The 56,221-nt window shown below is 59.4% G+C and carries 55 protein-coding genes and 2 tRNA genes (1 of these 57 cut by a window edge); 28 read left to right on the forward strand and 29 right to left on the reverse strand.

All coding sequences use genetic code 11. The annotated features are described in order from the left end of the window. Positions 1-68 precede the first annotated feature (68 nt). The 5 genes from PO778_RS00770 to PO778_RS00790 all read left to right on the forward strand — a co-directional run bounded on the left by PO778_RS00770 (position 69) and on the right by PO778_RS00790 (position 6,694). A tRNA-Ser gene (locus PO778_RS00770) sits at positions 69-158 on the forward strand. Between the two features lie 154 nt (positions 159-312). Beyond that, entirely contained in the window at positions 313-1,809 is a 1,497-nt protein-coding gene (locus tag PO778_RS00775; protein ID WP_271438261.1) for an NAD(P)/FAD-dependent oxidoreductase, read from the forward strand. Beyond that, entirely contained in the window at positions 1,806-3,950 is a 2,145-nt protein-coding gene (locus PO778_RS00780; protein WP_271438262.1) for an FAD-dependent oxidoreductase, read from the forward strand. The genes PO778_RS00775 and PO778_RS00780 overlap by 4 nt, the downstream gene beginning before the upstream one ends. Positions 3,951-3,980: 30 nt before the next feature. Continuing rightward, the gene (locus PO778_RS00785; RefSeq protein ID WP_271438263.1) at positions 3,981-4,922 is read left to right on the forward strand and encodes a polyprenyl synthetase family protein; all 942 of its coding nucleotides are present in this window, start codon (positions 3,981-3,983) and stop codon (positions 4,920-4,922) included. Positions 4,923-5,071: 149 nt separating this feature from the next. Continuing rightward, a complete protein-coding gene (locus PO778_RS00790; protein WP_271438264.1) occupies positions 5,072-6,694 on the forward strand; it encodes an FAD-dependent oxidoreductase in 1,623 nt (540 codons plus the stop codon). A 28-nt stretch (positions 6,695-6,722) separates the two neighbouring features. Here the strand turns inward: PO778_RS00790 and PO778_RS00795 are convergent, their stop codons facing one another. Then, positions 6,723-7,988, reverse strand: a complete 1,266-nt coding sequence (locus PO778_RS00795) for an acetyl-CoA C-acetyltransferase (protein ID WP_160729227.1) — start codon at positions 7,986-7,988, stop codon at positions 6,723-6,725. A 147-nt stretch (positions 7,989-8,135) separates the two neighbouring features. Between PO778_RS00795 and PO778_RS00800 the strand changes: the two genes are divergently transcribed. Genes PO778_RS00800 through PO778_RS00810 form a run of 3 tightly spaced genes read left to right on the forward strand, consistent with a single transcriptional unit; the run spans position 8,136 to position 11,206 of the window. Continuing rightward, complete coding sequence (locus PO778_RS00800; RefSeq protein ID WP_160729228.1) at positions 8,136-8,897, forward strand: crotonase/enoyl-CoA hydratase family protein; 762 nt, start codon at positions 8,136-8,138, stop codon at positions 8,895-8,897. Between the two features lie 4 nt (positions 8,898-8,901). Continuing rightward, positions 8,902-10,050, forward strand: a complete 1,149-nt coding sequence (locus PO778_RS00805) for a CaiB/BaiF CoA transferase family protein (RefSeq protein WP_271438265.1) — start codon at positions 8,902-8,904, stop codon at positions 10,048-10,050. 13 nt (positions 10,051-10,063) lie between these two features. Next, positions 10,064-11,206, forward strand: coding sequence for an acyl-CoA dehydrogenase family protein (locus tag PO778_RS00810; protein ID WP_271438266.1), 1,143 nt, complete (start codon positions 10,064-10,066; stop codon positions 11,204-11,206). Between the two features lie 480 nt (positions 11,207-11,686). Here PO778_RS00810 and PO778_RS00815 read toward each other — a convergent pair whose 3' ends face one another. Beyond that, a complete protein-coding gene (locus PO778_RS00815; RefSeq protein WP_271438267.1) occupies positions 11,687-12,562 on the reverse strand; it encodes an alpha/beta hydrolase in 876 nt (291 codons plus the stop codon). 103 nt (positions 12,563-12,665) lie between these two features. Between PO778_RS00815 and PO778_RS00820 the strand changes: the two genes are divergently transcribed. Both PO778_RS00820 and PO778_RS00825 read left to right on the forward strand, forming a co-directional pair. Beyond that, positions 12,666-13,829, forward strand: coding sequence for an acyl-CoA dehydrogenase family protein (locus PO778_RS00820; RefSeq protein ID WP_160729232.1), 1,164 nt, complete (start codon positions 12,666-12,668; stop codon positions 13,827-13,829). 23 nt (positions 13,830-13,852) lie between these two features. Beyond that, positions 13,853-14,641: a FadR/GntR family transcriptional regulator gene (locus PO778_RS00825; RefSeq protein WP_271438268.1), complete on the forward strand. Its 789-nt coding sequence runs from the start codon at positions 13,853-13,855 to the stop codon at positions 14,639-14,641. Between the two features lie 55 nt (positions 14,642-14,696). On the opposite strand, the gene ribB is transcribed toward PO778_RS00825, so the two are convergent. Then, positions 14,697-15,992 carry a 3,4-dihydroxy-2-butanone-4-phosphate synthase gene (gene ribB / locus PO778_RS00830; RefSeq protein WP_271438269.1) on the reverse strand — a complete coding sequence of 432 codons (1,296 nt, stop codon included), beginning with the start codon at positions 15,990-15,992 and terminating at the stop codon, positions 14,697-14,699. A gap of 168 nt (positions 15,993-16,160) precedes the next feature. Between ribB and PO778_RS00835 the strand changes: the two genes are divergently transcribed. Further along, positions 16,161-16,688 (forward strand): flavin reductase family protein, encoded by a 528-nt coding sequence (locus PO778_RS00835; protein ID WP_160729235.1) that lies wholly within the window; start codon positions 16,161-16,163, stop codon positions 16,686-16,688. A 150-nt stretch (positions 16,689-16,838) separates the two neighbouring features. After that, positions 16,839-17,510, forward strand: a complete 672-nt coding sequence (locus tag PO778_RS00840; RefSeq protein ID WP_271438270.1) for a response regulator transcription factor — start codon at positions 16,839-16,841, stop codon at positions 17,508-17,510. Between the two features lie 116 nt (positions 17,511-17,626). Here PO778_RS00840 and PO778_RS00845 read toward each other — a convergent pair whose 3' ends face one another. Both PO778_RS00845 and PO778_RS00850 read right to left on the reverse strand, forming a co-directional pair. Continuing rightward, positions 17,627-20,311: a TonB-dependent receptor domain-containing protein gene (locus PO778_RS00845; RefSeq protein ID WP_271438271.1), complete on the reverse strand. Its 2,685-nt coding sequence runs from the start codon at positions 20,309-20,311 to the stop codon at positions 17,627-17,629. A gap of 110 nt (positions 20,312-20,421) precedes the next feature. Continuing rightward, on the reverse strand, positions 20,422-22,005 hold the full coding sequence (locus PO778_RS00850) for a beta-helix domain-containing protein (RefSeq protein WP_271438272.1): 1,584 nt from the start codon (positions 22,003-22,005) through the stop codon (positions 20,422-20,424). 301 nt (positions 22,006-22,306) lie between these two features. Here PO778_RS00850 and PO778_RS00855 point away from each other — a divergent pair, with 301 nt between their 5' ends. The 12 genes from PO778_RS00855 (at position 22,307) to PO778_RS00910 (ending at position 37,671) form a co-directional block, all read left to right on the forward strand. Next, on the forward strand, positions 22,307-22,678 hold the full coding sequence (locus PO778_RS00855) for a hypothetical protein (protein WP_271438273.1): 372 nt from the start codon (positions 22,307-22,309) through the stop codon (positions 22,676-22,678). 168 nt (positions 22,679-22,846) lie between these two features. After that, positions 22,847-23,479, forward strand: coding sequence for a lytic transglycosylase domain-containing protein (locus PO778_RS00860; protein WP_271438274.1), 633 nt, complete (start codon positions 22,847-22,849; stop codon positions 23,477-23,479). Continuing rightward, positions 23,480-23,779, forward strand: coding sequence for a TrbC/VirB2 family type IV secretion system protein (locus PO778_RS00865; RefSeq protein WP_271438275.1), 300 nt, complete (start codon positions 23,480-23,482; stop codon positions 23,777-23,779). It abuts the gene before it with no gap. A 6-nt stretch (positions 23,780-23,785) separates the two neighbouring features. Next, a complete protein-coding gene (locus PO778_RS00870; protein ID WP_271438276.1) occupies positions 23,786-24,070 on the forward strand; it encodes a VirB3 family type IV secretion system protein in 285 nt (94 codons plus the stop codon). Positions 24,071-24,103: 33 nt separating this feature from the next. After that, positions 24,104-26,545, forward strand: a complete 2,442-nt coding sequence (locus tag PO778_RS00875) for a VirB4 family type IV secretion/conjugal transfer ATPase (protein WP_271438277.1) — start codon at positions 24,104-24,106, stop codon at positions 26,543-26,545. After that, positions 26,542-27,738 (forward strand): TrbL/VirB6 family protein, encoded by a 1,197-nt coding sequence (locus PO778_RS00880; protein WP_271438278.1) that lies wholly within the window; start codon positions 26,542-26,544, stop codon positions 27,736-27,738. Before PO778_RS00875 ends, PO778_RS00880 begins: the two co-directional genes overlap by 4 nt. Then, complete coding sequence (locus PO778_RS00885; RefSeq protein WP_271438279.1) at positions 27,735-28,508, forward strand: TrbG/VirB9 family P-type conjugative transfer protein; 774 nt, start codon at positions 27,735-27,737, stop codon at positions 28,506-28,508. The genes PO778_RS00880 and PO778_RS00885 overlap by 4 nt, the downstream gene beginning before the upstream one ends. An 11-nt stretch (positions 28,509-28,519) precedes the next feature. Beyond that, entirely contained in the window at positions 28,520-29,626 is a 1,107-nt protein-coding gene (locus tag PO778_RS00890; RefSeq protein ID WP_271438280.1) for a TrbI/VirB10 family protein, read from the forward strand. 19 nt (positions 29,627-29,645) lie between these two features. Then, entirely contained in the window at positions 29,646-30,656 is a 1,011-nt protein-coding gene (gene virB11, locus PO778_RS00895) for a P-type DNA transfer ATPase VirB11 (protein WP_271438281.1), read from the forward strand. Positions 30,657-30,789: 133 nt separating this feature from the next. Beyond that, positions 30,790-32,952, forward strand: a complete 2,163-nt coding sequence (locus PO778_RS00900; RefSeq protein WP_271439315.1) for an RNA degradosome polyphosphate kinase — start codon at positions 30,790-30,792, stop codon at positions 32,950-32,952. Next, on the forward strand, positions 32,949-34,481 hold the full coding sequence (locus tag PO778_RS00905) for a Ppx/GppA family phosphatase (RefSeq protein ID WP_271438282.1): 1,533 nt from the start codon (positions 32,949-32,951) through the stop codon (positions 34,479-34,481). Before PO778_RS00900 ends, PO778_RS00905 begins: the two co-directional genes overlap by 4 nt. A 295-nt stretch (positions 34,482-34,776) precedes the next feature. Beyond that, complete coding sequence (locus PO778_RS00910) at positions 34,777-37,671, forward strand: TonB-dependent receptor (protein ID WP_271438283.1); 2,895 nt, start codon at positions 34,777-34,779, stop codon at positions 37,669-37,671. A 57-nt stretch (positions 37,672-37,728) separates the two neighbouring features. On the opposite strand, the gene PO778_RS00915 is transcribed toward PO778_RS00910, so the two are convergent. After that, the gene (locus PO778_RS00915; protein ID WP_271438284.1) at positions 37,729-38,466 is read right to left on the reverse strand and encodes a queuosine precursor transporter; all 738 of its coding nucleotides are present in this window, start codon (positions 38,464-38,466) and stop codon (positions 37,729-37,731) included. Positions 38,467-38,528: 62 nt separating this feature from the next. Between PO778_RS00915 and PO778_RS00920 the strand changes: the two genes are divergently transcribed. Both PO778_RS00920 and PO778_RS00925 read left to right on the forward strand, forming a co-directional pair. Continuing rightward, positions 38,529-38,605: transfer RNA gene (locus PO778_RS00920), tRNA-Arg, on the forward strand. A 177-nt stretch (positions 38,606-38,782) separates the two neighbouring features. Next, entirely contained in the window at positions 38,783-39,265 is a 483-nt protein-coding gene (locus tag PO778_RS00925) for a GNAT family N-acetyltransferase (protein ID WP_271438285.1), read from the forward strand. A 232-nt stretch (positions 39,266-39,497) separates the two neighbouring features. Here the strand turns inward: PO778_RS00925 and PO778_RS00930 are convergent, their stop codons facing one another. The 17 genes from PO778_RS00930 to PO778_RS01010 all read right to left on the reverse strand — a co-directional run bounded on the left by PO778_RS00930 (position 39,498) and on the right by PO778_RS01010 (position 53,115). After that, the gene (locus tag PO778_RS00930) at positions 39,498-39,755 is read right to left on the reverse strand and encodes a TrbC/VirB2 family protein (protein ID WP_271438286.1); all 258 of its coding nucleotides are present in this window, start codon (positions 39,753-39,755) and stop codon (positions 39,498-39,500) included. Position 39,756: 1 nt separating this feature from the next. Further along, on the reverse strand, positions 39,757-40,740 hold the full coding sequence (gene virB11, locus PO778_RS00935; protein ID WP_271438287.1) for a P-type DNA transfer ATPase VirB11: 984 nt from the start codon (positions 40,738-40,740) through the stop codon (positions 39,757-39,759). A gap of 1 nt (position 40,741) precedes the next feature. Further along, complete coding sequence (locus PO778_RS00940; RefSeq protein ID WP_271438288.1) at positions 40,742-41,788, reverse strand: TrbI/VirB10 family protein; 1,047 nt, start codon at positions 41,786-41,788, stop codon at positions 40,742-40,744. Beyond that, positions 41,781-42,455: a TrbG/VirB9 family P-type conjugative transfer protein gene (locus PO778_RS00945; RefSeq protein WP_271438289.1), complete on the reverse strand. Its 675-nt coding sequence runs from the start codon at positions 42,453-42,455 to the stop codon at positions 41,781-41,783. The genes PO778_RS00940 and PO778_RS00945 overlap by 8 nt, the downstream gene beginning before the upstream one ends. 41 nt (positions 42,456-42,496) lie before the next feature. Beyond that, on the reverse strand, positions 42,497-43,237 hold the full coding sequence (locus PO778_RS00950; protein WP_271438290.1) for a VirB8 family type IV secretion system protein: 741 nt from the start codon (positions 43,235-43,237) through the stop codon (positions 42,497-42,499). Further along, complete coding sequence (locus PO778_RS00955) at positions 43,234-44,439, reverse strand: type IV secretion system protein (protein ID WP_271438291.1); 1,206 nt, start codon at positions 44,437-44,439, stop codon at positions 43,234-43,236. Before PO778_RS00955 ends, PO778_RS00950 begins: the two co-directional genes overlap by 4 nt. After that, positions 44,439-46,814 (reverse strand): VirB4 family type IV secretion/conjugal transfer ATPase, encoded by a 2,376-nt coding sequence (locus PO778_RS00960; protein WP_271438292.1) that lies wholly within the window; start codon positions 46,812-46,814, stop codon positions 44,439-44,441. Before PO778_RS00960 ends, PO778_RS00955 begins: the two co-directional genes overlap by 1 nt. Beyond that, entirely contained in the window at positions 46,793-47,080 is a 288-nt protein-coding gene (locus PO778_RS00965) for a VirB3 family type IV secretion system protein (RefSeq protein WP_160729254.1), read from the reverse strand. The genes PO778_RS00960 and PO778_RS00965 overlap by 22 nt, the downstream gene beginning before the upstream one ends. 149 nt (positions 47,081-47,229) lie before the next feature. Next, complete coding sequence (locus PO778_RS00970; protein ID WP_160729255.1) at positions 47,230-48,015, reverse strand: NUDIX hydrolase; 786 nt, start codon at positions 48,013-48,015, stop codon at positions 47,230-47,232. A gap of 321 nt (positions 48,016-48,336) precedes the next feature. Next, positions 48,337-48,666 carry a Grx4 family monothiol glutaredoxin gene (grxD, locus tag PO778_RS00975; RefSeq protein WP_160729256.1) on the reverse strand — a complete coding sequence of 110 codons (330 nt, stop codon included), beginning with the start codon at positions 48,664-48,666 and terminating at the stop codon, positions 48,337-48,339. Between the two features lie 29 nt (positions 48,667-48,695). Then, positions 48,696-48,932 carry a BolA/IbaG family iron-sulfur metabolism protein gene (locus PO778_RS00980; protein WP_160729257.1) on the reverse strand — a complete coding sequence of 79 codons (237 nt, stop codon included), beginning with the start codon at positions 48,930-48,932 and terminating at the stop codon, positions 48,696-48,698. Positions 48,933-48,936: 4 nt separating this feature from the next. Further along, a complete protein-coding gene (locus tag PO778_RS00985; RefSeq protein WP_160729258.1) occupies positions 48,937-49,260 on the reverse strand; it encodes a DUF1476 domain-containing protein in 324 nt (107 codons plus the stop codon). Between the two features lie 72 nt (positions 49,261-49,332). After that, a complete protein-coding gene (locus PO778_RS00990; RefSeq protein ID WP_271438293.1) occupies positions 49,333-50,334 on the reverse strand; it encodes an NADPH:quinone oxidoreductase family protein in 1,002 nt (333 codons plus the stop codon). Further along, positions 50,331-50,933: a 3-isopropylmalate dehydratase small subunit gene (gene leuD / locus PO778_RS00995; RefSeq protein WP_271438294.1), complete on the reverse strand. Its 603-nt coding sequence runs from the start codon at positions 50,931-50,933 to the stop codon at positions 50,331-50,333. Before leuD ends, PO778_RS00990 begins: the two co-directional genes overlap by 4 nt. Continuing rightward, positions 50,933-51,100, reverse strand: a complete 168-nt coding sequence (locus tag PO778_RS01000) for an isopropylmalate isomerase (RefSeq protein WP_160729261.1) — start codon at positions 51,098-51,100, stop codon at positions 50,933-50,935. Before PO778_RS01000 ends, leuD begins: the two co-directional genes overlap by 1 nt. Positions 51,101-51,146: 46 nt before the next feature. Beyond that, positions 51,147-52,580, reverse strand: coding sequence for a 3-isopropylmalate dehydratase large subunit (gene leuC / locus PO778_RS01005; protein WP_271438295.1), 1,434 nt, complete (start codon positions 52,578-52,580; stop codon positions 51,147-51,149). A gap of 73 nt (positions 52,581-52,653) precedes the next feature. Beyond that, positions 52,654-53,115, reverse strand: a complete 462-nt coding sequence (locus PO778_RS01010) for a hypothetical protein (RefSeq protein ID WP_160729263.1) — start codon at positions 53,113-53,115, stop codon at positions 52,654-52,656. Positions 53,116-53,332: 217 nt separating this feature from the next. Here PO778_RS01010 and PO778_RS01015 point away from each other — a divergent pair, with 217 nt between their 5' ends. Both PO778_RS01015 and PO778_RS01020 read left to right on the forward strand, forming a co-directional pair. Further along, a complete protein-coding gene (locus PO778_RS01015; protein WP_160729264.1) occupies positions 53,333-53,737 on the forward strand; it encodes an acyl-CoA thioesterase in 405 nt (134 codons plus the stop codon). Positions 53,738-53,755: 18 nt separating this feature from the next. Beyond that, complete coding sequence (locus PO778_RS01020) at positions 53,756-54,274, forward strand: sterol desaturase family protein (protein ID WP_160729265.1); 519 nt, start codon at positions 53,756-53,758, stop codon at positions 54,272-54,274. 41 nt (positions 54,275-54,315) lie between these two features. On the opposite strand, the gene PO778_RS01025 is transcribed toward PO778_RS01020, so the two are convergent. The 6 genes in view from PO778_RS01025 to PO778_RS01050 are tightly spaced (at most 39 nt apart) and all read right to left on the reverse strand, a layout consistent with a single transcriptional unit that may run on beyond the window. After that, positions 54,316-54,663: a YbaN family protein gene (locus PO778_RS01025; RefSeq protein ID WP_271438296.1), complete on the reverse strand. Its 348-nt coding sequence runs from the start codon at positions 54,661-54,663 to the stop codon at positions 54,316-54,318. A gap of 1 nt (position 54,664) precedes the next feature. Continuing rightward, positions 54,665-55,087, reverse strand: coding sequence for a SufE family protein (locus tag PO778_RS01030; protein WP_271439316.1), 423 nt, complete (start codon positions 55,085-55,087; stop codon positions 54,665-54,667). Between the two features lie 23 nt (positions 55,088-55,110). Further along, on the reverse strand, positions 55,111-55,350 hold the full coding sequence (locus PO778_RS01035; protein ID WP_271438297.1) for a hypothetical protein: 240 nt from the start codon (positions 55,348-55,350) through the stop codon (positions 55,111-55,113). Positions 55,351-55,389: 39 nt separating this feature from the next. Next, positions 55,390-55,653, reverse strand: a complete 264-nt coding sequence (locus tag PO778_RS01040) for a hypothetical protein (protein WP_271438298.1) — start codon at positions 55,651-55,653, stop codon at positions 55,390-55,392. Next, positions 55,653-55,952 carry a hypothetical protein gene (locus PO778_RS01045; protein WP_271438299.1) on the reverse strand — a complete coding sequence of 100 codons (300 nt, stop codon included), beginning with the start codon at positions 55,950-55,952 and terminating at the stop codon, positions 55,653-55,655. Before PO778_RS01045 ends, PO778_RS01040 begins: the two co-directional genes overlap by 1 nt. Continuing rightward, on the reverse strand, positions 55,952-56,221 hold the 3' portion of the coding sequence (locus PO778_RS01050; protein WP_271438300.1) for a hypothetical protein. Its footprint extends 111 nt past the window's final position; 270 of the gene's 381 nt are visible here — the last part of the coding sequence; its start codon lies off the right edge, out of view — the gene reads right to left on this strand; it ends in the stop codon at positions 55,952-55,954. Before PO778_RS01050 ends, PO778_RS01045 begins: the two co-directional genes overlap by 1 nt.

Consider the following 56,221-nt stretch of genomic DNA (forward strand, 5'->3'; position numbering starts at 1 on the left):
CAAAGGAAACTGCCTTGCGAAAGGCCCGACACGCGGCTAGTGCGCGCCTTCTGCCAGAAATGGCACGCGGACACGTGGCCGAGTGGTCGAAGGCGCACGCCTGGAAAGTGTGTAAAGGGGCAACTCTTTCGTGGGTTCGAATCCCACCGTGTCCGCCATAAAGAGGGTCCCGCAAGGGGCCCTTTTTTGTTGCGTTCGGGTTTCCTGATGCCTTGAATTCACAAACAATTGCGCTGCAAACTTGCAATCGGGCTCTGGTGAAGTCAGCGTAACAACGCGGGCAATGAGGGCTGGCCGCGCAGGGGACATCCGATGAGGGCATCTGGGCGATATGACGTCATTGTTGTTGGTGGCGGCCCCGCCGGGGCAACCATGGCGTGGGCGCTGGCGCAGCAGGGAATCGATGTCGCGGTTCTGGAAAGAGCCAGCTTCCCGCGCGAGAAGGTGTGCGGCGACTTTGTCGAGCCTGCCGGATTGCGGATCATCGAGCGGATGGGCTGCGCCGATGCGCTTGGCCTGAAATCACGGGCGAAGATCGACAAGGTCAGGGCCTATTACGGCCCGCACATCGCGTACCAGAATGATGTGGCTTATTACGAGGGCGAGGCCGGAATGCCGCCCCACGGCCATATCGTGCCGCGTCACGAACTCGATACTGCCTTGCTGGAAAATGCGGCGAAGGCCGGAGCAGACGTGATCCATCAGGCGCTGGTGCGCGAAGTGCACCGTGAAGACGGGCTGATGCGGGTTGATGCCAAGGTCGGCAAGGGCAACAAAAGCTTTACCGCTCCGGTCGTTGTGGGCGCAGACGGGGTGCAGTCGGTGGTTGCCGCACACGCTGGCCTGAGGCGCGATGACAAACGTCACATCGGCATTTCGCAGCGGGTCTATCTCGATGGGGTCGAGATGGATGAAAGCGAAGCATGCATCTGGTTCGATGAAGACCATTACCCGGGATACGGGTGGGTCTTCCCGACCGGTAACGGGCGCGCAAATGCCGGTATGGGCATGTTGAGCGAAACGACCGAGCGGTTCGGCATCTCGTTGCAGCAATCTTTCAGGGAAAGTATGGACCGTCTGAAATACCGGCATCCCGGCTGCGCCAACGCTGTCATGGCGACCAAGCCGCTGGGCGGGGCGGTTCATATGTATGGCGGTATTACCCGCAATCACTTCGCCGGCGGGATTCTGGTGGGGGATGCCGGCGGCTTCGTCGATCCGATGACCGCAGAAGGCATCACGCAGGGCATGGAATCGTCCATCATTGGTGCTCGCACGATTGCTACGGCGTTGGAGCGGGGGTCGTTCGAGGAAGCGGACTTTGCACGTTTTGATGATGATTTCCGGGACTATTTTGACCACGGGATGCTGTATCTGAGTTTTTACGCCACCATGATGCGCAACCGGCATTTCGGTGATTTTTTCCTCAGCATGACGCAGCAGGGTTTCGAACGGGCACAGACCGACCGAGAATTTGCGCGCGTGTGCGGGACTGGGTTCGGCGGCTTGAATGTTCAGCCGGCCGCGATCGCGTCGCAGCTCTGGACGGGCATTGCGCGTCACATTGCAGAAGGCGGCGCGGCGGTGCTGGCTGATCTGGTGGCCGGGCGCGGAATTCCGCGCGACGGTTTCGTAGGCGACTGGAATTTGTGGCAATCCGGCTGGCGGGCCTCGGTTGATGATGACCGCGCCTGGCACATATCATGGCTGGCTGACATCGTCCGTGCGGCGATGAAACTTGGTCCATCGTTTACACGCAAGGAAAATCCTCGGCTCAAAGGCCCCTTCGCAGCGGAGCTTGAATCATGACGGATGAAACAGTCGTAAAAACCTCCAAGACAATGCCCGCCAAGAGCGGCAAGGCAGCGAAGAAAGCCGCACCTAAGCGTGCGGCCAGAACGCCGAATGCAAAACCCGCAAAAGCGAAGGCCAAAGCTGCCAAAGGCAAATCTGTTGCGGTGGTGGGCGGCGGGATCGCTGGCCTTACTTCTGCAATAAAGCTGCTGAAGGCCGGGTTCGAAGTGACGATTTTCGAGCAGAACGAAAGGCTCGGCGGGAATACCTCGTCCGAACTGGTCGCCGGTGTCGAGCACGATGTGTATCCACATATGTTCTGCGACTGGTACGACAATTTCTGGGACCTGTACGAGAACGATCTTGACCTGAGCAGGGATGATCATTTCGAACCGCGCGCAGGGGTGAAAACACTGCGCGAAGGGTCCAAGACCTATGATGAATTGCTCAATCCCACGACGCTGCAGGCGATCATCGCCAATCTGAAATCAGGCTCGCTTTCACCAGCGGAAATGTTCCTGATGGGATATTCCATGGTCGACCTTGCAGGCTATCCATTCGACCGCGAGGGGATGGCCCAGCTTGAAAAGCAGAGCGTGAACGGCTTTCTCTATTCCACCAGCTACGCGACTGAAGAGGTTGCCGAACTGGAAAACTACATGCTGGAGGTGATCTGGTCGATCAACAGCGAGCGCACCTCTGCCGCGAGCTATCAGGACTTTATCCGGCACACGCTGTCTTTCCCCAACGGCGCACCATTCGCGTTCATGCTGAAGAACGATTTGAACACCGGGCTGGTGCAACCGATCGCTGACCTGATCGCGCAGATGAAGGGTACGGTTAAGACCTCTACCGAGGTAATCGCAGTGCGGCTGGTGGATGACCGGCCCGTGCTTCACTGGCGCAGTGCAGGTTCCAGCGGACGCGGCAGCTCGGGCGGCTTTGACGAGGTTGTAATCGCAGTTCCGTGTGCCCCGCTGACCGATCTGGTGATGGGCGGTACTCGCAATCTTGCGGGCGACCGGCTGATCGACCGGGAGCAATCCCTGGCGCAGGTGCGGCGGCTCAGCTCGGTCGCGATCCCTGTGATCGACCTCTACCTCAATCGAAAGCTGCCCGATATTCCGCCGGAGAACATCGGGCTGACGGGCGCAAAATACGGGCTGTCGGTCGTCGATATCGCCCAGCTGTGGCCCGAAGGTGAATTTGGCGGCAACACCGCGCTGGTCATCGCCGCTTCGGACGGGGAGGCATTGCCGGGGCACAATTTCGAGGCGCAGGCATGGTTCATGCTGCAGGAACTGCGCAAATTCTATCCCGGCATCGATATCGGCACGAAATGGGGCGATCCCGATTGTGATATCGACTGGGCCAAGACGCACGCCCGGTCCAATACCGATTACGCCCTGTTCCTGAATGAAGTGGGTGGTTGGGACTGGAGGCCTTGCACTGCCTATCCCGGTACTTTGCCAGGCATCTTCTTCGCGGGCGATCTGGCGCAAAGCAATGTTGACATGGCCACTATCGAAGGCGCGGTCGAGAGCGGCGTGCTGGCCGCCGCAGCGGTGCAGGCTTTCGATGCTGAACGTACTGGCCAAATGCGCGGCAAGCCAATCGAACTGATTAAGCATCTGACCTATGGCAACACCGCTCTGCGGGCGGCGAAATTGGCACTGATGCCGTTTGCCTATCTGGCCAAGGGCTGGACCTTGCTTGAAGGAAGCGCGCCAAAACCTGATCTGAAATACCTCGGCAATTCGCTGCAATCCGACCATCTTCCGCTGTTGCCGTTGCAGTATATCGTCGACTGGTGGACGACCGCTTACTGGTTCTGGAACAGTGCGCTAACGGGTGACGAGGGACCCGAGAAAATCGGCCCGCGGAACAATGGCGATGACGATTTCATCGGTCTTGGCGCTGCGCTGCTGATGGTTGCCGGGGAATTCGCAAGCTATGCGACCGAGAAATGCGCCGAGGGCAGGGCCGAGGGCGCGGAAGGTAAATCCCGATCGGCGGTTAAGGATGGCTCTGACGAAGGGCTGGATGGGCTCGCCCGACGGGCAGGGCGGATGACCGCCGATTTCCTTTCCTGCACCGGTTCCCCGGCGCAGCCCGATCCAACGCCGAGACAGCGCCGCTGGCGCGTAAAGCGTTGAGAGACAAGCTATGACAACAGGATTTAAATCGTGAACTCAGGACTGGACTCCGTAACTGCAGGCATCGTTTCTGATCTCGGTTTCGAGGATGAAATGGACCGCGTGCGCAACCTGCTGAACGGCTGGATCGAACAGGTCGGGCAAGATCTGAAGCCGCTTCTGGAATGGCAATTCGTGGAAGGGTCGAAATACTTCCGCCCCCTGACGATTTTCGGTTGTTACCGGGCAGCGATAGGCGGCGACATACCCGACAGTATGATCCGCTCTGCTGCGGTGCTGGAAATGATGCACAACATGACGCTGATCGTGGACGATATCCTCGATCATTCGGACGAACGGCGCGGTATTCCCTCGCTCCATGCGAAGTTCGGCATGTTGCCGGCCCTGATGGCGTCGGGTTTCATTGTGGCCGAAGGGTTCGAAATGTCGGCTGAAGACCCGCACGATATCCGCCTGTTTGCCGATCTGGTGAAGCGGCTGGGCGTTGCTGAATGCGCGCAGTGGCGATTGCGCAGGCAGCCGCTGGGCGTTGCCGATTGGGAGGATATTGCGGGCGAGGATACAGGTTCGATGTTCGAAACCTGCGCCTGCCTTGCGACCCGCGATGAAAGCCTGCGGCGTTTCGGCAGGCTCATCGGGATGCTCTATCACGGCTGTGACGATGTCGGCGATGTCAAAGGGTTGGAAGGGCTTGGCGGCGGAGGCGAGGAGGATCTGCGTGACGGTATCCTGACGTTGCCAGCGTCGCTTGCCATTCAGGACCGCGAGATTTGCGATATGTTCTGCAAGTCCGATCCGTCACCGGCGGAACTCGACCGGATCAAACACGCCATGATCGCTCAGTTGCCAGCCGCCGACGCACACCTCGACAAGTTGGCAAAAGATGCGAAGTGGCAGGCGCAGACGAAGACCTCCGATCCGAAGGTGCTTGAGGAACTGGTGGATTATACGCGCGAGCTATCTCGCAGATAGAGCGGGCGGGTTTCTGCGTTTCCCTTCCGGCAGGTTCTTGTGGGCAGGGCCGCTTAGTTTGGCTATCGCCGCCTGGCCTGAATTTGGGCTTAGCGTTGCGTCGGGATGCCGCGCTGATGATCTTGTAAAGCTCGTGTGCGGAGGCAAAAATGGAATCGATCGGTGCCAATCTGGAAGAGATGAAGCGCACTCCGCTGGCTGAAGAGCACGTGGCGGCGATCCGCAAGATTTCCACCGAGCGCTCGTACAAGGCCGGTGAGTTCGTGGCCGAAATCGGCGATCCGATGGACCGGTTCGTCTACGTCACCGAAGGCGAGATCGAGGTCGTCAATCCTTATACCGGAGAGCGCTGGCTGGAATCCAGCCTTGGGCCCACGCAGTTCATGGGCGACATCGCGTTCCTCAATTCGGGAACTTTCACTCTGCCGATGCGCGCTGCGAAGGATACCCGCACGCTGGAGGCACCGCGTGATAAGATGCTCAAGCTGATGAGCGAGAATCCGGAGCTGTCGGATCACGTTATCACCGTTTATTCCGCGCGCCGCCGCAAACAGTTCGAGGATCACCGTAGCTCGATAAAACTCATTGGTGCGGAGCGGGATGGCAAGGTTCAGGAAATCGCCAGCTTCCTCGCGCGCAATCACGTGCCGTTCCAGTCGTTCGAGCTGGAGGATAGCGATGAAGAGGCTGTTCGGCTGTGCAACTTGTCGCAGCACAAGCCATCGGTGGTCTATTCGAAGGACCACATCGTGGAGGATCCGTCGCCGCGCAAGATTGCCCGCTTGCTGGGCCTGGACTTGGAAGTCGAGAAAGGCATCGATGTCGAGGTGCTGATCGTTGGCGGCGGGCCCGCAGGTGTCGCCGCAGCGGTATATGCCGGGGCAGAGGGGCTGTGCGCTCTGGTTATTGAAGACACTGCGATCGGCGGTCAGGCCGGTACCTCCAGCAGGATTGAGAACTACATGGGTTTCCCGACCGGAATATCGGGGTCTGACCTGGTCTATCGCGGGCAAATCCAGGCGCTGAAATTCGGTACCAGATTTGCCATGCCGCGCCGGGTGATCGCGCTGGAAAAACGCGAGAACGGATCATTCTGCGCAAAGCTGGATGACAATGGCGAAGTCTGCGCAAAATCGGTTCTGGTCGCGACCGGCGTGCAATATCGCAAATTGCCGCTTCAGGGCCGTGACGCGTTTGAAGGGTCTGGCGTTTTCTATGCCGCGACCGACATGGAATCGCGGTTCTGCCACAAGAAACCGGTTGCCATCATCGGCGGCGGCAATTCGGCCGGGCAGGCAGCCATGTATCTCGCGCGTTCTGCCCATCATGTGCACTTGCTGGTTCGCGGCGAAAATCTGGCGTCGTCGATGTCATCGTATCTTAGCGAAAGGCTCGATGCTGAAGAGAACGTGACGGTCCACTATCAGACAGAGGCGACCTGCCTGCACGGTGATGACTGGCTGGAGGCGGTCACGCTGAAAACGCCGGACGGCGAAGAGAAGATGGACTGCGGCGGCCTGTTCATCATGGTCGGAGCAGAGCCGAATTCCGCGTGGCTGTCGGGGCTGGTCGAACTGGATGAAAAAGGTTTTGTCATCACCGGTCAGGATGCCGGGCAGCATTCACCATACGAAACCGCGACGGACGGAATTTTCGCGGTCGGCGATGTCAGGGCCGGGTCCGTCAAGCGGGTGGCCTCTGGCGTGGGCGAAGGTTCGGTGGTTGTCTCTGCGATATGGAACCACGTGAATGCAGGCGGGGACCGACCTTAGGCCGCTCCCCGCCTGATCACATTTTCAATCAGACGAAGTCTTCTACCCGTTCGATGATGATTGCGGGGGCCATGCCGCCTGCGGCGCACATGGTGACGAGGCCGTAACGCCCGCCGGTGCGCTCAAGTTCGTCAAGCACTGTGCCGATCAGGATTGAGCCAGTTGCGCCGATCGGATGGCCGAGCGCAATCGAACCTCCGTTGACGTTCACATTATCCCAGCTGAGGCCGAGGTCGGTTACGAATTTATGGGCGACGACGGCAAATGCCTCGTTGATTTCCCACAGGTCGATGTCGTCCTTGGTCAGGCCGGCTTTCGCCAGCACTTTCTTCGCCGCCGGGACCGGCGCGTTGAGCATCAGTGTCGGGTCATCGCCCATGTTGGCGGTTGCGACGATCCGCGCGCGGGGCTTCAGGCCGTGCTTCTTCGCATAATCTTCCGATGTCACCAGAACACCTGCCGCACCGTCGACAACACCGGAACTGTTGCCTGCATGGTGGAAGTGCTTGATCTCGAGGTCGGGGTATTTCTGGTTCACCAGACCGGCAAACGTGGTGCCGTTGGCATCCAGCGGCACATTGGCGATCTTGCTGAACGCTGGCTCCAGCTGAGCCAGGCCTTCGCGGGTTGTTTCCGGGCGCGGATATTCATCCTTGTCCAGAATGACATTGCCTTCATCGTCCAGCACGGGGACGACACTCTTGTCGAATTTGCCAGCCTTGATCGCGGCATCTGCGCGTTGCTGGCTACGATAGCCGACCTCGTCCAGTTCTTCGCGTGTGTAGCCCTCGATGCTGGCGATCGCATCGCCGCAAATGCCCTGGTGCGACTGCGGGTGAACCTTTTGCAGGCGCTCGTTATAACTGCCCATCATCGGCGGCTTCAGGCCGGCTGCCATCTTTTCCTTCGACATCTGGGCGGTCAGGCTCATCATTTCGGTGCCGCCGGCGACAACGCAGTCTTCCATCCCGCTCATCACCTGCGCTGCGGCGAAGTTTACCGAGGTAATTCCGCCGCCGCAGAACCGGTCCAGCGTGGTGCCGCTGGAGGTAATGTCATAGCCCGCATCCAGTGCCGCCATCCGGCCCAGATCGCCCGCCTGCTTGCCGTCCTGGGTTGAAACCGACCAGATAACATCATCGACGGTGCTGGTATCGAGATTGTTGCGATCCTTCAGCGCCTTCATCACGGTGGCGGCCAGATGCTGCGGATGCTCGTTCGCAAGCGAGCCCTTGCCGACTTTCCCGATTCCGCGGGGGGTGCGTGCTGTGTCGATGATATAGGCTTCGGCCATAATGATGTTCCTTCCGGCGTGAAAATTCGGTGTCAGCGAGCGTGGACAAGCTGGTTCACCTAGTTATATATGTCAGACAACAGGCGGCGGCAATAGCCGAACGCCGCGGCAGCAACGCACAACAAGCATACGCAAGCGGAGAGAGAAATGACCGAAGAAGTCCTGACGCAGGTAGAAGACGGTATCCTGATCATCACGATCAACCGGCCCGAGGCGAAAAATGCCATGACCAAAGCCGCGTCGGAGGCGATTGCCGCGGCGCTCGATCGGCTTGACGCGGAAGACGATCTGCGGGTCGGCATTCTGACCGGCGCGGGCGGGACGTTCTGTTCGGGAATGGACCTCAAAGGGTTCCTGAAAGGCGAGAGTCCCTCTGTTCCGGGGCGCGGGTTTGGCGGGCTGACGGAAAAAGGCCCGGCCAAGCCGCTGATCGCAGCGGTCGAAGGATACGCGCTGGCCGGCGGCATGGAATTGATGATCGCCTGCGACCTGATCGTGGCGAATGACAAGGCGAAATTCGGCATACCGGAGGCAAAGCGCGGTCTTGCGGCGGCCGCGGGCGGGCTGATGAAGCTGCCCGATTTGATCCCGCCGAAAGTCGCAATGGAGCTGGCGCTGACCGGCGATTTCATCGACACCGCGCGCGCTTATGAGCTGGGCCTTGTGAACCGTGTTACCAGCGGGGATGCGCTGTCTGCAGCCAAGGAACTGGCGGCATCAATTACCGCGAACGGTCCGCTCGCTGTCAGGGTTAGCAAGCAGATCATCGAGGAATCGCGCGGCTGGCCGCTGGACAAGCGTTACGAAGAACAGGCGAAGCTGCTGCCGCAGGTCTTCATGTCCGAAGACGCGCGCGAAGGTTCGCTGGCGTTTGCTGAAAAGCGCGCACCCAACTGGAAAGGCAAGTAAGCCCGTGGCCGGTCCATTAGCAGGAATTCGCATCGTTGAATTCGCCGGGATCGGTCCCGGCCCGTTTTGCGGCATGATGCTGGCTGACCACGGGGCGGAGGTGATCCGCATCGACCGCGCATCCGGCAGCCGCGGCGGCTCCACCCCGCTCAGCACGAAAGACGTCCTCGCTCGCGGACGCAAGAGCATCGCGATCAACCTGAAAACGGCAGAGGGCGTGGCGCTTGCGCGGAAATTGTGTGCCAGTGCCGACGGCTTGATCGAAGGGTTCCGTCCGGGCGTGATGGAACGTCTCGGCCTTGGGCCCGACGAATTGCTGAGGGACAATCCCAAGCTGGTTTATGGCCGCATGACCGGCTGGGGCCAGACTGGCCCGTATTCGCACGCCGCCGGGCACGACATCAATTACATCGCGCTCGCCGGGGCGCTGGCGCATTATGGCCGCAAGGGCGAAAAACCGACCCCGCCGATCAATATGGTCGGCGATTTTGGCGGCGGCGGCATGATGCTGGCGTTCGGGATGAGTTCCGCACTGTTGAGCGTAGCACGGGGCGGAGAAGGCCAGGTCATCGACTGCGCCATGACTGATGGCACAGCAGCGCTGATGGGTATGATCCACGGTATGCGCAATATGGGTGTCTGGTCGGAAGATCTGGGTGCGAATATGCTCGATACGGGCGCGCATTTTTACGACACTTATGAAACCGCTGATGGAAAGTTCATTTCCATCGGCAGCATCGAACCGCAATTCTATGCAGAGCTGCGCCGCCTTGCCGGGCTTGAGGACGATGCCGATTTCGATGCGCAGCACGACCGCGCCGCCTGGGGGCCGTTGAAGGACAAGCTGACCGCGCTGTTCAAAAGCAAGTCCCGCGACGAATGGAACGCGCTGATGGAGCATACGGACGTTTGCTATGCGCCAGTGCTAACCATGAGCGAGGCAAAAGAGCACCCGCACAATGTTGCGCGCGGAACCTTCATAGAGATTGCCGGAGACAAACAGCCAGCGCCCGCACCGCGTTACAGTGGGACGCAAACAGCCACCCCCGCACCGGCTCCGCTGCCGGGCGACGATACCGATGCGATCCTGGAATCCCTGGGAATGAACGACACCGACCGGGCCGCACTACGCGATGCCGGTACGGTTGCCTGAAGGAACACTGCACATGCTCGACCTGACCAACCGCACCGCTTACAATGATGATCACAACATGTTCCGCGACACCGTGCGCAAGGTGTTTGCCGAACATATGGAACCCTATCTGGATCAGCATGAGGAAGACGGCATCGTCCCGCGTTCTGCATGGAAGGCGCTGGGCGAGGCGGGGATGCTGTGCCCGACCGTGTCGGAGGAAAACGGCGGTCTGGGCCTCGATTTCGGATATAACGCAGTGATTGCGGAGGAACTGTCCTATCTCGGATCGTCCGCCGGCTTCACGCTGCAGAACGACATCACGGTCAATTATTTCGAGCGGCTCGGCAGTGATGAGCAAAAGGCAAAATATCTGCCCGGCATGATCAGCGGCGACATCATCACCGCTATCGCCATGACTGAACCGGGCGCGGGCAGCGACCTGCAGGGTATTCGCACGACCGCTAAGGAAGACGGCAACCATCTGATCGTCAACGGATCGAAAACCTACATCACCAACGGCCAGCATGCCGATGTGGTGATCGTGGTGGCCAAGACCGACCCGACCATGGGCGCAAAAGGCACCAGCCTGATCCTGGTCGATGCCGATACACCCGGCTTCGAGCGAGGGCGCAATCTCGACAAGATCGGCCAGCATTCGGCCGATACGTCAGAGCTGTTCTTCAACGATGTGCGCGTGCCAAAAACCAATATGCTGGGGCAGGAAGGTCGCGGCTTCATCCATCTGATGGAAGAATTGCCGCAGGAACGACTGTCCATCGCCATCGGCTGTCAGGCCGGTGCGCAGCGCGCGTTCGACGAGGCGGTCAAGTTCGTGAAAGAGCGCAAAGCGTTCGGCAAGACCGTGTTCGAATTCCAGAATACCAAATTCAGTCTCGCGCAGATGCAGACCGAACTGCAGGTTGGCTGGGCGCATATCGACTGGGCGCTGAAAAAGCACATGGCCGGCGAACTGACTACAGAGGAAGCAAGCGCCGCCAAGCTCTGGCATACAGACCTGCAAAACCGCATCTGCGACGAGGCGCTGCAACTGCATGGCGGCGCGGGCTATATGAACGAATACCCCATCGCCCGCCTGTGGCGCGACGCCCGCGTTACGCGCATTTTCGGCGGCACGAACGAAATCATGAAGGAAGTGATCAGCCGGGGGATTTGAACGGCACACTCTTTTCCGCCGGGATTGGTTTAAGCCTGGGGCATAGGGTTGGAGGGAAGAGAGCGAAGGGTGGCGATGTCCAGGAGCGTTTCCTCTGTTATCGCAGCCGTGCTTTTGCTGGCCTCATTTCTGCCTTTGTGGGTCTTGGTCGAAGACTTTCCCGCCAAACTTGGTCATGCGACCGCCATTTCTGGCGTGTTCGCAGTGGTCGCCGTCTTTTGGTGGACGGCACGTCAGAAGACGGGGCTCCGATGGGTGCTCGGAGCCGCACTTTGCGGGGCGTTCGTGCTGTTTGTCTGGGTGTTATTGATGGTGTCTCTGGACCAGCACCGCCGATGCGGCGCGCAGCTGGAACCGAAAACTTGCCTAGCCTCTACCGCTAGTCCGCTACCATTTGGCAATCCGAGACGCCCGTTCCCCCTGCCGAAAATATCTATCTGATCCAGCGATCTTCTGTCTTGGTTGCAGGGGGATCGATCTTCACCCGATAAACGCCTTAACCTCGGCCATGAAATCATCGAACCGGTCGTGGTGGACCCAGTGCCCGGCGCGGTCGTAGTCGCTGACCGATACATTGTCGCCAAAATGCTCGATCCGGCCATCCTTGACCGGGTTGGATGCCCAGCTGTCATTGCCGTAAATCATCAGCGTCGGGCAGGTGATCTGCGCCCATAGCTGCTCGACAGATCTATCCTCGACATTTTCCGGCGGCCAGGCGTGCAGATGCGGGTCGAATTTCCAGCTGAACGTTCCGTCTTCATTGCGCATCACTGCGTGGCGGGTCAGATGTTCAGCCTGATCGCGCGAGAGATAGCTGTTCGCTTCGTGCATCCGGTCGAGCGCGGTTTGGAACGTGTCGTACCGTTTCGGCAGGCGCGAGCTTGCATCGCGCTTTGCATCGAACCAATTGCGCAGATGCCCGTCATACGGGGTCTCGGCCAGTTCCTTCATTCGTTTCGGGCTGGGACCCAGCCCTTCGATCGCGACAAGTTTGCGCACATTGCCCGGATACAGCCCGGCATAGCGGATCGAAATATTGCCGCCCATCGAATGCGCCACGATCGTGACCGGTGCCAGTTCCAGCTGATGAATCAACTGGGTCAGGTCGTAGACATAGCCCAGCATCGGGTAATAGCCGGTGTTGTTCCATTCGCTGTCGCCATGGCCGCGCAGGTCTGGGCAGATGACGTGCCAGTCATGGCGCAGTTCCTCTGCCGCCCAGTCCCAGCTGCGGCAATGGTCGCGCCCGCCATGCAGCAGGATCAGCGGCGGCGCGTCCTGATTTCCCCAGTCGGCATAATGCAACCGGGTGCGCTGGGAGATGTAGGTTTGCGATGTCGGTCCGATCAGTTCCATGCGGCTTGCTTTGATGCGAAGTTGCGATTCATGCAAGCATTGCACATAGCTAACTAAGTGATACAAGAACGCTACAGACAGATTCCAGTGAGAGGTTTCGATCATGCCAGCAATCAATGTGTCCCAGCCCGAATTCATGGAAGACGAGGAAATCTCGATCTTCGCCGATGCGGTTGGCAAATTCTATCAGCAGCACGCACCCGAGAAACGGATCCTTCAATGGCGCGATGCCGGTCAGGTGGAACGCGAATTCTGGAACGAAGCGGGCGGGGCCGGTCTGCTCGGCGTGTCGGTGCCGGAGGAATATGGCGGCCACGGCGGCGATTTCCGGCATGACATGGTGGTGATCGATCAGCAGGCGAAGCACGGCGTAGAAGGTTTCGCCGCCAGCCTGCACAACACCATCATCCTGCCCTATCTGGTGCGCCACGGGACAGAGGAGCAGAAGAAGAAATACCTGCCCAAGCTGGTCACCGGCGAACTGGTCAGCGCGATTGCCATGACCGAACCGGGCGTGGGTTCCGACCTGCAAAGCATCACCACCACCGCGCTGAAGGACGGCAATGGTTACCGCCTGAACGGTGCCAAGACCTATATCTCTAACGGCCAGACCGCCGATTTCATCATCGTCGTGGCTAAGACCGACCCCAATGAGCGCGCCAAGGGTATCTCCCTGATGCTGCTGGAGACGGAGGGCGCGGAAGGGTTTCAGCGCGGCAAGAAGCTCGACAAGATCGGTCTCGATGCGGCTGATACCTCCGAACTGTTCTTCGACGATGTCTTCATCCCCGGCGACAATGTTCTCGGCGGGGTAGAGGGCAAGGGCTTTTACCAGTTGATGGGCGAATTGCCGCAGGAACGGCTGATTATCGCCATGGGCGCCATGACCGGGATCGAGAAGGCTCTCGAAGTGACGCTGGAATTCGTGAAAGACCGCAAGGCTTTTGGCCAGACGATCTGGGATTTCCAGAACACGCAGTTCACCCTGGCGGACCTTGCCGCGCGCGGAACGGCAGCGCGTATTTTCGTCAATGATTGCATCGCCAAGCACCTGAAGGGCGAGCTGGACGTGCCGACCGCTTGCATGGCCAAGTACTGGGTCACCGAATTGCAGAGCGAAGTCGTGGACAAGTGCCTCCAGTTCCACGGCGGCGCGGGCTACATCAATGACTATCCGATCGCGCGTATGTATCGTGACACGCGGATCGCGCGGATCTTCGGCGGCTCCAACGAGGTGATGAAAATGGTCATCGCCCGGTCGCTGTAACGCAAGGCAGATTAGCGCATAATATGAACGAGCTCGGCCAGACAGACATGCACGAAACCGCCGGTTCCGGCGGATCATTCCGCGTGCCCAAGACGGCCGAGCTGGTTGCCAATTCAATCCGCCTGCGGATCATTCAGGGTGAATTGTCGGAAGGCGACACTCTGCCTCCCGAAGCGCAATTGATGGAACAGTTCGGCATCTCGCGGCCTTCGCTGCGCGAAGCTTTCCGTATTCTGGAGGCTGAGCGTTTGATCACCGTCAAGCGCGGGTCGCGGTCCGGCGCGCGCGTTAGCCTGCCCAAGGTGGAAAGCGTGTCGCGCTATGCCAGCTATTACCTGCAGGCGAGCGGGGTGAAGGTGGCCGACATTTACGAGGCGCGTCTGGGGCTCGAGCCGTATGTCGTGCGAAAGCTCGCATCGAATCCTGCGCCTGCCTCAATCGCCCGTCTGCGCGAAGAAGCCGCGCGCCTCGCGGGGTTCTACGAAAGCGACAACGAACGCGACTACATGATCGGGTCTGCCCGTTTTCACAGCGTGTTGATGGAGGTCGGCGGCAATGCGACGCTGCATTTCCTGACCCGCGTGCTGGAAGACGTGATTGCCCAATATCAGAAACGCTTCGTAACGACCGCTTCAGAAGAGGCAGAGCGCAAGCGTGGCCGCGAAAAAGGGGTCAAGTCGATCGTCAAGCTGATCGATCTGATCGAAGCAGGCGATGTCGAAGCGGCAGAGCAGCACTGGACGCTGCATCTCAACAACACCAACAAGATATGGGGTAGCGACCGCACCCTGCGCGAAGTTCTGGCTGGCTGATGGCCCGCTGCTGCCCTTTGGGCGGCGCGGGTAATCTCTCGCGGCCAGATCGCGCCTAGTCGGTGTCGATCGGGCGCTTGCCGATAATGGAAACGCCGTATCCGTCGAGCGCGACGAGCGAACGGTCAGAATTGGTCAGCAATTCCATTTCGTGCACGCCGAGTTCGTTCAGGATTTGCGCCCCGACGCCGTAATCGCGCAGCGCGTCCATCGGTTCAGACGGCTCGCCTTTCAGTTTGCGAACCTGGTCGGCGATGAAGCCGCCGCTTGCGCGCGGGATCATCACGATCATCCCGGCGCCTTCCTTCCCGATAATCTCCATCGATTTGGCCAGAATGCGATCGCCGCTGCAATCCATGCCGAAGATGTCGTTGAACATATCGAGCGCGTGCATCCGTACCAGCGTTGGCTTGTCGGGATCGACATGGCCCTTGCGCAGCACAATCTGTTCAGTCTTGGTTGCCTTGTTGTAGAATGCAACGGCAGTCCAATCGCCGCCCCACCGGCTGGTGAAGCGGGCTTCTGCGCGAACTTCGGCCAGATGGTCGTGGCGCAGCCGGTAGGCGATCAGGTCGCGGATCGTACCGATTTTCATGTCGTGCTCGCGCGCGAACTGAATCAGGTCGTCCATCCGGGCCATTGTGCCGTCTTCATTCATGATCTCGCAGATGACGCCGGACGGGTTCAGCCCAGCAAGGCGCGAGATATCAACTGCGGCCTCGGTATGGCCAGCGCGAACCAGCACGCCGCCATCACGCGCGACCAGCGGGAAGACATGGCCCGGGGTCACGATGTCGTCGGCCCCTTTGGAACTGTCGATTGCGACGCTGACCGTGCGGGCGCGGTCGCCTGCGCTGATCCCGGTTGTCACCCCTTCGCGGGCCTCGATGCTGGTGGTGAAGGCCGTCTGCATCGATTCCCGGTTATTCCGGCTCATCGGTTCGAGTTGCAATTCATCGCTGCGCGCCTTGGTCATCGACAGGCAGATCAGTCCGCGTCCGTGGGTCGCCATGAAATTGACCGCCGCAGGTGTCGCCATCTGCGCTGGAATGATCAGATCACCTTCGTTTTCGCGATCTTCGTCGTCGACAAGAATATACATCCGGCCATTGCGCGCTTCATCGATAATCTCCTCGATGCTGGCGAGCACTGGCCGGTCGTCATTCGCCTTGAGGAATGCTTCCAGCTTGCCGAGTGTATCGGCAGTCGGGTTCCAGCTGCCTTCGGTGCAGTCGCGCAGCGAATTGGCATGAAGGCCGGCTGCGCGCGCAATTCCGGCGCGGGACATTTTGCCCGAATCGACAATGGCGCGGATTTTCTCTTGGACGGATTGGCTTGTAAGATCGGTCATGCCGCTTATCTAGCAGGGCAATGTGATTTGGCAAGGCCGGTATCACATTATAATGTGAGAGCGGCGCGAAATGCGGATATTTTTTGCCGGTTGTGCGTTTCGCAGCAACGCTTTAGTCAACATTGGTGTGATCTTCGGGGTCTTCCAACCTATCAAGAGTAAAACTCGATGAGTAACCAAGACGGCAATTCCAGCCCGCAAAACGACCTTTCGGCAGGCCTGCGTCAGGCGATGCGGCGTTTGCCGGGTCCGGTTTCCATCGTGGCCACCCATGACAAGGAGACCGGCAAGCCTGCCGGAATGGCCGCATCCGCAGTAATCCCCGTGTCGATGGACCCGCCTTCCATGCTGATTGCGGTCAACCGTGATGCGCGCTGCCATGCCGCTATCGAAGGGCAGGGCCGCTTCTGTATAAACTTGCTGGGCACCGACCAGACGGCGCTGGTGGAACCGTTTTCCAATTTTCAGAAGCGCGAAGAACGTTTCAGCATGGCGGACTGGGAATATTCCGACCAGATTCCGTTCCTGCCTGCGGCGATGGCTAACCTGTTTTGCGAAGTGCGCACCACGCTGATCCACGGGACGCACGAACTGTTTGTAGGCAATGTTTACGACGTGCGTAGCAATCAGGGCGACACACCCGACCCGCTGGGTTGGATGGAAGGCGGCTTTGCCCGCTTCGGCTCGCTGGATTGAAGCCGCCAGAGGCAGGGGCCAACTGCCTGCGGTGAACAGCTGAAAGCTCAGAACTTGCAGCGAAATGGCTGTTTCCGGATTTAGCGGCAATCTTGTCACCAGAGCGTCATACAGCCGAGGCATTCCGTTTCCCGAAGGGGAACGGCAACCGTGGATGTGATCAGCATATTCCTGACCGACCAATTGGGCGAGACGCTGGAAGATTTCGAGCATGATACGACCCGTTTCGTGTTTGGCCGGATCGGTCCGGACGGCCCAAGGCAATTGGTCGATGGCCCCATGTGGGTGTTCGTCGAATGGGTCATGGATGACCTCGCCGGTCTGGAGCTATGCCGCCGTCTCAGGGCGGACAGCCGCTGTGCCGACGCGCATGTCACGATGGTTCTCGACAATGACGATCAGGAAGATCGCCGCCGTGCCTTGAGGGCGGGTGCCGATGATTACATCGTCGGGCCGCTTGACCGGACGATTGTTCTCGACCGGGTGATGGCCCTGCAATCGCATAAACAAAGGCACCCAGCGCAATTGTTCGCAATCGGGCAATTGACGATCGACATGGCGGCGCTGCGTTCGACATGGGCGGGCACGCCGATTGAACTGCGGCCAAATGAGTTTCGTCTGTTGCGGTTCTTCGCGGAAAATCCCGACAGAGTGCTGTCGCGAGAAGAACTGATTTCCGGCCTGGGCAAGCAAGAACCACCAGTTGACGAGCGAACAGTCGATGTATGGATCGGCCGGCTTCGCCGCGCGCTAAAATCCGCCGGTGCCGGCAATCCGCTGCGTACGATCCGCTCGCTAGGCTACGTCTTCGACAGCAATTGAACGGGCAGAGCTGGTGCGCCCTTATGCGGGTTTGGCCCTGCCCTCCATACGATCATCGCAAACAAAAAAGGGGCCCGGCACCGAAATGTCGGGCCCCTAGTTTCAGCCTCGCAGGATTAGAATTCGGCCGAAACCGAGAAGCTGAAGCTTGTGCCCACGTCGTAGGAATTGATTTCGATCCGCTCGCTGCCGGTCGACTGGTATTCAAAGTTGCCGCGCCCCAAAATGTTTCGCGCTTCGAATTTCAGCTCGAGCGGCTGCTTGAACAATTTCAATTCCTGGCGTGCGACAAAATCGAGCGTGAAACCTGGGTCCTCGACAATGTCCGGCAGGCCTGCGGTGCCGCGGCGGGTGACCCGCTCGCTTGCATAATTCACCAGGACCGTGAACTGCTGCAGGATATCTTCATCCTCCAGGCTCAGCTGCATGTTGACCAGATGGTCCGACTGCCCGGTCAGCGGATCACCGTCGTTGAAGAACAGGTCTGCATCACTGTCGATCGCGCCGACACCTGCAGTAAAGATACGCGTCGTATCGCCAGCATCCACATTCAGTTCGGACTGGGTGTAGGTGTAGTTGGTAACCAGAACGATCTGCTTTGAATCGAACCAGCCGCCCCAGTCATACAGCCCCTTGGTCAGCTGGAACTCGACCTCGGCACCATAAAGCTGCGCGCCCGGCGCATTGGCGAACCGGGTGGTGAAGCTGGTGTCCGCGCCAATCGAGACATACGGTTCGATCGGGCTTTCCAGATCCTTGTAGAAGCCGGCGACCGAGATGCGGCTGCCGCGGTCGAAATAATATTCGACCCGCGCTTCCGCATTGGTCAGCCGGGTGTCGGTCAGGGCCGGGTTGCCGATATACTGACGCTGGTTGTCGGGATCGGTGTAAGGCTGGAAAATCAGCTCGCGGAACTGCGGCCGGGCGATTGTTTTCGATGCACTCGCGCGGACCTGCAACGTGTCGCTGATTTCCCACGTCAGCGTGCCGCCGGGCAGGAAATAATCGTTGTTCAGCGCGGTGTTGGCCAGCGAAACGAACGGCTGGTCGAACCGCTGGACAGTCGCAACGGTCTGTTTCGCATCTTCGTAACGGACGCCCACATCAAGGCTGACGCCGAATAGAGGGACGATGTTGGCCTTTGCATAGGCCGCCTGAATTTCCAGATCGGCCTTGAACGCAGGGTCGGTCTGGGTCGGTTCGCTCAGGCCGATATTGTAATAATCGATCACCGCATCGCCAAGCAACAGATCAGGGCGCAGCGCGCCAACGCCGGGGGGAATGTTGTCCCCGTCGATCAGGAACTGGCGCCGCTCCGAAAACCGGCTGGTGTCGGTGTAGGCATAGCCGGCCGTGGCCGAAAGCCAGTCGGTCAGCGGGTAGCCGACGTCGATACCGCCGTAATACAGATCCTCCGTCAGTTCGGAAAATGCAACCGAGGCGCTGCCGCGCTGGCGGTCCAGCACGTTGATAAAGATATCGCCGGTATCCTGATTGTCCTGGTTCGTGCGGACGTAGACGAATTCATATTCATACGGAGCTTCACGCTGCGTCTGGGCATAGCCGCCGCGAAGGTCGACTGACAGATCGCCAAATTCCAGCTCGGATACGATCTGCGTGTCGAAAAGCTGGCGTTCATACCAACCGGTGTTCTGCGTGATGAGGCTGTCGCCATCGAGCAGCAATTCGCTAAAGCCGAGGCCGGCCTGTTTCAGCGTGTCGCGAATGAACAGATTGGTCCAGCGGAACTTGTGTTCCCCCAGTTCCAGGCCGAAACCGAGCATCGCGTTGGCGAGAACCCGGTTGTCGGTCACGAAATTGCGCGAATCCCGGTCCAGTTGCAGATCCTGCGTGTAGGGATTTTGCGAAGTGATTACCTTGGTGCGCAGCTTGTTGCTGAGCGAAGCGGTGCCGATAATGCCAAGGCGGCCGTCTGCGCCCACGTCGAATGCAGTGCCCGCGGTTACGCCGCCGGAGAAATTGGGGCGAATGCTGCCGATTTTCTGGACTAGAACGAGGTTCGGATTGCCCAGCTGCTTGACGATTTCCTGCTGGTCGATCGCCGGATCGCCGATGCGCAGGCCGCTGTCGAAGAAGTTTTGCAGCGCAGGCGGGGCATCGCGGGTGCCGTCATCGAAACCGGACCAGTCATAATCGGAACCGTAATAATCCAGCCCGTTGCTGAAGGTTGTTTCGGTGTCGCCGCTGATCCCGGCGCTGAATTTCACGAAACTTTCTTCGGGCACGGCGCGCGTTGTCAGATTGATCACACCGCCGCCGAATTCGCCGGGGAAGTTTGCCGAATAGGTTTTCTGGACCAGGGAAGACGCAACGACATTGGTCGGGAAAATGTCCAGCGGAACGACACGGCTGAGCGGTTGCGGCGAAGGCAGCGGTAATCCGTTGAGCAAGGCCAGCGAATACCGGTCGCCCAGGCCGCGGACGTAAACATTGCCGTTTCCAACCACCGACAGGCCGGTAACACGGCCAAGCGCGCCCGCGATATCGCCTTCGCCGGTTCGGGCGATTTCTTCTGCCGACAGCACCGACACGACCTGTGCCGAGCTGCGCGCAACGTCGCGGGTGCGGCGTCCGGTAACGATGATTTCGCCGCCCGGGATGGAAATGTCGGGTTCTTCGAATTCATCCTCGGGTTCCTGCGGCGCTGCCGTGTCAGCCAGAGTGGTTTCATCTGCTGTCTCGGCGTCCTGCAACCCAGTGTCTTGCGCCATCGCCGCCGCTGGAAATACCAGCGCGGAAGTGAGCAGGAGCAGTCCCGCCAACTGCTTGCTTTTTGTCATTTCGAAGAACCCTTCATGTTCAAAGGTCAGAATTGGTTCGGGCCATGTGCCCTTGAAATACGAGAAGAGGTCCGGCCCGCAGACGGGGCCGGACCTCAATCGGTTTGTACTTACGAGGTGTAGACCGGCAGCGAGCTGCAAGCGCCGGTGTTGCTGCCGAACGCGATGGTCGATGAATCGCAGGTCCAGCCCTGGAAACGGGTGTCGCCCGCCTGAGCCGCGCCAACGAAACCGGCATTGTCGAAGAAGCTCGACAGTGCAGTCGGGTCGAAAGCAACCAGTCCATCTTCGTTCGCGCCGTTGATGTACGTCATCGAAAGCGTGTTGGTGAACGCTGCGTTGTTGTTCGAACCGGCATCGAATTGTGCCTGGACACCGGCTGCCGTAGTGCCGCTGCCGTCACGGAAGGCGGTGGCACAATCGAGCGCGACCGATTCGAAGCGGACCGGACCGGCTTCGTCGATTGACCCGTCAGCTGCACGGCTGAGGGTTTCGGCAGTATCGACGCGCAGGCAGGCCGTGCCGTTTGACGAACCATCGACGATGATGGTGTTGGCTAGCGTGTAATCGGCCCGGCCGCGGATGCGGACAACCTGATCGTCATTCTTGCGCTGGATGAAGGTAGCGTTCGAAATCTGCGTGTTCTGGCGCGGGGTGCTTTCTTCGAGAGTGTTCGAGGAGTCCGCCTCGATGATAGTATCGCCTACGTCCGCACGCTGGGCAGCGACCACATATTGCAGATTCGCCTTCACGCCGGTGTCGGTGTCGATCGAATCGTCTTCTGCGCCGACGACCACGAGGCCCTTGATGTTCACGCGGCCGCCAAAGAATTCGACGCCGTCATCTGCGCTGTTGAACGACATGATGTTGTTGAAGGTGGTGCCCGATCCGACGCCGCCCGTGGTCAGCGCCTGAAGCTCGTCACCGTTGGAAAGCACTGTTCCGGAGTACCGCAACTGGACGAAGGACACGCTGCCCGAACTGTCGCTTGCATCGTTGCCGCCATAGCGCGGCGGTGTGGTCGTGCCCTCGACCTCGCGTTCGCAATCGACACTGCCGGGAACGGCGGTGTTTGAGAGGCAGTCGGTGATCGGCGCACGGCCATTCAGGATCAGCCCGCCCCAGTCGCCCGAAGACGTGTCGGTGTTTTCACCGCGAACGTTCTGCTGGCTGGTGAAGATGATCGGGCGCGCGGCGGTGCCGTTTGCCTGAATCTGGTTGCCGCGATTGACGTTGAGATAGGATGCGTCGAGGCCGACCAGTGTCACGCCCGGATCGATCGTAAGAACGATGTTGGTGTCTGAAAGACCGTCCGATGCGTCCGCAGCAGGGCCGCCATCGGTGCCGACGTCGACCTGACCATCAATCAGGTAAAGCACAGCTGCGTCAGCCGGAGTGAAGGCCAGCTGCGAGCTGCGATTGAAGCGGGCTGGCAGTTGGCACAGGCGATACGATCCGGTCGGGCCGCTGATCGTGCCGCGGTCTGTAAGGCCCTGCGGATCGGCGATGAACGGACAATCGGCAGCAGCCGTGGTCGTCGTTGTCGGAGTGGTGGTCGGGGTCGGTGTCGGCGCTGCCGGATTGTTGATGGTGACGTTTCCGCCAGTGCCGGGCGAGGCGATTTCCTCTGCGCCGCAGCTCGCAAGAGCAAGTGCGCTACAGCCAAGAACAAATGAACGATGAAGATTAGTCACGGGCGTGGTCCCCTCAAGTGTTTTCCGAGAATCAGAAGTGTCAGGTGCGTTGTCGCGACTCGCCCGCTACGACCGCTGCGTGACAGTTTTCTTGCATGATTTCAGTTTGAAGAAAGCGACTGAATTCAGTCACTAATGCGACAAATATGACAGGGGAAAACGCGTTTTCGCCGCTTGTTATTTGCCAAGCGATCCAATCGCGGCGGGCAAATATTACAGTTCAGTGACATTATTTCATTTTTGTTGCAGTTTTTGAGGGCCGACTGCATTTTTCACTCACTTGAGGAAGAGGAGAGTGGAAATGTCGCTCACAATTGCAGTTGCCGCACTGTCTCTGCTGCAGGCACCGGCCAGCGCCGACCAATCGGTCGATGTCGCTTTCGACGAGCTTTCAGCAGCCCGGAATTCCGAGGCGATCATGCGCATTGAAAGCAATGCCGCGCTTGATCGCGACGATCCGGCGCGGCTGATCAATCTGGCAGTCGCTTATGCACGCGAGGGGCGCACCGACGAGGCGCGCGAGTTGCTCGATCTGGCAGTACACAGTGGCGCACGATACCAACTGGAAACGGCCTCCGGCGACTGGGTGGATTCGCGCCGTCTTGCGCTGAAGGCGATTGCAATGCTCGATAGCGGGCAGTTGGGTTCGGCGGCCAGGGTCGCTTCGCGCTAGGCCCTGTATATTAAGCCTGATCCGTCTTTCGCGGACGGCATACTTTATCGGGTTCGGTCGGCGTTGCTGGCCGGACCCGCTTCGTTTCAGTGCCAATGGTCATGTTGTTCGATTTGCTGTCACCGCAGTGTCATGTATCGTGCCCATGGGGTTGGGACGGAGTTATTGATGATTCTCAATTGGACAGGTCGGATTTTGATACCGCTGGCGTTCGCTGCAATCAGCGTTCCGGCATCCGCCGACGTGATGGAAGTGGGTGAAGAGGGCGCTCGCTGGGTAACCGGTGAGCAGGTCATGCTGCGCGCTGCCAACACCGCTGTTCAATCGGACGATCTGACCGTTCTTGGCGCTGACTTCCATGTGCCCATGAATGCGGTTGCCGATCCGGCTCTGCACGCCCGGGCCATCCCGCCGGAATTCAACGCGGCCGTCCATGAACTTGCCCGCCGTTTCGACCTGAGCCCTGCATTGCTGGAGGCGGTCGTGTGGCAGGAAAGCCGCTGGCGCACCAATGCGGTATCCCCCGCTGGTGCGCGCGGACTGGCGCAATTGATGCCCGGCACTGCCCGCGAACTGGGCGTAAACCCCGATGATCCTTTCGCAAATCTCGAAGGCGGCGCACGCTATTTACGCGAACAACTCGACCGGTTTGACGGCGATCTGGAAAAAGCGCTGGCGGCCTACAACGCCGGCCCCGGCCGGGTCGAGCGGGCGGGTGGTATCCCGCGCATTCGTGAAACCCAAGAATACGTGGCGGCCATCATCGGCCGTCTGTCGAACCATTCCCGGAGTAGTAATTAAATGCACCTGATTTCCCGTCTTTCCCTTGCCCTGTTTGCCGTGATGCCAACTGCCGCATTTGCCCAGCAGGCAGCCGACCCGCAGGGGTCGGGCCCGATCGTTGCGGCGCTCGGCTGGCTGCAGGGCACCTTGCTGGGCAATGTTGCCACTGCGATTGCGGTGATGGCGGTTGCGGCTGTCGGCTTCATGATGTTGACCGGGCGCATGAACTGGCGTTTCGGCGCGACTGTAATCATCGGCCTGTTCATCCTGTTCGGCGCGAGCACCATCGTCGCCGGTATTCAGGGAGCCGCCGGCTAAGCTGCGATGACCGAACTCGTCCGCCACCCCGTGCACAGAGCGCTGACCCGGCCGCAGATGTTTGCCGGGGTGACGATGAATTTCTTCATCCTCAATATGCTGGTCACGGCGGAGGCATTCCTGATCCTGAAAAGTTTCTGGATCATCCCGGTGCCGATTATCATGCACACGATCGGATATTTCGCCTGTCTCAGGGAACCGCGCATTTTTGACCTGTGGATCACCAAGGTCAGCAAATGCCCGCGGGTCAGAAACTGGAAGCGTTGGGGTTGCAACAGCTACGCCCCGTAGTTGGTGCGCCGGCCTGAAGGAGGGCCTGTAACAATGAGCAAGTGGATCGGAGCTGCAGCCTGGAGCGCGAAGGAAGCCCGCGCTGGCGACCGGCTGCCCTATGCCCGCTTGCTTGACGCGGGCACTATGCTGCTACGCGATGGATCGGTGATGACTGCGATCCAGGTGCCCGGCCTGTTGTTCGAAACCGAAGATAGCGATGCGCTGAATGCCCATGCGGCGACACGAGAGGTCATGCTGCGCTCGACACTCGATGCCCGGTTCGTGATGTATCACCACGTGATCCGCCGCCGGGTCGAGGTTGAACTGGACGCCGATTTCGAAGATCCGCTTTCGGCCCATATCGACAAGCGCTGGAAAGAACGGTTGGGTCACGGCTCGCTGTTCATCAACGACCAGTTCATCACCCTGATCCGCCGTCCTGCGCGGGGCAAGGCGGGCCTCGCCGAGCGGCTGGCAAAGATGTGGAATCGCAAGGGCCAGAAAGAGATCGAGGCCGATCCCAAGGATATTCGCAGCCTGAAAGCTGCTGCGACGGGGCTGGTTGCCTCGCTCGGTTCATACGGCGCGCAGATGCTCGATGAATATGAAGGTACAAGTGGCGGCCGCAATAACGAGCTGCTCGAATTGCTCAGCGCTCTCTACAATGGCGAGATGCGGCCCGTGCGCCAACCGGATGCGGCGACCGATATCGGCCAGATGTTGCCTTATCGCCGGGCCAGCTTCGGCCTCGACGCGATGGAATTGCGCGGTTCCGGTGATCCCGATTTCAGCGCTATTCTGAGCCTGAAAGATTATCCCGACGCGACATCGCCGGGTCTGCTCGACGGGTTGCTGCGGCTGCCATACGAAATGATCGTAACGGAAAGCTATGCTCCTTCAGAGCGGCAGACGGCGCGCGAAAGGATGGACCTTTCCATCCGCCGCTTGCGCTCTGCCGATGAAGATGCGGCGGCGGAACGGGCAGACATGATCGCGGCGCGGGACGAGTTGGGAACCGGATCGGTGAGTTTTGGCGACCATCATTTGAGCGTGCTGGTGCGCGAGAAGAATCTCTCCCGGCTCGACGATGCGACCGCTGCCTGCGCTGCTGCGCTGGCAGATACCGGGGCAATCGCGGTGCGCGAGGATACCAATCTGGAGCCTGCATTCTGGGCCCAGTTCCCGGGGAACGAGCAATATATCGTTCGCCGTGCAATGATCTCCAGCGCGAACATGGCCAGTTTCGGTTCGCTGCACGGGTTTGCTCTGGGGCAGGCTGCGGGCAATCACTGGGGCGATGCAGTCACGCTGCTGGAAACGACCAGCGCTACCCCGTTCTTCTTCAATTTCCATCACGGCGATCTGGGCAATTTTTCGGTCATCGGGCCGAGTGGTTCGGGCAAGACCGTGGTGATGAATTTCCTCGCTGCGCAGGCCCAGAAATTCGCCCCGCGCACCATATTGTTCGACAAGGATCGCGGTGCGGAACTGTTCGTTCGCGGCATTGGCGGGCGGTATGACCGGATCAATGCGGGTGATCCGACCGGCTTCAATCCGCTCGCGCTGCCGGACACTCCGACAAACAGGGCGTTCCTGCGCGACTGGCTTGGCGTTTTGCTGAATGCAGAAGGGCCGGAGGAACTGGCGACGATCAGCACGGCGGTCGATGCCACCTATTCCAACCAGCCGTCGCTGCGCCGGCTGCGCCATTTCAAGGAATTGCTGGCCGGATCGCGCCGCCCGCAGCCAGGGGACCTTGCCGACCGGCTGAGTGCGTGGATCGGTTCTTCCACCGGAGACGGCGGGGAACATGGCTGGCTGTTTGACAACGACAAGGACCGGCTCGATCTCGACCAGCGAGTGCTCGGTTTCGACATGACCGCGCTGCTCGAAAATCCGAAGCTGCGCACGCCGACGATGATGTACCTGTTCCACCGGATCGAGGAACGGCTGGACGGTCATCCGACCATGATCCTGATTGATGAAGGGTGGAAGGCGCTGGACGACGAAGTGTTTGCCGCGCGCATCCGCGACTGGCTGAAAACGCTGCGCAAACGCAACGCCTTGGTTGGCTTTGCGACCCAGTCGGCCCGCGATGCGCTGGACAGCAAGATTGCGACTGCTTTGGTCGAACAGACCGCGACGATGGTGTTCATGCCCAATTCGCGCGCACGAGCAGAAGATTACTGCGACGGTTTCGGCCTGACCGATCACGAACTGGCCTTGATCCGTTCGTTGCCGGCCCACAGCCGGTGCTTCCTCGTTCGTCAGCCTGATGCATCGGTCGTCGTGCGGCTCGACCTCGGCAACGCGCCGGAAGTGCTGACCATGCTGTCCGGGCGCGAATCTTCGGTGCGCAGGCTCGACCTGCTGCGCGAAGCAGTCGGTGATGAGCCGTCCGAATGGTATCCGGCGCTCACTGGCCATGCCTGGCCGGGCAGCGGCGGCGAAGGCGATGACGGGAATTTCCCCGTCTGGCAGGCCGCTGAATGAGCACGCAATGCGACGCCTTGATGGAAGATGTCGGTTCCGGCGTCGCTGCCGCGCTGCGCGCGGTGGATTGCACCGCATCCGAAGTTAGCGCGGCTGCATTCGGGCGGCTGTTCGCCCCCGGCGGCGCCATGGGATCCGTGCTCACGATCCTGCTCGCGCTGTTCATCGCGTTTTTCGCCATCGCGCTGCTGCTGGGCCGTTCCAACCTCAGCGTAAGATCGCTCGTTCCGCGGATGATTACACTGGGTCTGGTGATGACGTTCGCTACCAGCTGGTTCGCCTATCAGACGGTGGTGTGGAACCTGACTGTGGCCGCCCCGGATTACATCGCCAGCGTTCTCACCGGGAACGATGGCTCTGCCACAACGACATTTGCTGACAAGCTCGACATCGTGTTTCTGGCCGTTCAGCAGGCAACAGAGGCGGCTGGCGGGCAGGGCGCGCAGGGCGCCGGAGAGATTACCGCATTTTCCCCGCAAGGTATTTTGTGGCTCGGCGCGTTGCTGTTCCTGCTTGGAACGGTAGGAGTTCTGGTTACGTCGCGTATCGCGCTTGCGATCCTTGTTGCGCTGGGGCCGATCTTTGTCGTGATGGCGCTGTTCAATGGGACCCGCGGTCTGTTCACGGGCTGGCTCAAGGGGCTGGTCATGCTCGCGCTGACACCGCTTTTCGCGGTTCTTGGCGGCGGGGTCATGCTGGAACTTGCAGTTCCGATCCTGTCATCGCTTACGCAGGTTCCGGGCCAGATCGACCCCCGATCGGCAATGGCGTTCTTCCTGATCGGCGCAGTCCATGCTGCACTGATGATTATGGTGCTGAAGGTATCGGCAACAATGGTTTCGGGCTGGAAAGTCTTCGGCCTTGTCCCCGGTAGCGAGACGGCAAATGCCGCGGCGGATACCGCGCAATCCACGCCGCCGGCATCGGCAGGAAATGCGCCGATGTCGACTGCGCAGGCTGCGGGCATGTCGAACCCGCCGCGCCGTATCTCCGTTTCGGGCGTGACACCTTCACCGGCGGCGAACGACGCGTCTGGCCCGGCTTCGGCGGCCACCAACCGTACAACCAAGGTGTTTGCCACATCTTCAGGCAGCGGTCAGATCCAGCCGCTTAGCTCTGGCACGTCGCGAACGCGCGGTATTGGCAACCGCTTTCGCCCTGCAAAGAACCGGACTTCGGAGAAATTGAAATGATCCGCGCGCTTACCCCTGCGCCTATCCTGCTGATGGCAGCGATGCTGTCTTCACCAGCCTTGGCTGACGATCCGCGTCTGGTTGAACGGCTGTACGATCCGGCTCAGGTGGTCCGCATTGAAGGCCAGACCAAGGTTCAGGCGACTATCGCATTCGACCCTGCAGAGCGGATCGAGAATGTCGCGATTGGCGACTCGCAGGCATGGCAGGTGACCCCGAACAAGCGCGCGAACCTGCTGTTTATCAAGCCGCTCAGCCCGACAGCGACGACCAATCTGACGGTCATCACCGATCGGCACACCTACCTGTTCGATCTGGTAGCAAGCCCCCGGGCAAAGCCGCTTTACGTGCTGCGCTTCATCTATCCGGAAGCACCGGAGCCAGAGGCTGCGCCTGTTGGCGCGGTAAACGAAATGGAACTGGCTGCTGCGAGCGATCCCTATGCGGTGGTCGATCCATCGGCACTGAATTTCGACTGGACCCGCGAAGGTGACCCTGCCTTGCTTCCTGCGCAAACGTACGATGACGGGAACGCGACCTTCCTGACATGGAAATCGGGCGAGCCGGTTCCTGCGATCCTGATCAAGGACGCAAAGGGAACCGAGGGTCCGGTCAATTTTGCCGTTCGCGGCGAGACAATTGTTGTCGACGGTGTCCCGCGCGAGATCATCTTGCGGTCTGGCAAGGATAGCGCCGTCCTGACAAATATCGGCCCTGTGCGTCCGGCCCTTGCGGCCTCGGATGCCCGCAGAACTGGGGAGAATAACTGATGCGCCTCGCGATGAGCCTTCCAGGTAAAAAGGGTGCTGACACCGCAGCGCAGAATTTCGATCCGCGCGACGGTGAAACGGCAGAAATCATCGACCTTGCCAGCCGCAATTCCTATCCTGCCGTAACCCAGCGCAAAGGCACATCTGACGGATTGGGCCTGGCCGCTGGTGTCTTGCTGGTCGCAGGGCTCGGCGCGGTCACTCTGTGGGGCATGAATTCGGCGCGCGTTGCACCGCCCGAAGGTGTGGGCGGACAGCAGCCGGCACCGCAGCCGGTCCAGCCTGGCGCGGCCACTCAACCTGCGGTGGCTGCACCACAAACCGTTCAATCCGTGCCGCGCCGTGCCGATCCGGCACCTGCGCCGGTCTATGCAAATCAGCCAGTCACCAACACTGCGCCGGCAGCCAATCCTTATGCCACACCGACTGTGGTTTACGATACCAGCGGTGCGCCGGTTGGCGTTATCAGCGGAGCGGCGGTTGCTGCAGCAGAAAGCGGCGCAGTGCCGGGCGGTGGATCGGCCAATGATTTCGCCAGCCGGGTCGGCGGTGTCGGCGGCGGTCCGGCACAGGCCACCGCGATGACCAATCCGCAAACCACCGTGACGCAAGGGACCCTGATCCCGGCGATCCTGGAAACCGCAATCGATACCAATGTGCCCGGCTATGTCCGCGCAGTGGTAAGCCAGGATGTCAAAAGCTTCGACGGTACAAAAGTGCTGGTCCCGCGCAGTTCGCGCCTGATCGGGCAATATCAGTCGGGTCTGCAGAATGGGCAAAAACGCGCCTATGTCATCTGGACCCGGCTCATCCGCCCTGATGGGGCATCGGTGAACATTCAGTCACCGGCAGTCGGTTTCGACGGGACCACGGGCCTTGCCGGTAAAGTCAATTCAAACTTCTTCCAGCGCTTCGGTTCGGCAATGCTTTTGTCAGTCGTTGGCGGCCTGTCGGCTATCGGCACGGGCGGCGCGTCAGTTGTTCTTGGCGGGGGCGGTCAGGCGGCTGCCGCCGCAGCGCAGCAGGATAGCCAGATCGGCCCCACCATCCGCGTGCGTATGGGCGAACCGATCCGGGTATTTACCGCCCGCGACCTGGATTTCTCTCAGGTCAACTGAGCGGGGTAGAGCACCAGCCATGTCTGCCGATATCCACCCGCTCCAGCCTGACGGCACACCGCAAGGCGATGTGAACGCCGAACGCAGTGTCTATCTTGCCGCCTATCTGGAGCCGTTTCGCAGATGGCTGCAAAAAGACACTGTGACCGAAATCATGGTCAACCGGCCGGGCGAGGTATGGATCGAAGATGCCGCTTCACCGGGGATGCAGAAGCTGGATGTGCCGGAAATAGACGACCGCTTGATCCAGCGTCTTGCTGAACAAGTCGCACGGGTCAGCCATCAGGGGATCAACCGCGAACACCCCTTGCTGGGCGCGACACTGCCCGACGGGGCGCGTGTGCAATTCTGCGGCCCGCCCGCAGCACGCGAACATTGGACCATGGCAATCAGGCGGCATCGGCGGCTAGATCTGCCGCTTGACGCTTACGATTCCGGCCCGCTCGCCGATCCGGCAGAATCCGAAATGCCCGATCCGCAGCAGCAGCCGGTCGATTTTCTGCGTGAGGCGATCAGGCAGCGCCGCACGATCCTGATTTCAGGTGGCACGTCGACCGGTAAAACGACCTTCCTCAATGCGATGCTGGGTGAAATACCCGGGCATGAACGGGTTGTGCTGGTGGAAGACACGCCGGAACTGAAACTGCCGGGCGAAAACGGTGTTGGCCTCGTTGCCGTGAAAGGTGAGCTGGGCGAGGCAAAGGTCACTGCGAACGAATTGTTGCAGGCGGCTTTGAGGCTGCGGCCGGACCGGATTGTGCTGGGCGAGCTGCGCGGCGCAGAAAGCGTCAGTTTCCTGAGAGCGATTAACACCGGTCATCCGGGCAGTTTTTCGACCATCCATGCGAACAGTTTGCGCGGCGCGCTCGAACAATTGTCATTGATGGTCATGCAGACCGGTATCGGACTGACGCGGACTGACACCATCGCCTATGCGGCGTCGGTCATCGATGTCATCGTGCAGCTTGGCCGCGATGCAAATGGCAAGCGCGGGATTACCCAGATTGCTGAAAGCCATACCCTGGTGTGAAATGCGCGTGACGCGGACCTGTGACAGGTTTATGTCACGGGACGCTTGCAGATTTACATAAGGATCAAGCCCCATCAATCGCGTGATCGATCATTCCGACCTTACCATTCCGGCGCAGAGCCGGCCGAGGGCCATGAGCAATCACGCAGATTTGACTGAGAGCGAGGAACTGCAATCCTCTCCCGAAGAGGCAGCGCGCAAGTATATCAACCGCGAACTGAGCTGGCTTGCGTTCAACGAACGGGTGCTGGCAGAGGCGCGGAACGAAAACTATCCGCTGCTGGAACGGCTGCGTTTCCTGTCGATCTCCGGCAGCAATCTTGATGAATTCATGATGATCCGCGTGGCCGGTCTGGTCGGCATGGTTCAGCGCGGCATCGATGGGCTTTCGATTGACGGCCGCAGTCCTGCGCAGCAGTTGACCGCGATCAGGGAATCGGTGCGCAAGATCAATTCGGAGCAACGCGAATGCTGGGCCGAATTGCGCGGCCTGCTGGATGATGCTGGTATAACGATTGCCGACAACACCCGGGTCGATCCGGCATCGTATTCCTCCCTCAAGACCTACTTTCTCGAAGAGATCATGCCGGTCATCACGCCGCAGGCGCTCGATCCGGCGCACCCGTTCCCGTTCGTGTCGAACCAGGGTGTCGGGCTGCTGTTCAATCTGACGAGAGAAGCCGACAACGCGCAGGTGATCGAGATGGTCCTGATCCCTTCGGCCCTGCCGCGTTTTGTCAGGGTGCCGGGCGAGCAGGCGATCTATATCAGCATCGAAAGCCTGATTTGCCGGTTCGCCAAGCATATGTTCCCCGGCTTCAGGATTGAGGGCGACGGGGCGTTTCGTGTCCTGCGCGACAGCGATATCGAAATCGAGGAAGAGGCGGAAGATCTGGTCCGCACGTTCCGCAGCGCAATCCAGCGGCGGCGGCGCGGCCAGGTGATCCAGCTGGAACTGGAACATGATTTCGATCCCGATGCCGAGGAAATGCTGCTCGATCATCTTTCGGCGCAGGGAACCACGATCATCAAGACAGAGGCGCTGATCGGGGTTGCGGGGGTGTCGGAAATCGTCGCTGAAGACCGTCCCGACCTCAAATTTGCCGCCTACAGCCCGCGCTATCCCGAGCGGATCCGTGAACATGACGGGGATTGCTTCGCCGCCATCCGGGAAAAGGATATCGTCATCCACCACCCCTATGAAAGTTTCGAGGTGGTGGTCGATTTCCTGCGTCAGGCTGCGCAGGATCCGGATGTCGTGGCGATCAAGCAGACGCTTTACCGGGCAGGCGACCAATCACCCGTGATCATGGCGCTGATTGCGGCGGCAGAGCGGGGCAAGTCGGTAACCGCGGTAGTGGAATTGAAGGCCCGTTTCGACGAGGAGCAAAACCTGCTGTGGGCGTCGGAGCTGGAGCGCGCCGGGGTGCAGGTCATCTACGGCTTCGTGGACTGGAAAACGCACGCCAAGGTTTCAATGGTGGTCCGCCGGGAGGAGCAGGGTTTCCGCACATACTGCCATTTCGGCACCGGCAATTATCATCCGATCACGACCAAGATTTACACCGACCTAAGCTATTTCACCGCCGACCCGAAACTGGGCCGCGATGCCGCCAAGCTGTTCAATTTCGTGACCGGCTATGTCGAGCCTCGCAAGACCGGGCTGCTGGCAATTTCGCCAATCGACCTTCGCGAAAAGCTGTATGCCCGGATCGACAAGGAAATCGAGAATGCCGGGCAAGGCAAGCCCGCCGCCATTTGGGCAAAACTGAATTCCCTGACCGACAAGGGCGTGATCGATCGGCTCTATGCGGCCAGTCAGGCAGGGGTGGAAATCCAGCTGGTCATCCGCGGCATCTGCTGCCTGCGTGCGGGGATCGAAGGTCTGTCAGAAAGCATCCGCGTCAAATCGATCATCGGGCGGTTTCTGGAACACAGCCGCATCTGGGCGTTTGCCAATGGCGATGAAATTCCGGGCGCGAAAACCAAGGTCTATATTTCGTCTGCGGATGCGATGGACCGCAACCTCAACCGGCGGGTGGAGGTGCTCGTCCCGATCCGCAACAAGACGGTGCATGATCAGGTTCTGCAACAGGTCCTGCTCGCCAATTTGCTCGATACCGAGCAAAGCTGGGAACAGCAGCCGGGCGGGGAATATCTGCGCGCCGACCGCGGTGAAAAACCGTTCAACTGCCACCGCTATTTCATGACCAACCCCTCCCTTTCCGGGCGCGGCGGAGCGCTTGAGGCGGGCGGGGTTCCCAAACTGGCGCTACGCAAGGGCGCCGCTGGATGACGATCCGCGCACGCAAGGCTGACAGGCAGGGAATCTTTGCAGGCAACCGCGTGGAACGGGCGATCATTGATATCGGCTCCAACACTGTCCGGCTGGTGCTCTACGGTGGCGCGCCGCGCGCTCCGGTTACTTTGTTCAACGAGAAAGTCGCGGCAAGGCTGGGCCGCGAAATTGCGGAGACCGGGCGGCTGGCCGATGACGCAATCGATTTGGCCATGCGCGGACTGCGCCGATATGCGCTGCTGCTGCGCGATCTGGAAATCGATATCGTCGACGTCGTGGCCACCGCTGCTTCGCGCGAAGCGAGCAATGGACCGGAATTTCTTGATGCGGTCAGAGCGCTGGGGCTGGAGCCGCGCCTGCTTCCCGGAGAGGAAGAGGCACGGATCAGTGCCATGGGCGTGATGGGCGCGTTTCCCGGTGCGCGCGGTATTGTCGCAGACCTGGGCGGGGGCAGCCTCGAACTCGTGCATATTGCCGAGGGAGAGTGTGATCCGGGGATCAGCCTGCCGCTGGGAACGCTGCGGCTGCCAGATCACATTGGTTCGGACCGGGCCGAAACCCATAGCAATCTGAACGCCATGCTGGAGGCATCGGGCAAGATCGGGCCGGTCGACGGAACGCTGTATCTTGTTGGCGGAACCTGGCGATCAATGGCCGTGCTGGCGATGGAGGACCGCGATTACCCGCTGACTGATCCGCACGCCTTCACCCTGCCGCTGGCCGAAGCGAAGGCGCTGGCAACGCGTGTGGCCGAGGCTGAGCCTGACGAACTGCGTCTGCACCCGCGAATTTCCAGCATGCGGGCGGATAATCTGCCTCATGCGGGCGTCCTGCTGGACGCCTTGCTCGACCGGTTGATGCCGGACCGCATCGTGTTTTCATCGTGGGGCCTGCGCGAAGGCATCCTGTATGATGAGTTGCCGGCCATCGCACGTTCGCAAGATCCGCTGCTTGCCGGGGTGGGCGAATTCGCCGCCTCTCGCGGGACCCCGCCGATCCTGGCAACGCGCATCGCCGCATGGACGGTTGGCGCAGCGCCGCCGTCGCTGCATGGTAGCGAACGTGTTCGATTGGCGGCAACGATGCTTTCGCTCGCATCAATGCAGATCGAACCCAACCTGCGGATGGACGTTGCGACCGATTGGGCGCTGCAGAAACGCTGGCTGGGTCTTGCGCCGGATGAGCGCGCAATGATGGCTGCTGCCGTCTGCGGGAACGGGAATCGCTGCGATCTGAACCGCGAACTGTACCGTCTGGCCAGTGAGGAACAACTGGAAGAAGCAGTCTGCTGGGGCCTTGCCATCCGCCTCTGCCGAAGGCTCGGCGGCCGTTCGCGCCGACTTTTCCATGTAAGCACGTTGGAAGTCGAAGCGGGCAAGCTGGTCCTTTCGCTGGAGGAAAGCCATGCCGACCTGTTCGGTCTGCCCAGCGAAAAGGATATGGCCCTTCTGGGCGACCGCTTGAACCTGAAACCGGAAATGCGCGTGATCAGCGAATCCGAAATGCTGGCGCGTACTTCGGCCTAGGCGTTGCCAATTGGCCGCGCTTGCGATGGCGCGACTGTTCATAAGCCAGACCTGATTGTGAAATCAGCATGACCGGCCATCTTCGCCGTGAATTTTCTCTGCGGCCACAAAACCACGTAAATACCTAGGGTTAGGGATTCCAGGCGTGAATTGGACACGCGGAGAGCTAGGCTGCGGCTTATGATTGTTGCGTAGAAATCACCATAATGCGCAACACTCTTGCTATTTGCGGCACAACTGATTTAGCTTGGTGTATGCAGGACCCGAAAATGGGCCGCTTACATGGGAGAGGATTATGAGGGTCAAAGCTACCCTGCTTGCCGGCATTTGCGGCAGCGCGATCGCGTTTCCGGCATACGCTCAAGATGCAGATGAGGATCAAACCCCGCGGTATCGCGGTACTGAAATTGTGGTTACCGCCCAGCGTCAGGACCAGAGCCTGCAAGAAGTCCCGATTGCAGTCAGCGCATTTTCGGCCGAAGCACTGGAATCGCAGCAGATCGAGAATGCGAGCGACCTTCAGCTTACTCTGCCAAACGTCTCCTTCACCAAAAGCAACTTTACCGCATCCAGCTTTACGATCCGCGGGATCGGCGATCTGTGCGTCGGGGTCAGCTGCGACAGCGCGACCGCGATCCACCTGAATTCGGCCCCGCTGTTCGGCACCCGCCTGTTCGAAACCGAGTATTTCGATCTTGAGCGGATCGAGGTTCTGCGCGGCCCGCAGGGTACACTGTTCGGCCGCAACGCGACGTCGGGCGTGGTCAACGTTGTTTCGGCGAAGCCGGACCTGTCCGAAATCGCAGCCAAGGCAGAATTCGAGTACGGCAATTTCAACAGCATCAAGGCCAAGGGCATGGTCAACGTGCCGATCGGCGATACGCTGGGTGTGCGCGTGGCGGGCTTCTACCTCAACCGCGATGGCTATACGGAAAACCTGGCCAACAACACCCGCATTGATGGGCGCGACATGTATGCAGTTCGCGGTTCGCTGCGGTGGGAGCCGAGCCCCGATACCACACTGGACCTTATGGGGTATTATTTCCGCGAGGATGATGACCGCCTGCGTATTCAAAAGCAGCAGTGTCAGCGTGACCCGACCGGCGTTGTCGGCTGTCTGAACAACCGCCGCGACTTTGACAGCACAAATTCGAATTCCACCTTCACAGGGACGCTTGGTTCTTCGGAATTCCTGGCGATCAATGGCATTCCATCCACGCTGGGCCTCAACAGCCTGTACGGGCCTGATGCCTATGCGAACTTTCAGGAACCAGCCGATGTCCGCCAGGTGCGGACAGAGTTTACGCCTGAATACTTCGCAGACGAATTGCAGATCCAGGCGCACCTTGAACAGAACATCGGTTCGTTCCAGCTTGGCCTGACCGGTACGTATCAGGAAACCAGCGTTGATTCCCGCCAGGATTACAACCTCGGCATCGGCGCCATTCCCAATGCGGCGCTCGCATTCGGTACATTGCAGGCATTCGCCAACAATGCTGCCGGGCCGGGCACCGGCGTCTATTTCCAGCCGATCATTGATGCTCTGTTCGATGGCAGCGGAAACCTGTGCACATCCGACACCCGGTTGGACAATCGCGGCTCTTTCGAGGGCTTCTCTGTCTGCACACCCAACGGGCCGCAGTTCGACAGATCGAACCAGGAAAACGAATCCTACTCGGTTGAAGCGATCATTTCGTCCGACTTTGACGGACCATTCAACTTCCTGGTTGGCGGTATCTATGCCGACTCGAAAGTGCTTGAGAACAGCTACTACGTGAACGCGTTCGCCATTGATTACATCAGCGGTGTGCTCGGAACGTTTACAGCTCTTGGTGCCGGATTGCCGCCATCCTATCTGGCAACCTCGTTCTTCCGCAACAATACCAGAAGTTTCCAGCTGGAATCTTATGGCATCTTCGGGGAAGGCTATCTGGAACTTTCGGACAAGCTGAAAGTCACGGCTGGTCTGCGGTATAATAACGATAAGAAGGCGATCACCGCACGTTCCACACTGGCCAGCTTCCTCAACCCGTTCAGCAATGATGGCGATCCCTTCGACTCGCCATTTTCCGGCTCGTTCGATGCTGATCCGGGAACAGCGGGTATCCAGCCTATCCAGGCCCGTTCGGTCGCATTCGATGAAATCACCGGGCGTTTCGTAATCGATTACCAGTTCACACCGGATAATCTGATCTACGCTTCGTATTCGCGCGGTTACAAGTCGGGCGGTATCAACCCGCCATTGCAGCCGATCTTCTCGGTTCCCGAAAGCTTCTCTCCGGAATCGATCGATGCGTTCGAAATCGGTAGCAAGAACACCTTCGGCAACGGTGCGCTGCAGCTCAATGCCACAGCGTTCTATTACAAGTACAAGGACCTGCAGCTCAGCCGGATTATTGCCCGTACATCGGTCAACGATACAATCGATGCCGACATCTACGGCGCTGAAATCGAGGCGATCCTTCGCCCCGATTACAACTGGCTGTTCAACGTCAACTTCAGCTTCCTGAATGCAAAGGTTGCCGGGGATCAGTTCTTCAGCAATCCGCGCGATCCGGGCGGCGGTGATGCCAACGCGGTCATCATCAAGGACATCACCAACGGCGCACTTTGCGCAGTCACCGGCGCTGCACCCGGCGGTCCCGATGCGTTTGTGAATGCGATCAATCCGGGCCTCGGCCTTCAGGGCACGACCGAATTCCCCGCAGATGGCGGTCTTCAGTCTGCAGGCGCGTTCAGCATCTGCGCGGTTCTCGAAGGTCAGGCTGCGGCGATTGGCGGTGCATTTGGCGGTATCCAGGTGCTCAGCCCCGGTGTTCAGGTCAATCTGAAAGGCAACAAGCTGCCTCAGGCACCTGAATTGAAGGCGTCGGTCGGTGTCCAGTACACCAAGGAATTCGACAACGGCATGACCCTGGTCCCCCGTTTCGACATTGCTTACACTGGCGAGCAGTTTGGTAACGTCTTCAACGGCAACGTGAACCGTATCGAGCCATTCGTTCAGGCCAACGCTCAGCTGCAGCTGAACGGGCCTGACAAGCGGTGGTTTGTTCGCGGGTTCGTTCAGAACATCTTCGACAGCAACTCGACCACGGGTCTGTATGTCACCGATGCTTCTTCGGGCTTGTTCACCAACATCTTCACCCTCGATCCGCGCCGTTATGGTGTCGCGGTCGGCGTGTCGTTCTAACCAATACCCTTTGGGAGAGGGGGAGGGCCGGGCGTTTCGTCCGGCCCTTTTTATGGCTCAGCCGGTTCTGGCAAAGGGCGAGAAATCGGTTTCGGTATCGAATATATCGACCCCTTCCGCGCGTTTCAGCTTGCCCACCACCAGATAGGTTACCGGGGTCAGAAACGCCTCCCACGCCGTCTTGATCAGCCACTGCGACAGGACCAGTTGCCAGATCAGTTCCGGCGGCCAGCCGGCCAGCCCGTAAAATGCCAGAGGGTAAAAAATCGCGCTGTCGAAGCCCTGTCCGACAATGGTCGATCCGATGGTGCGGGCCCACAGCATCTTGCCGTCCGTCCAGACCTTCATCTTCGCCAGAACCAGGCTGTTGGCAAATTCCCCCACCCAGAATGCCACCATCGAGGCGAGAACGATGCGCCAGCTATTGCCAAATACGAACTCATACGATTCCTGCCCGGGCCAGCCATCAGCCGGTGGCAGCGAAACAACCACCCACGCCATGAATGCCATGAACAGCAGTGCGGCAAAGCCGGTCCAGATCACCCGGCGCGCCTTGGCGTAACCATACACCTCCGTCAGAACATCGCCGATGATGTAGCTAATTGGAAAAAACAGCACGCCTGCCCCGAAGGACCACTCAGACCCGCCAGGCAGGGTGACGTAAGATGGTTTCGACGCGCCGATGATATTGGACAGCAGCAGGATCGCAACGAATGCCGCCATCACAAGGTCATAATAGCGGAAAGACCGCGCCGAAGCCGCTGTGCGTTCGATAGGTTCTGGTGTGTCGCTCATGGGGACGAGTGCCTAACCGCATTTGCAGGCCGCGAAAAGCACGCTATGCGCGTGCCCGGCGCGCGCCCGTAGCTCATCTGGATAGAGCGCGAGACTTCTAATCTTGAGGCAGCAGGTTCGAGTCCTGCCGGGCGCGCCACTCATGAGAAAATCCAGAGTTCTGCAGTCTTCGGTATTACCTGCCTAGAATATGCTGGGAAACATACGGCCGTTTTGTTTCCTTCGTATGTCTGCTTACCCATCTTTGTGCCTAAAAGCGGACGGGCAACTAACGCCCCGATTGCGGACATCCTCTTCAGGTCCTATTTCACAGCTCATGTTTATCCGGCCCGCAACGAAGCATGACACATCGGCGATCTGCTCGATCATCCTGCCAACAATTAGGGATGGAACGACTTACGCTCTTGACCCAGACATCGATGAGCAGGGAGCTCTTGACTATTGGATGGGAAGTGACCGCGAGACCTTTGTCGTCGAAGAAGGCGGCAAAGTTTTGGGCACCTATTACATCAAACCAAATCAAGCTGGAGGTGGGAGCCATGTCTGCAATTGCGGGTATATGACCTCTGCTGCAGCATCAGGACGCGGCGTTGCGACCGCAATGTGTCAGCATTCGATGGCTCAAGCCCGTGAAGCAGGCTTTCGTGCAATGCAGTTCAATTTCGTGGTGGCAACGAATGAGCATGCAATCCGGTTGTGGAAGCGCTTAGGCTTTGAGGAGGTAGGGCGTTTGCCTGATGCATTCCTTCACCGGTCAGAAGGATACGTAGACGCACTCGTTCTGTATCAAACGCTTTGATCTCCAACGTCCGCTTCCCCCACACAACCGGACATAGGCTGAGATTCCCAAGCGGGAAAAAGCGGAAGGTCTGCTTTTGCAAACTATAAAATCGACCTCGAATGTCAGGAATGAAGGCGTAAAGCTGCCGTTATGAGGGTAGACGAGCTAGACTTCACCAATGATTACAGTGCCCATCACTTTCATGTCGGGGGCGCCACGACTTCTTCGAAATTTGCCCGCATATACCGGTTCAAACTGCGGAAATGAACGCCCCGGCAATAACCGGCGCGCCGAGTAAGATGAAACATCCCAGGACCACTCTCAGCGCATCACGGACCGCCAGCCTGCCGGTCATCAACAACAATCCGACAATCGCGACCGCTATCACGCATAGGCCAATCGCAAGGCTGCCGAGCGCCGTGCCGGTGATCCAGCCGATTGCTGCACCTATTGGCTGCGATCCGTCCGTTTCAAACAGGGAAACGGATGCGAAAAAATGACCCAGCATCCTATTCTGCGACCATGATCTGCGAGACCCGGCGTATGCCCGAGCGTCTTTCCAATTGCACGAACACGTCGATGCTCTCGCGGACATAATGGCGCACATCGTCCCGGGACAGGCGCGACCCGGTTTGCAGAACCAGGAGTGCAAGCTGCTCAATAGCGCGCTGGGGCGTATCGGCATGGATGGTCGTGATAGAGCCGGGATGGCCGGTGTTGACCGCGCGCAGGAAGGTGAAGGCCTCGCTCCCGCGAAGTTCCCCAAGAATGATCCGGTCCGGCCGCATGCGCAGCGCAGCGATCAGCAAGTCTTCTGCGCTGACATCGGCTTCGCCCAGCTGGCCCCGCGCCGCCAGCAAGCCGACTGCGTTGAGATGGTCGAGCCGCAATTCTTCTGTATCTTCGATAAGGATCAAGCGCTCGTCTTGCGGAATTTCCGCCAGCAGTCCGTTCAGAAAAGTCGTTTTTCCTGTGGAGGTACCGCCCGAAATCAGGATGTTGCGCCGATCAAGGACTGCTTGCCGCAGGTACCCGGTTGCTTCGCCGCCCGACAGAGAGCGGTAGGTTCGCTGCTTATCAATTGCAGCCTCGCCCGATTGCAGCCCCTCGAAAGCTGCGGCGTCCTCCCAGTCGGACAATTTGAGGTCGGAGGCGACGTGCCGCCGGATTGCTATCACATGGCCGCGCCGGGTTGCAGGCGGAGCTACAATTTGCACCCGCGATCCATCCGGCAGCGATGCCGCAAGTAGCGGCTGGCTGCGGTTGATCCCTTGCGAATTTGCAGCCGCGATCTGGCGTGAGAGCCGGCTGAGAGACTTCTCGTCCAGGCCTTCAACGGGCATCACTTCGATCCCCCCGCCAAGCGATTCAACCCAGATCTCGCCAGGCCGGTTGATAAAGATATCGGTTACGTCGGTACGCGCGAGCACGCCCGCCAGCGGGGCGAGAAAACTGTCCAGATAGTAACCGGTCTCCATCGCCTGAGTTTCCATCTCAGGAATCCACGGTCGAAAAGTCTAGGTCGCGGGCGACGAACACAGACACGCTTGTGCCGTGCTTTACCTTCAACGTCCGCTGTACGCGTTCCCGGTCCTGAACCTGAATGTTCTGCGTGCTGCCGGGTAAGGCAACCACCACGCCTTCTCCGGACGAAATCTCGTTGGTTCCAACGGCCACGCCCAGATCAAGTACGGTTTGCAAGATTGCACCGCCGAACCGTTGCAGGAATTTGCTGTCGACCTTGCCTTTCACACCTGCCCGTCCAAGCGGATCAGATGACGGTGAATTGAGCGCGATCGTGACGCCATCCGGACGTATCAGGCGGGTCCATTGAACCAGGGCGCGGTTTTGGCCCGGCTCAAGCCCCGCGTCATATTCGCCGTACAGGCGGCTTCCGCGTTGGATCAGGATGCGCGTTCCATCGAAACTGAAAACGTCGCGCTGGACCAAGGCGCGTGCTGCGCCGGAGCGTGTTGAATCGAGCGCGGTTTCCAGGACCGCCGGGATCACCGTGCCTTGCGGGATCGTCTGCGACGGTTTGGCCAACCGGCCGGCACGAACTCGATCTGCAGAAACCGCGACGGACTGCTCACTATCCGGCGCAGCTGCGCGCAATGTTTGATCGAACACCACTGCGGGGCGCGGGTTTGGATCGACCGGCGTATAATAATCGTTTGGCGGTGCAGGCTGCGGCGCTGGCATGATTGCCTTACGCGGCGGCGACAAGGTCTGAGCTGTTACCGGCGCGGCTATTGGCCGGGCAAGAGTGCGAGGCCTTGCCACTGGCTGTGCGTTCGAGAATTCATTGGGCAAGGCGAGCGGCGGGGGCGCGGAAATTCGGCCTCCATCGGGCGCGGGGCGGAACGCGGTAGCCGGTGCCTGAATCTGCGCCCGATTGGCGCTGAGTGCACTGAATAGCCATACTCCGCCAAGCAGCAGGATTGCGAAGAACACCCACATCCCGGCATTGCTGGCGGGCGCGGTGGCGACCACGGGGCGAATATCGTTTTCGGCATCGGCAATGTTTTGCGCATCAGCCATCGGTCTTCTCCCCGTTCTTGTTGCGGTTTGCCGTGGCCTTGTCCTTGTCGATACGGAAGACGAGCTGCGAATATACCCGGTCGATCACGAAAATTCCGTCCCGCATATAGCCGTTGACCACCTGTTCCTTGCCGGTCGGCCCGATTGAGAAAACCGCAGGAAGTAATTGTTCGGGGCCAAAGGCAATGCGGGTACGGATACCGTTGTCGCTGATGCTGGCCGGGCGCACAGATGTGTCGCCTTTCACGCGGTATCTCCACACAATCCCGGCTGGCTTCGCGGTGACCTCCTGCGGCTGCTGTATGCCCGGATCATCGTAGTCTATTTTCACCAGATATGCGGCGGTCAGGCCGGTGTCGGTGCGAAGGGTGAAGCGGTAATCGCGGCGATCTGTCTGTACGACAATCCCGCTGCCAACGCTTCTGACTTGCGGCAGGATCAGCAAACTGTCGAGTTCTGCGGACACGCGAACCTCGACTGTGTTCTGATCGTCGACTGCGACGCGGCGAACCTGCTCTCCGGGTTCGAGCACGACAGTCAGGCCCGTATCGGGAAGCGCGGTAAGGATGATTTCCTGCCCCGGTGTCCAGCGAACTGTTTGAAGGCGCGGATTTTCCGCGCTGGGCTGCGGCAGCACTTGCGCGGCGAGGGGGGCGCTCGCCGTCACCGAACTCAGCGCAAGTATAGCGGCAATTGATCCTGCAAGCCTCATTCCTGCACAGCCCCCGGCTGCGCACGCAGACGTGCAGGCTGCTGCGTGACGACGGTTTCCGGCAGAGCCTCCGCATCGCGGCGGTAACGGGTCACTTGGAAGCCAAGCGGATTGATCAGCCTGTCCGCCTCGCTCATTTCTGAGTTGGAGAATTGATAATCGATCACTGCGGCCCAACGGGCGATTGGCTGGGGCTGCCCGCCGGGATCGGTGCGGGTGGTCGCAAAGCGGACAAGCGAACGGTTTGCCGCCAATGACGATACGCTGGTGATTTCGGTTCGGATGGTCCCGCCGCGCGGCATGTATGCCAGCGGGCTGGACGGATTGTTTGCCTGCATCAGATTGCTGTAGCGCTGGCGTGCGCTACCCTCGGTCCAAAGTGATACCTTGCGAAAATCATCCTGCACGCTGTCTGCGTCAAAGCTCTCGCGCGCGATCACATATTGGACCAGGAAAGATCGGGTCAGCGCGGCATCCGGGGTGATTATCTGGGCGTCCAGCGGCGCCAGCGCTTCGACATTGCCGGTCTGGCGATCGACCAGCAGTGTGTACGGCTCCACCGTCTTGAGCGGGATCAGGTAAACAAGCGCGATCGCTTCCAGCAGCGCAATCGCAGCGGCGACGGCGGCAACGATCCAGGCACGGCGGCTCGATTTTTCCAGATCGTCGGTCACACTGCGCGACCAGCTATCGTCGATTGCAAGATCGTCGATGTTCTGATGATCATAATGGTTCATTGGCTGCTATCTCGATTGCGGGCTGCCTGACTGCTGCGATGGGCGGTTCGCCGGTATGAACTTCCCAAGCGGGCGGGGCTGGTTGCAGGCGATGCTGGTTGCCCGTTGGAAGGCGCTGCGGCGGACCGTTCTGTTTCGAGAGACCGGAATTGAGCGCGGCCTGCAGTGTTGCCGTTTTCCCGGCGGACAATTGTTTCGACATGATCCGAAATGCGCTCCGCACGGCTTTGGTAGACCGTCGTGGCCGCCGCCGGACTTGCTTCAAACTGACTGGTAAAGATGTTTGCGGCCGGCGCGGCGCCTGGTAAATTCACCGATATCCAGCCGCGATTGAAGGCGACTTTCGCGAGGAGCCAGACCATCGCCAGCTGGATGACCGCGAATCCGCTGCTGATCGCCAACATTTCCATCGGCGCGGAAGGGGTCGCATAGCCCAGATTGCGAACCCTTATGGCATCAGCGAGCCACGGTTCCAGAATCGACAATTGCATCGCCAGTACGGCGGTGACCCCGATCGATCCGATCATGGCGAGAACCAGTCCGCGCAGCCACCCTGCAAAGATGCCTCTTGTCTGTTCGAACAATAGCAGCCCCGCCGCGAGCGGGGCCAAGGCCAACAGCAACGCCGCGGCGAGACGCAGTAAGCCCAGCGATGTGATTATTCCGCCAAGATAGGCGAGGCGTCCATATCCAAGGGCGGTATCATCCTGCAGCGCTGTGCCGGAAAAGCTCGCGCCCGTTTCGCTACCTTCCAAAAAAGCACCGGTGTTTCGGCCCGTGCCCAGCTCCGCGAGGCGGACCATGGCAACATCGACCTTTTGCAGGCGCTCCGCAAACTGGCTGCTGCCATCGGAAAGCGATGGGGAAACCATAGTATTGGCGATCTCTGCCGGCCCATCGAGGACTAGGTCATGCACCACTGTCCTGAATGCAGGCCACGAAAACGCCAGAGTGATAACAATCCCGATCTTGATCACGTCACCGATCACATCGCGCGCTCCGGGCGCAGGTCCGAACAGCAAACGTATCCCGAACAGCCCGACGAACAAGGTCAGCAAGCCGGCCATAAGGGTGGCTGCGACTGAGCCGGGCTGGCCCAGCGCCTGATAGCCGTAGCTGCCCAGCAATTGCGCCTGACAATCGATGTGACCGATTACCCGCAGCAGGAATTGGTCACCGGTGATGATTGCCGGACAAGCCATCAGGCTGCCTTCTCGATCAGCAAATGCATCCAGTTGGCCGGATCTGTGCCGGTTCTGGGCACCAGTTCATCGAAAATGCGCACCGTGCTTTCGCGGCCTGACAGGATGGTGAGAAGGTCCCGTTCCCCCGAGAGGTCTAGCCGCGCAACCACGCTGTCTTTGCCGTGACGGATCAGGAAACAGTGCGAGCTGTCCGGCAGTGTCCGGATCAGGTCGAATTCGTGGGGGCTAAGGCCAAATCCGTGAATATAATCCTCGGCGCGCGCTTTCGGATTAATCATGAAAATCTGCGTCGCAGCCTGTTCGATGATCGCACTGGCAATCTTGCTTTCCAGTGCATCCTGCGCGCTTTGCGTGGCGAAGCCCACGATCCCGTTGCGTTTACGGATCGTCTTTTCCCAGTCCTTGATGCGGCGCACGAAAACCTCGTCGTCCAGTGCCTTCCAGCCTTCGTCGACGACGATGATCGTCGGTAAACCATCAAGCCGTTCTTCAACGCGGTGGAAGAAATAGGCCATGGCGGGTGTTCGGGCGACCGGATCATCCAGGATCGCAGTCATGTCGAACCCGACTGTTTCGGCGGTCAGGTCGGTGTTGTCTCGTGCATTGTCGAACAACCAGGCGCGTTCCCCGTCGCCCCACCATGGCCGCAGCCGCGAATACAGATCGCCCGATTTTGGCCGGTCGGACCCGCGGAACAGTTCGGCAAGGTGACGCAGCCGACGTTTGGGGACAGGCTGCTGGAAATTCGTCTCGATTGCGTCGCGAACTTGCTCCAGCTCGCTGCTGTCGAGCGCACCGGCCAGCATCGAAATCCATTCGATCAGGAATTGCCGGTTTCCAGGATTGTCGGGCAGTTGGAGCGGATTCAAACCGGAAGCCGCCTCTGGCCTGAGACGGTCGTAGGTGCCGCCAATTGCGCGAATAAACAGTTCCGCACCGCGGTCCTTGTCGAAGAAGATGGTGCGCGGTTTGAACTTGCGCGCCTGTGCCAGCAGAAAATTGAGCACTACGGTCTTGCCCGAACCGGATGGGCCGATAATCGTGAAATTCCCCAGATCGTTCTGGTGAAAATTGAAGAAATACGGTCCAGCGGCGGTCGTCTCAAATAGCGAGACCGCTTCGCCCCAGTGATTGCCATGCAACCGCCCGACGGGGAAGTTGTGGAGACTGGCGAGCCCCGCAAAATTGGTCGTCGAAACCAGGCCCTTGCGCGCGAGATACTTGAAATTACCGGGGAATTGCGACCAAAAGGTCGGCTCCAGCGCAATATCTTCGCGCACTGCATTGATGCCCAGATCGGCCAGCATCGCGATCGCTTCAGCGACCTGGTTGTCCAGTTTTGCAAGGTCGCTGGCGTGAACGGCAATAGTGGTATGGTGTTCGCCAAACCCGGCGCGGCCGGCAGCGACTTCATCCTTGGCAACAGAGAGTTCATCGCGCAGCGAAAGCGCTTCATCTTCCGCCGACCGCATTCTCCGCAGAGCCAGATTCATGCGGCCAAGTGCCTCGCTGCGTTCCACGAATGCGAAGCTCTGGCTCACATTCAGCTCGAACGGCATCCGGTACAGTTCATCGAACATTCCAGGCATGGTCCGGCCAGGGTAATCCTTGATCGAAACAAGCGCGGTAAACTTGCGCGGCTGATCGCCGTTACGCCCAAGCTCGACCGTATCGAGCCCGAAGCTTAGTCGGCGCGAAGGGATGTGATGGCCGAGATCCCCGTGCGGAATGCCAACCGGCCGCATGTCGGAATTGAACAGATAGGACAGGAATTCGAGCGGCTCGGATCGCCGGCCATCGTCCGTTTCATACGCAGATAGCAGATGCGGATCGTATGAACCGAGCGCCGCCACCAGAGCTTCGCGGGCATTGTCCAGCGCGTGCTTCTCGATCGCGATACTGGCGGCTTTGTTGGAGGATGATCGTGCGAACCAGCTGCGCGCGCGGTCCGCCAGACCTATCTTGCCCTGCAAAGGCCGGCGTACGAGAGTCAGAAACAGTTCGTTGATATACAGCTGCTTGGAGCCGAGCCGGTTTTTCCAGCGTTTGTCGAGCCGCTGCGAAAAATCGTCGCGGTATTCCCCGTCCAGTGCCACGTCCGCGCGGCGGCGTACCACGTGATGATACAGGGCAAAGCGAGAAGTACCCACAGCCCGCAGCATCGCGTCGCGCAATTCCGCACGGTAATTCAGTTCATCGCTGTCGGCTGTTTCAAACAGCAAGCCGCCCAGCCGGATGGTTTGCATCAACAGGCCGTCGCGTGTCTCGATCGTGACGTCATCGATATGCCGTGCATAGGGAAGGTGCGCGCCGGCAGGGGCCTCGCGCGCAATAACTTTGGGGTCGCGGGTCAGGGCCGGTAGGAATTGCATCGCCACAGATCGTAGTTTTTCACGCGCGGACAATTGCGCACCTTGGTGATCCAGAGGTCGAAGAAACGTGGTTCATGGAGGCACATCAGCATCCCGATCCCGTGCAGCACCAGCGCAGCAAGCAGCACCCAGATGCTGCGAAAAACCAGAAACAGCTCAACCGCAACGATAAGATTGATGACAAAGAATGTGTAAGTCACACCGGCGAACATCTGCGGACGCGTTAACGCCACAAACAGTGTATCCTGCCGCAATCCATCACTCATCAGCGCCCCCTCTGATTAGCCGGTTCTAGGAATCTCTTGGATTCGCCCTCAAGCAACAGGGGTAGCGCGTGGCGCGCGCGGAGTCATGTGATTACTCCCTTGTGGCCATTCGCGGGACAGCTTGACCTTAAATCACGAAGGCGCGAAATCTATCCGCGCATCACATCGCCGAGCGGTTCGCCCGACACCGGATACCCGGCATCATCGGGTATGCACAGCCACTGGGTGCCGTCACGTTCTTCGGTGAAGGGCGTAATCGTCTTGACCGGATGACGCGCGCAATCAGCAGCAGCGTCACTGAAATTGGTGAATTGGGCCAGCCGTTCAAGGTTGCGTCTGGTGGGGTAAATGATGGTCAAATCGCCCGCCGCCGCCGCATCCAGCGCTCCTTGGGCAGTGATCCAGTAAAGCTTGGTATTCTCGGTTTCGTCTACCGTGATGTCGACCGCGCCGGTGCCGAGATCGGCCAGGTAGAAGCGGGTGTCGAACACACGTGGAAGCTTCTCGTTCTTGGGAAACCAGCGTGAAAACGGGACGACCTCATTCAGATCGATCTTCCAGCTCATAGCGTCGAGGACAGGGGCGAGTTCGCGTTTTTCCAGCAGCAGGTTGCGCGCGGCTTTCGCGCGTTCGGCATCGACCTCGCCATGGATGCCGATGGCAAGCCCGGTTTCCTCCAGTGTTTCCCGGATGGCTGCGACACGGTGTGCGGCCTCGTCCGGGTCAAGATCGGTGGCAAGCGTTCGGGCCAGATCGAAGTCTTCCTGGTCCACCCGGCCGCCCGGAAACACTGCGGCACCGCCGGCGAATGACATGGAACGGGATCGGGTGACCATCAGGATTTCGGGCGGCAGTCCATCAGGAGAGCGGCGAAATACCACGACTGTTGCTGCAGGGATGCCGTCTGGCGCTTCGTTCGCATTCTGATTGGTCATGTAAGTCATGTGCCGCAGACTGGGACTATTGCCAAGTGTCATGGATCGGGGCTGCACAAACGCCTGATGCAAAGTGCTTGGTTGAGTGTCGGTAGAGTTTACACGTCGCCGTCCGGCTAATCCCTGTTAACCACTGTGAGGCGCACAATCGAGGGGCTGCATGAAACTGGCACGCTCTGTGCATTATGTTCCATGTCTAAATGGTCTTCGATATGAGGCGGAACCTTCCTGGTCTCCCGGTTCGGCCTCCCCGAAAAGAAAAGGCTCCACTCGCATATCGCGGTGGAGCCTTTTTCTTTTTGCTACTGAATGGATGGATGGTCAGCTTGCCTTGGCAACGCCTTTTTCATCCATCAGTGTCTGCAATTCGCCCGCTTCGAACATTTCCATCATGATGTCGCTGCCACCGACGAATTCGCCTTTGACGTAAAGCTGGGGAATGGTCGGCCAGTCGGAATAGGATTTGATACCCTGGCGGATTTCCATGTCCTGCAGCACATCAACGCTTTCATATCCCACGCCGCAATGATCGAGAATCGCGATGGCACGACTGGAGAAGCCGCATTGCGGGAAGAGCGGGGTGCCCTTCATAAACAAGACGACATCGTTTTCGCCTACGACTTTGGAAATGCGATCGTTGGTTTCAGACATATTTCTACTTCCGGGTAATTCTTATCTGGTCAGGAGGTGGGAACGACCGTCGTCAGTTGCAAGGCGTGCAGGACGCCGCCCATTTTTCCGTCGAGCGCTTCGTAGACCAGTTTGTGCTGCTGGACGCGGCTCTTGCCGGCGAACTGCGGTGCGGTGACCTTGGCTGCCCAGTGATCACCATCCCCGGCCAGATCGGTCATTACGACCTCTGCGCCGGGGAGGGCGGATTTGATCATCGTTTCGATTTCGGTGCCGGACATCGGCATCGGATCAGGACTCGCCCATCAATTGGCGGCGAGCCTCGACAGATTTTTGCTCGAGCGCAGTGCGAACACCGCTTTCATCGATGTCGACACCAGCAGCGGTCAGATCGCCCAGCAGCTTGCGGATCACGTCCTCGTCGCCGGCTTCTTCGAAATCGGCCTGAACCACGGCTTTCGCATAGGCTTCGGTTTCTTCGCTGGTCAGTTCCATCTTTTCCGCAGCCCAATGGCCGAGCAGACGGTTGCGGCGTGCAGCGATCTTGAATGCGTTTTCTTCATCGAAAGCGTATTTCGCTTCTTCGCCTTTTTCGCGGTCTTTGAAATCGGTCATAAGTCCCTCTTAAATCGTTACCTATGGCAGATAGGCATGGAGGTCAGTCGCGGCAAGCCGCGAAATCCCGGATCAGCTATCCATGGTGACGACCAGCTTCCCGATTGCTCCGCGGTTTTCCAGCTTCGAGATCGCTTCGTGGGCGCGTTCCAGCGGATAGGTTTCGCTGATCAGCGGGCTGATCTTGCCTTCTTTCCAAAGGCGGAACAGTTCTGCGATGTTGGCTTCGTTCTTGCGCGGTTCGCGCATTGTGAAAGCGCCCCAGAAGACGCCGCGAATATCGCAGCTTTTCAGCAGAGTGAGGTTCAGCGGCATCTTGGCGATACCAGCAGGGAACCCGACCACAAGAAAGCGGCCTTCCCATGCGATTGCGCGCAATGCAGGTTCCGAATAATCGCCGCCGACAATGTCGTAAACAATATCGGCACCGTCGGGCCCGACCGCATCCTTGAACGCTTTCGCCAGCGCCTTCGACGTATCCTTGTCGAACGGAGCGCGCGGGTAGATCACGACCTCGTCCGCGCCTGCCTTGCGGGCAACCTCGCCCTTTTCCTCGCTGGAAACCGCAGCGACTACGCGCGCGCCGTAGGCCTTGCCCAGCTCAACCGCGGACAGGCCGACACCGCCAGCAGCGCCAAGCACAAGCATGGTGTCACCCGGCTTGATATCACCCCGGTCCTTCAGCCCGTGAATGGTTGTACCGTAAGTCATCAGCAGCGCGCTGGCTTCGGGCAGGTCAACGAAGTCAGGCACAGCGAACAATTTGTTCGCCGGTGCAACGACCATTTCCTGCAAGCCGCCATTGCCGATCCCGGCGAGAACCTTGTCACCGACTTTCCAGCCTTCGACGCCTTCGCCAAGTGCTGCAACCGTGCCGGAGATTTCACCGCCTGGTGCGAACGGGCGGGGTGGTTTGAACTGGTACATGTCGCGGATGATCAGCGTGTCGGGGAAATTGATCGCACAGGCGGCAACCTTGATCAGGACTTCGCCCTTGCCCGGTGTTGGCGCATCAATTTCTTCGACGACCAGAGTTTCCGGCCCGCCTACTTCTTTCGATAACAGTGTTTTCATGCGGCAATCTCCGTCCCTTTTGCGAGCCACGGCATCGTTTGTGCCTGGTTCTTTTCATATTGCGAAATCGCATCGCTGCGTTCGAGTGTCAGGCCGACTTCATCGAGCCCTTTGCTTAGGCAATCCTTGCGAAACGGATCGACTTCAAAGGTGAAGCGATCCTGGAACGGAGTCGTGACAGTCTGGCTTTCAAGATCGACGGAAATCGGATCGGTCTTCGCGACTTCCATCAGCCGGTCGATCTGCTCCTGCGGCAATTCAACCGTGAGGATGCCGTTCTTGAAGGCGTTGCCTGAGAAAATATCGGAAAAACTAGGCGCGATCACAGCTGTCACGCCCATGTCGAGCAGTGCCCAGGCGGCATGTTCGCGGCTGGATCCGCAACCAAAATTGTCACCTGCGATCAGTATTGGGGCGCCTTGATATTCCGGGTCGTCGAACACGTTGCCGGGCTGGGCGCGAACGGTTTCGAATGCGCCCTGCGCCAGCCCGTCGCGGCTGATGGTTTTTAGCCAAGCAGCGGGAATGATAACATCGGTATCGACGTTCTTCGCGCCGTAAGGAATGGCCCGCCCTTCGATCGAGGAAACAGGATCCATCAATCGGTTTCCGGTTTTTCGCCCGAAGGGATTGTGCCGGGTTGCTCGGCCTTCTTTTCCTTGCGCTTGGATGCGTAAAGCAAGGCGGCGGCAACTGCTGCTGAACCAATGGCGGCGGCACCGAGTGCGGCTTTCCCGCCGAGCGATTTTGGAAGTTTCTTGGTCATGACTTTTCAATGGTGAAGCAAGCGCGGCGTGGCAAGGGCATTCGGCTCATTTCACCAGTTCCCTGACATCAGTCAGCTTGCCTGTAACCGCCGCGGCGGCGGCCATTGCCGGGCTCATCAAATGGGTGCGCGCGCCCGGACCTTGCCGGCCCACGAAATTGCGATTGCTGGTGGAGGCGCAGCGTTCCCCGGCGGGCACCTTGTCCGGGTTCATGCCGAGACAGGCAGAACAGCCGGGTTCGCGCCATTCGAGGCCCGCTTCGATGAAGATCTTGTCCAGCCCTTCCGCTTCTGCGTGCTGCTTCACCAGGCCGGAACCCGGCACGACAATCGCCCACTTTACGTTGGCTGCAATCTTGCGCCCGCGCAGAACATCCGCCGCTGCGCGCAGGTCTTCGATCCGGCTGTTTGTACAACTGCCGATAAAGACATTCTGGACTTCGACATCGGACAGTTTCTGGCCCGGTTCGAGGCCCATATAAGACAGGCTCTTGCGGGCGGCTTCCTGCTTGTTCGGGTCTGCGAAACTCATCGGATCCGGAACGCTGCCGCCGATTGCAGAGGTGTCTTCCGGGCTAGTGCCCCAGGTCACGGTGGGCTCCACATCTGCGGCATCAATCGTTACTGACTTGTCGAACACCGCACCATCATCGGTATGTAGGCCGCGCCACCATTCAACCGCCTTGTCCCAATCCTCGCCTGTGGGGGAAAGCGGACGGCCTTTGAAATAGGCGAATGTCGTTTCGTCAGGTGCGATGAGACCGGCCCGGGCGCCGCCTTCGATCGACATGTTGCATACCGTCAGGCGGCTTTCCACGCTCATGCGCTCGAACACTTCGCCGCGATACTCGATCACATGTCCGGTGCCGCCGGCAGTGCCGATAACACCGATGATATGGAGGATCAGGTCTTTGGAGGTTACACCCGGCCCCAATTCGCCGTTCACGCGGACTTCCATCGTCTTCGACTGTTTCAGCAGCAGCGTCTGCGTGGCGAGCACGTGCTCGACCTCGCTGGTGCCGATCCCGAAAGCGAGCGCGCCAACGCCGCCATGCGCCGCGGTATGGCTGTCACCGCAAACGATCGTCGATCCGGGCAGAGAAAACCCTTGCTCGGGTCCGACAACATGGACGATTCCCTGTTCGGCAGCGGTCGCGCCGATATAGCGAATACCGAAAGATGGCGCGTTTGTTTCAAGCGCCTCCAGCTGCGCTGCGCTTTGTGGGTCAGCAATCGGGATCCGGTTGCCCGCAGCATCGACGCGCGGGGTCGTGGGGAGGTTGTGATCGGGCACTGCAAGCGTCAGGTCAGGCCTGCGGACCGTGCGGCCCGCAAGGCGCAATGCCTCGAATGCCTGCGGACTGGTGACCTCGTGAACGAGGTGGCGATCGATGAAGATCAGGCTGGTCCCGTCGTCGCGGGTTTCCACGACATGGGCATCCCAAATCTTTTCATACAAGGTGCGGGGGCGACTGGCCATGACTTGCGCCTAGGCTGGCCGCCCCCGCCGGGCAAGAGAGGAAAACTTGACCCCTCTCAATGGATATCAGCGGTCAGTACCGGCTGCGATATGATCGGCGCTGGTCGTAACGGGCGCTACGATTGTATTGTGCGCGGTTCAATGCATCATATGCCTGTTCGATCCGCCAATTGAGTGCGCTGCGATCCTGCCGCGAAAGGCCATTGCGTGCGAAAGCGGCGTATGCACGTTCAACTGAGTGGATCCGTGCGCGGACGCTGCGGGTTTCTGCGCGAGTGAGTTCGCCGCTGCGACGAGCCTGCCGGAAATCTTGCCTCAATGTATCGATACGGCGGTCGATACGGTTGGCCTTCCGGTTGTACCTCTGACGGTCATACCCTTGGCGGTCGTATCCGCGATAGGAGCGGGCATCGGAATATGTGGTCTGCTGGTGCTGCGACCATCCGTTTGCCGGGGCAGCATAAGCGGGTGCTGCTACACCGATTGCAAGGGCCATTGCGGCTGTTGGGGCCAATGTCTTGAGCGAGAGTGTCATGGCGGCTCCTTTCGTTTGTCTGCCATCTGTTTGTTCAGGTTTATGGCCCTGAATATGAACAATAGCGGAATGCATGATTTCAGTGTCTGTTATGATCGGAGCGGGGTGATGATGTGGATGCTGCAATAGCGGCCATTGTGTCACAGCCCGCCTTCAGAGCAGGATGTGTGTGAACATCTTCATGGAAAAGTCATCTTGTAGTGGCTAACTGACAAACATGTCAGCAGCGCCCTACACATTCCCGATCAAGATCATGCCAACCGATATCGATTTCATGGGGCACGTGAACAATGCTCGATATCTCGGATGGGTACAGGATGCCGTGCTGTCGCACTGGCGCAACATCGCGCCTGCAGATGCGGTGGCGAGCCGCGCATGGGTCGCGCTGAAGCACGAGATTACCTATCGCAAGCCGGCATTCCTTGAAGATACCGATGTGGTTGCCGAAACGGTGCTTGAGCATATCAAGGGCGCTCGGGCATTCTACAACACGGTAATCCAGCGCGGTGAAGAAGTGCTGGCTGAAATCCAGTCGAGCTGGTGTTGCATTGACGCGGAAACTCTGCGTCCGGCGCGTATCGGTGAAGAGATTTCCCGGTTCTTCTTTTCCAAGCCGGAATAAACTATATTGGCTGAGGCCATGGAATTCCTGCTCCCCATCCTGATCATAATTGCGACCGTCGCCGCGATGGAGTGGGTCGCATGGGCGAGCCACAAATACATCATGCACGGTTGGGGTTGGGGATGGCACCGCGACCATCACGAACCGCATGAAAACCTGCTGGAAAAGAACGATCTATACGGCGTGGTCGGCGCGGTCATGAGCATTTCTATGTTCGCCTTGGGCAGCGAATGGGTGCTGGGCGGTGACGCCTGGCCGCCTGCGACATGGATCGGCATCGGCATTCTGGCCTACGGTATCATTTATACATTGGTGCATGACGGTCTGGTCCATCAGCGCTATTTCAAATGGGTTCCGAAGCGGGGCTATGCCAAGCGGCTGGTTCAGGCGCACAAGCTGCATCACGCCACGATCGGGAAAGAAGGGGGCGTCAGCTTTGGCTTCCTGCTCGCTCGCGATCCGGCGAAGCTGAAGGCTGACCTCAAGAAACAGCGCGAGGCAGGAATTGCGATTGTCCGCGAGAGCGTGGGCAGCTGATCACAGGGGAGTGCCAGCCGCAAAGGTCTGGCATCGCCGCGCTATTCTGCCCGCGTCGCGATCCATGTGCCGCAAATCACCAGAACTGCGATTGATATATAGGCGTAGGGAAAGCCGAGCGAGTACCACGTAAATCCGACCCCGGCCGCCATCGCTAGTATCGCCATTGTTTTCGACTTGCGCGAAATTGCACGCCGCTCGCGCCAGTCACGCAGCTGAGTGCCCCATTGCGGGTGGTTCAAAAGGCGCTCTTCCCATTCCGGATTGCTCCGCGCGAAACAGAACGCAGCCAGCAGCAGGAACGGAACTGTCGGAACGATGGGCAGGGCAGCGCCAATCGCGCCAAGGATGACCGACAAGATTCCCGCAACAAGGAAAAAAGGCCGCATATCAGCCGGTCTCGGCCGTGCCTGATGCAATGCGGCCGGCGTGCTCCTTAACCAGGGCAATCATGTTGGGAATGCCCTGAGTGCGATTGGAACTCAGCTGATTCTTGAGGTCGAACGGGGAAAGCGCGCCGGTGATATCCATGTTCGCGATGTCGGTTGCCGGTTTGTCCTGCACCGCCGAAATGACCAGCGCGACGATACCCTTGGTTATCGCAGCATTGCTGTCTGCCAGAAAATGCAGCTGGCCGGCCTGTTCGGTCGGATAGACCCAGACGCTGGCCGAACATCCGCGGACAAGCGTTGCGTCGGTTTTCAGGGCGTCGGGCATTTCATCAAGCTCGCGGCCCAATTCGATCAACAGGCGATAGCGCTCGTCGCCTTCGAGAAATTCGTATTCTTCCTGGATGTCTTCAATTGTTCGCATTCCAGCCATTTAGTGGCTGCAGCTTACAAATCCACCCCGCTGGCAATCGCTTCCAGTTTGCGCAGGCGTTCCTTGAGGTCGGCAATTTCGATGCGGGCCGCGCCGATGCTGGAACCGCTGTCAATTTCCTGACGCGGGTGGCTCTCGCGCTCCAGCTCGCGTTCTTTCAGTGCCAGCCAACCCTGCCAACCGCGCAGAGCGATGAGGGCGACGATCACGGTGCCGATTATCACGGCGCTGGAAACTATGATCTGTTCGGTCATTTCACAATTCCTCCCACAGTGCTCCCTGCACCGCTTCGATTACTTGTCCCTGAGGTTTTCGATCTCTTGCGAGATTTCCTGTATCTTGCGGCTCTCGGTCGTATTCGCGTCAGTGGCGATCCGCTCGAGAACCTTTATCCGTTCACGCAATTCCTTGAGCTCGCTTTGGGCAACCTGATCGACCTGTTGACCGTTATCCTGGTCACCCATCGTACCGGTTTCGCGGCCGTTTTTCGCTTTCATGGCCTGGACTACGCCCCATACGGCGATGGCCACGATTGCAACGATTGCCCAGCTGCTCATCATGCTTTCTCCCGGCTGGCAGTGTGGAATTCCATGTCGGGAAGGCTGCGCAGATCCTCGATCTGTGATGCAAGATCTTGACCGCGATCGGTCGCCAGCCGTTCCAGCACGCGAACGCGCTGTTCCAGCTTTTCGATTGTCTTTGCCGAAGCCGACGGGCCCGCATCGCTGCGCTCTCGCTCGATCGCTTCCTTGCGTTCCTTGTAGGCGATCTGGCGCTTGTGCATCGATGATCCGAAACCAAGCGATATGATTGTCACGATCAGGATAAAACCGAATATGATGGCCAGTTCGCCCATTAGCCGTGCACCTCTGCCTTGCGGTCGGTCAGCGGCACACCGGCACCTGAGTTGCTCTCGTCGCGCAGGCGTTCGATTTCGTTGCTGACGCTAAATCCGCTGTCGGTCACGATCCGCTCAACATTCGCGAGGCGATCTTTTACCGAGCTCAGTTCAGCGCGCATTTCGGCGTTTTCCTGAGTCAGCAGGGTAACGCGCTGTGCGGTTTGGCCGTCAGTGCTGGGCTTGAGAGACTGGCCCCACATGCCTTCGAGCGGGTAGCCATGCTT

This window comes from Pontixanthobacter luteolus (assembly GCF_947494915.1).
GTDB lineage: Bacteria > Pseudomonadota > Alphaproteobacteria > Sphingomonadales > Sphingomonadaceae > Pontixanthobacter > Pontixanthobacter luteolus.

What these genes read in the sequence shown, in the direction of transcription:
- PO778_RS00775 (WP_271438261.1), top strand. Translation starts at nt 313, where the DNA reads ATGAGGGCATCTGGGCGATATGACGTCATTGTTGTTGGTGGCGGCCCC.
- PO778_RS00780 (WP_271438262.1), top strand. Translation starts at nt 1,806, where the DNA reads ATGACGGATGAAACAGTCGTAAAAACCTCCAAGACAATGCCCGCCAAG.
- PO778_RS00790 (WP_271438264.1), top strand. Translation starts at nt 5,072, where the DNA reads ATGGAATCGATCGGTGCCAATCTGGAAGAGATGAAGCGCACTCCGCTG.
- PO778_RS00795 (WP_160729227.1), bottom strand. Translation starts at nt 7,988, where the DNA reads ATGGCCGAAGCCTATATCATCGACACAGCACGCACCCCCCGCGGAATC.
- PO778_RS00800 (WP_160729228.1), top strand. Translation starts at nt 8,136, where the DNA reads ATGACCGAAGAAGTCCTGACGCAGGTAGAAGACGGTATCCTGATCATC.
- PO778_RS00810 (WP_271438266.1), top strand. Translation starts at nt 10,064, where the DNA reads ATGCTCGACCTGACCAACCGCACCGCTTACAATGATGATCACAACATG.
- PO778_RS00815 (WP_271438267.1), bottom strand. Translation starts at nt 12,562, where the DNA reads ATGGAACTGATCGGACCGACATCGCAAACCTACATCTCCCAGCGCACC.
- PO778_RS00820 (WP_160729232.1), top strand. Translation starts at nt 12,666, where the DNA reads ATGCCAGCAATCAATGTGTCCCAGCCCGAATTCATGGAAGACGAGGAA.
- PO778_RS00825 (WP_271438268.1), top strand. Translation starts at nt 13,853, where the DNA reads ATGAACGAGCTCGGCCAGACAGACATGCACGAAACCGCCGGTTCCGGC.
- ribB (WP_271438269.1), bottom strand. Translation starts at nt 15,992, where the DNA reads ATGACCGATCTTACAAGCCAATCCGTCCAAGAGAAAATCCGCGCCATT.
- PO778_RS00835 (WP_160729235.1), top strand. Translation starts at nt 16,161, where the DNA reads ATGAGTAACCAAGACGGCAATTCCAGCCCGCAAAACGACCTTTCGGCA.
- PO778_RS00845 (WP_271438271.1), bottom strand. Translation starts at nt 20,311, where the DNA reads ATGACAAAAAGCAAGCAGTTGGCGGGACTGCTCCTGCTCACTTCCGCG.
- PO778_RS00855 (WP_271438273.1), top strand. Translation starts at nt 22,307, where the DNA reads ATGTCGCTCACAATTGCAGTTGCCGCACTGTCTCTGCTGCAGGCACCG.
- PO778_RS00860 (WP_271438274.1), top strand. Translation starts at nt 22,847, where the DNA reads ATGATTCTCAATTGGACAGGTCGGATTTTGATACCGCTGGCGTTCGCT.
- PO778_RS00865 (WP_271438275.1), top strand. Translation starts at nt 23,480, where the DNA reads ATGCACCTGATTTCCCGTCTTTCCCTTGCCCTGTTTGCCGTGATGCCA.
- PO778_RS00870 (WP_271438276.1), top strand. Translation starts at nt 23,786, where the DNA reads ATGACCGAACTCGTCCGCCACCCCGTGCACAGAGCGCTGACCCGGCCG.
- PO778_RS00875 (WP_271438277.1), top strand. Translation starts at nt 24,104, where the DNA reads ATGAGCAAGTGGATCGGAGCTGCAGCCTGGAGCGCGAAGGAAGCCCGC.
- PO778_RS00880 (WP_271438278.1), top strand. Translation starts at nt 26,542, where the DNA reads ATGAGCACGCAATGCGACGCCTTGATGGAAGATGTCGGTTCCGGCGTC.
- PO778_RS00885 (WP_271438279.1), top strand. Translation starts at nt 27,735, where the DNA reads ATGATCCGCGCGCTTACCCCTGCGCCTATCCTGCTGATGGCAGCGATG.
- PO778_RS00890 (WP_271438280.1), top strand. Translation starts at nt 28,520, where the DNA reads ATGAGCCTTCCAGGTAAAAAGGGTGCTGACACCGCAGCGCAGAATTTC.
- virB11 (WP_271438281.1), top strand. Translation starts at nt 29,646, where the DNA reads ATGTCTGCCGATATCCACCCGCTCCAGCCTGACGGCACACCGCAAGGC.
- PO778_RS00900 (WP_271439315.1), top strand. Translation starts at nt 30,790, where the DNA reads ATGAGCAATCACGCAGATTTGACTGAGAGCGAGGAACTGCAATCCTCT.
- PO778_RS00905 (WP_271438282.1), top strand. Translation starts at nt 32,949, where the DNA reads ATGACGATCCGCGCACGCAAGGCTGACAGGCAGGGAATCTTTGCAGGC.
- PO778_RS00910 (WP_271438283.1), top strand. Translation starts at nt 34,777, where the DNA reads ATGAGGGTCAAAGCTACCCTGCTTGCCGGCATTTGCGGCAGCGCGATC.
- PO778_RS00915 (WP_271438284.1), bottom strand. Translation starts at nt 38,466, where the DNA reads ATGAGCGACACACCAGAACCTATCGAACGCACAGCGGCTTCGGCGCGG.
- PO778_RS00925 (WP_271438285.1), top strand. Translation starts at nt 38,783, where the DNA reads ATGTTTATCCGGCCCGCAACGAAGCATGACACATCGGCGATCTGCTCG.
- PO778_RS00930 (WP_271438286.1), bottom strand. Translation starts at nt 39,755, where the DNA reads ATGCTGGGTCATTTTTTCGCATCCGTTTCCCTGTTTGAAACGGACGGA.
- virB11 (WP_271438287.1), bottom strand. Translation starts at nt 40,740, where the DNA reads ATGGAAACTCAGGCGATGGAGACCGGTTACTATCTGGACAGTTTTCTC.
- PO778_RS00940 (WP_271438288.1), bottom strand. Translation starts at nt 41,788, where the DNA reads ATGGCTGATGCGCAAAACATTGCCGATGCCGAAAACGATATTCGCCCC.
- PO778_RS00950 (WP_271438290.1), bottom strand. Translation starts at nt 43,237, where the DNA reads ATGAACCATTATGATCATCAGAACATCGACGATCTTGCAATCGACGAT.
- PO778_RS00955 (WP_271438291.1), bottom strand. Translation starts at nt 44,439, where the DNA reads ATGGCTTGTCCGGCAATCATCACCGGTGACCAATTCCTGCTGCGGGTA.
- PO778_RS00960 (WP_271438292.1), bottom strand. Translation starts at nt 46,814, where the DNA reads ATGCAATTCCTACCGGCCCTGACCCGCGACCCCAAAGTTATTGCGCGC.
- PO778_RS00965 (WP_160729254.1), bottom strand. Translation starts at nt 47,080, where the DNA reads ATGAGTGATGGATTGCGGCAGGATACACTGTTTGTGGCGTTAACGCGT.
- PO778_RS00970 (WP_160729255.1), bottom strand. Translation starts at nt 48,015, where the DNA reads ATGACCAATCAGAATGCGAACGAAGCGCCAGACGGCATCCCTGCAGCA.
- grxD (WP_160729256.1), bottom strand. Translation starts at nt 48,666, where the DNA reads ATGTCTGAAACCAACGATCGCATTTCCAAAGTCGTAGGCGAAAACGAT.
- PO778_RS00980 (WP_160729257.1), bottom strand. Translation starts at nt 48,932, where the DNA reads ATGCCGATGTCCGGCACCGAAATCGAAACGATGATCAAATCCGCCCTC.
- PO778_RS00985 (WP_160729258.1), bottom strand. Translation starts at nt 49,260, where the DNA reads ATGACCGATTTCAAAGACCGCGAAAAAGGCGAAGAAGCGAAATACGCT.
- PO778_RS00990 (WP_271438293.1), bottom strand. Translation starts at nt 50,334, where the DNA reads ATGAAAACACTGTTATCGAAAGAAGTAGGCGGGCCGGAAACTCTGGTC.
- leuD (WP_271438294.1), bottom strand. Translation starts at nt 50,933, where the DNA reads ATGGATCCTGTTTCCTCGATCGAAGGGCGGGCCATTCCTTACGGCGCG.
- PO778_RS01000 (WP_160729261.1), bottom strand. Translation starts at nt 51,100, where the DNA reads ATGACCAAGAAACTTCCAAAATCGCTCGGCGGGAAAGCCGCACTCGGT.
- leuC (WP_271438295.1), bottom strand. Translation starts at nt 52,580, where the DNA reads ATGGCCAGTCGCCCCCGCACCTTGTATGAAAAGATTTGGGATGCCCAT.
- PO778_RS01010 (WP_160729263.1), bottom strand. Translation starts at nt 53,115, where the DNA reads ATGACACTCTCGCTCAAGACATTGGCCCCAACAGCCGCAATGGCCCTT.
- PO778_RS01015 (WP_160729264.1), top strand. Translation starts at nt 53,333, where the DNA reads ATGTCAGCAGCGCCCTACACATTCCCGATCAAGATCATGCCAACCGAT.
- PO778_RS01020 (WP_160729265.1), top strand. Translation starts at nt 53,756, where the DNA reads ATGGAATTCCTGCTCCCCATCCTGATCATAATTGCGACCGTCGCCGCG.
- PO778_RS01025 (WP_271438296.1), bottom strand. Translation starts at nt 54,663, where the DNA reads ATGCGGCCTTTTTTCCTTGTTGCGGGAATCTTGTCGGTCATCCTTGGC.
- PO778_RS01030 (WP_271439316.1), bottom strand. Translation starts at nt 55,087, where the DNA reads ATGCGAACAATTGAAGACATCCAGGAAGAATACGAATTTCTCGAAGGC.
- PO778_RS01035 (WP_271438297.1), bottom strand. Translation starts at nt 55,350, where the DNA reads ATGACCGAACAGATCATAGTTTCCAGCGCCGTGATAATCGGCACCGTG.
- PO778_RS01040 (WP_271438298.1), bottom strand. Translation starts at nt 55,653, where the DNA reads ATGAGCAGCTGGGCAATCGTTGCAATCGTGGCCATCGCCGTATGGGGC.
- PO778_RS01045 (WP_271438299.1), bottom strand. Translation starts at nt 55,952, where the DNA reads ATGGGCGAACTGGCCATCATATTCGGTTTTATCCTGATCGTGACAATC.